The 57671-nt window shown below is 46.6% G+C and carries 49 protein-coding genes and 3 pseudogenes (1 of these 52 running past the window's edge); 21 read left to right on the top strand and 31 right to left on the bottom strand.

The genetic code is table 11. The annotated features are described in order from the left end of the window. Positions 1-227: 227 nt before the first annotated feature. The 4 genes from KOSB73_RS24120 to KOSB73_RS24135 are packed head-to-tail and all read left to right on the top strand — an operon-like array spanning position 228 to position 5939. Positions 228-1589, top strand: a complete 1362-nt coding sequence (locus tag KOSB73_RS24120) for a site-specific integrase (RefSeq protein WP_098141094.1) — start codon at positions 228-230, stop codon at positions 1587-1589. Continuing rightward, entirely contained in the window at positions 1586-3136 is a 1551-nt protein-coding gene (locus tag KOSB73_RS24125; protein WP_098141096.1) for a site-specific integrase, read from the top strand. Before KOSB73_RS24120 ends, KOSB73_RS24125 begins: the two co-directional genes overlap by 4 nt. Continuing rightward, entirely contained in the window at positions 3133-5496 is a 2364-nt protein-coding gene (locus tag KOSB73_RS24130) for a hypothetical protein (protein ID WP_098141098.1), read from the top strand. The genes KOSB73_RS24125 and KOSB73_RS24130 overlap by 4 nt, the downstream gene beginning before the upstream one ends. Further along, positions 5496-5939 carry a hypothetical protein gene (locus tag KOSB73_RS24135; RefSeq protein WP_098141100.1) on the top strand — a complete coding sequence of 148 codons (444 nt, stop codon included), beginning with the start codon at positions 5496-5498 and terminating at the stop codon, positions 5937-5939. The genes KOSB73_RS24130 and KOSB73_RS24135 overlap by 1 nt, the downstream gene beginning before the upstream one ends. 218 nt (positions 5940-6157) lie before the next feature. Here the strand turns inward: KOSB73_RS24135 and KOSB73_RS31545 are convergent, their stop codons facing one another. From KOSB73_RS31545 to KOSB73_RS24150, 3 genes are all read right to left on the bottom strand, one after another. Beyond that, on the bottom strand, positions 6158-6346 hold the full coding sequence (locus KOSB73_RS31545; protein ID WP_098141102.1) for a type II toxin -antitoxin system TacA 1-like antitoxin: 189 nt from the start codon (positions 6344-6346) through the stop codon (positions 6158-6160). Positions 6347-6884: 538 nt separating this feature from the next. After that, positions 6885-7100: a hypothetical protein gene (locus KOSB73_RS24145; protein ID WP_098141104.1), complete on the bottom strand. Its 216-nt coding sequence runs from the start codon at positions 7098-7100 to the stop codon at positions 6885-6887. Between the two features lie 203 nt (positions 7101-7303). Beyond that, positions 7304-8451, bottom strand: a protein-coding gene (locus KOSB73_RS24150; RefSeq protein WP_098141106.1) for an IS3 family transposase whose coding sequence is annotated in 2 segments (ribosomal slippage) — positions 7304-8214 and positions 8214-8451 — 1149 coding nt in all. Because the reading frame shifts where the segments join, the coding sequence is not laid out codon by codon here. Positions 8452-8539: 88 nt separating this feature from the next. Between KOSB73_RS24150 and KOSB73_RS24155 the strand changes: the two genes are divergently transcribed. Together KOSB73_RS24155 and KOSB73_RS24160 are read left to right on the top strand one after the other, a co-directional pair. Beyond that, on the top strand, positions 8540-9103 hold the full coding sequence (locus KOSB73_RS24155) for a hypothetical protein (RefSeq protein ID WP_098141108.1): 564 nt from the start codon (positions 8540-8542) through the stop codon (positions 9101-9103). Between the two features lie 89 nt (positions 9104-9192). After that, positions 9193-10284, top strand: coding sequence for an HsdR (locus KOSB73_RS24160; RefSeq protein WP_228715045.1), 1092 nt, complete (start codon positions 9193-9195; stop codon positions 10282-10284). Positions 10285-10548: 264 nt separating this feature from the next. On the opposite strand, the gene KOSB73_RS24165 is transcribed toward KOSB73_RS24160, so the two are convergent. The 10 genes from KOSB73_RS24165 to KOSB73_RS24225 form a co-directional block, all read right to left on the bottom strand. Beyond that, positions 10549-11976 carry a hypothetical protein gene (locus KOSB73_RS24165; RefSeq protein WP_098141110.1) on the bottom strand — a complete coding sequence of 476 codons (1428 nt, stop codon included), beginning with the start codon at positions 11974-11976 and terminating at the stop codon, positions 10549-10551. After that, positions 11973-16925, bottom strand: coding sequence for an AAA domain-containing protein (locus KOSB73_RS24170; protein WP_098141129.1), 4953 nt, complete (start codon positions 16923-16925; stop codon positions 11973-11975). The genes KOSB73_RS24165 and KOSB73_RS24170 overlap by 4 nt, the downstream gene beginning before the upstream one ends. 753 nt (positions 16926-17678) lie before the next feature. Next, a complete protein-coding gene (locus tag KOSB73_RS24175) occupies positions 17679-18575 on the bottom strand; it encodes a hypothetical protein (RefSeq protein ID WP_098141112.1) in 897 nt (298 codons plus the stop codon). Between the two features lie 329 nt (positions 18576-18904). Then, complete coding sequence (locus tag KOSB73_RS24180; RefSeq protein WP_098141114.1) at positions 18905-19519, bottom strand: hypothetical protein; 615 nt, start codon at positions 19517-19519, stop codon at positions 18905-18907. 21 nt (positions 19520-19540) lie between these two features. Continuing rightward, positions 19541-20083, bottom strand: a complete 543-nt coding sequence (locus KOSB73_RS24185; RefSeq protein WP_098141116.1) for a 3'-5' exonuclease — start codon at positions 20081-20083, stop codon at positions 19541-19543. Then, a complete protein-coding gene (locus KOSB73_RS24190; RefSeq protein WP_098141118.1) occupies positions 20080-21246 on the bottom strand; it encodes a hypothetical protein in 1167 nt (388 codons plus the stop codon). The genes KOSB73_RS24185 and KOSB73_RS24190 overlap by 4 nt, the downstream gene beginning before the upstream one ends. A gap of 1 nt (position 21247) precedes the next feature. Beyond that, entirely contained in the window at positions 21248-22150 is a 903-nt protein-coding gene (locus tag KOSB73_RS24195; RefSeq protein ID WP_098141120.1) for an ATP-binding protein, read from the bottom strand. Further along, a complete protein-coding gene (locus KOSB73_RS24200; protein WP_098141122.1) occupies positions 22147-22638 on the bottom strand; it encodes an HORMA-1 domain-containing protein in 492 nt (163 codons plus the stop codon). The genes KOSB73_RS24195 and KOSB73_RS24200 overlap by 4 nt, the downstream gene beginning before the upstream one ends. Next, a complete protein-coding gene (locus tag KOSB73_RS24205) occupies positions 22635-23585 on the bottom strand; it encodes a CBASS oligonucleotide cyclase (protein ID WP_098141124.1) in 951 nt (316 codons plus the stop codon). The genes KOSB73_RS24200 and KOSB73_RS24205 overlap by 4 nt, the downstream gene beginning before the upstream one ends. Before the next feature lie 2030 nt (positions 23586-25615). Continuing rightward, a complete protein-coding gene (locus tag KOSB73_RS24225; protein ID WP_077268328.1) occupies positions 25616-26584 on the bottom strand; it encodes an IS5 family transposase in 969 nt (322 codons plus the stop codon). Between the two features lie 65 nt (positions 26585-26649). On the opposite strand from KOSB73_RS24225, the gene KOSB73_RS24230 reads away from it, so the two are divergent. Both KOSB73_RS24230 and KOSB73_RS24235 read left to right on the top strand, forming a co-directional pair. Continuing rightward, a complete protein-coding gene (locus KOSB73_RS24230) occupies positions 26650-26889 on the top strand; it encodes a hypothetical protein (protein WP_243395050.1) in 240 nt (79 codons plus the stop codon). Continuing rightward, positions 26882-27385 carry a hypothetical protein gene (locus KOSB73_RS24235; protein WP_094645244.1) on the top strand — a complete coding sequence of 168 codons (504 nt, stop codon included), beginning with the start codon at positions 26882-26884 and terminating at the stop codon, positions 27383-27385. Before KOSB73_RS24230 ends, KOSB73_RS24235 begins: the two co-directional genes overlap by 8 nt. 10 nt (positions 27386-27395) lie before the next feature. Here the strand turns inward: KOSB73_RS24235 and KOSB73_RS31205 are convergent. Together KOSB73_RS31205 and KOSB73_RS24245 are read right to left on the bottom strand one after the other, a co-directional pair. Next, positions 27396-27500 (bottom strand): annotated as a pseudogene (locus tag KOSB73_RS31205) (MbcA/ParS/Xre antitoxin family protein); the annotation flags it as partial. A 72-nt stretch (positions 27501-27572) separates the two neighbouring features. Next, on the bottom strand, positions 27573-27905 hold the full coding sequence (locus tag KOSB73_RS24245) for a helix-turn-helix domain-containing protein (RefSeq protein ID WP_094645243.1): 333 nt from the start codon (positions 27903-27905) through the stop codon (positions 27573-27575). Positions 27906-28002: 97 nt separating this feature from the next. Between KOSB73_RS24245 and KOSB73_RS24250 the strand changes: the two genes are divergently transcribed. From KOSB73_RS24250 to KOSB73_RS24275, 5 genes are all read left to right on the top strand, one after another. Then, positions 28003-28551: a hypothetical protein gene (locus KOSB73_RS24250; protein WP_094645242.1), complete on the top strand. Its 549-nt coding sequence runs from the start codon at positions 28003-28005 to the stop codon at positions 28549-28551. A gap of 304 nt (positions 28552-28855) precedes the next feature. Continuing rightward, on the top strand, positions 28856-29152 hold the full coding sequence (locus KOSB73_RS24260) for a helix-turn-helix domain-containing protein (RefSeq protein WP_094645240.1): 297 nt from the start codon (positions 28856-28858) through the stop codon (positions 29150-29152). A 303-nt stretch (positions 29153-29455) separates the two neighbouring features. Further along, the gene (locus tag KOSB73_RS24265) at positions 29456-29833 is read left to right on the top strand and encodes a hypothetical protein (protein ID WP_370518888.1); all 378 of its coding nucleotides are present in this window, start codon (positions 29456-29458) and stop codon (positions 29831-29833) included. Positions 29834-29876: 43 nt separating this feature from the next. After that, a complete protein-coding gene (locus KOSB73_RS24270) occupies positions 29877-30614 on the top strand; it encodes a HupE/UreJ family protein (RefSeq protein WP_004118723.1) in 738 nt (245 codons plus the stop codon). 13 nt (positions 30615-30627) lie between these two features. Beyond that, the gene (locus KOSB73_RS24275) at positions 30628-31317 is read left to right on the top strand and encodes a hypothetical protein (RefSeq protein WP_004118721.1); all 690 of its coding nucleotides are present in this window, start codon (positions 30628-30630) and stop codon (positions 31315-31317) included. A gap of 30 nt (positions 31318-31347) precedes the next feature. Here KOSB73_RS24275 and chrA read toward each other — a convergent pair whose 3' ends face one another. Further along, the gene (gene chrA, locus KOSB73_RS24280) at positions 31348-32724 is read right to left on the bottom strand and encodes a chromate efflux transporter (protein ID WP_370518466.1); all 1377 of its coding nucleotides are present in this window, start codon (positions 32722-32724) and stop codon (positions 31348-31350) included. Further along, positions 32681-33658, bottom strand: a complete 978-nt coding sequence (locus tag KOSB73_RS24285; RefSeq protein ID WP_004118716.1) for a chromate resistance protein ChrB domain-containing protein — start codon at positions 33656-33658, stop codon at positions 32681-32683. The genes chrA and KOSB73_RS24285 overlap by 44 nt, the downstream gene beginning before the upstream one ends. A 181-nt stretch (positions 33659-33839) precedes the next feature. Here KOSB73_RS24285 and ncrA point away from each other — a divergent pair, with 181 nt between their 5' ends. The 4 genes from ncrA (at position 33840) to KOSB73_RS24305 (ending at position 37952) form a co-directional block, all read left to right on the top strand. Next, a complete protein-coding gene (ncrA, locus tag KOSB73_RS24290; protein ID WP_004118714.1) occupies positions 33840-35138 on the top strand; it encodes an MFS transporter in 1299 nt (432 codons plus the stop codon). A 101-nt stretch (positions 35139-35239) separates the two neighbouring features. Then, entirely contained in the window at positions 35240-35509 is a 270-nt protein-coding gene (locus tag KOSB73_RS24295; protein ID WP_004118712.1) for a metal-sensing transcriptional repressor, read from the top strand. Positions 35510-35521: 12 nt separating this feature from the next. Next, positions 35522-36655: a nickel/cobalt efflux protein RcnA gene (locus KOSB73_RS24300; RefSeq protein WP_004118711.1), complete on the top strand. Its 1134-nt coding sequence runs from the start codon at positions 35522-35524 to the stop codon at positions 36653-36655. A gap of 274 nt (positions 36656-36929) precedes the next feature. Beyond that, entirely contained in the window at positions 36930-37952 is a 1023-nt protein-coding gene (locus KOSB73_RS24305) for an IS110 family RNA-guided transposase (RefSeq protein WP_000156887.1), read from the top strand. A gap of 293 nt (positions 37953-38245) precedes the next feature. On the opposite strand, the pseudogene KOSB73_RS24310 reads toward KOSB73_RS24305, so the two are convergent. From KOSB73_RS24310 to KOSB73_RS24330, 5 genes and pseudogenes are all read right to left on the bottom strand, one after another. Next, positions 38246-38386, bottom strand: a pseudogene (locus tag KOSB73_RS24310) (IS3 family transposase); the annotation flags it as partial. Between the two features lie 135 nt (positions 38387-38521). Next, the gene (locus tag KOSB73_RS24315; protein WP_032724440.1) at positions 38522-42055 is read right to left on the bottom strand and encodes a DEAD/DEAH box helicase; all 3534 of its coding nucleotides are present in this window, start codon (positions 42053-42055) and stop codon (positions 38522-38524) included. Then, on the bottom strand, positions 42039-42818 hold the full coding sequence (locus KOSB73_RS24320) for a Hachiman antiphage defense system protein HamA (RefSeq protein WP_004118708.1): 780 nt from the start codon (positions 42816-42818) through the stop codon (positions 42039-42041). Before KOSB73_RS24320 ends, KOSB73_RS24315 begins: the two co-directional genes overlap by 17 nt. A 75-nt stretch (positions 42819-42893) precedes the next feature. Continuing rightward, positions 42894-43697, bottom strand: a complete 804-nt coding sequence (locus tag KOSB73_RS24325) for a TIGR02391 family protein (protein ID WP_032724439.1) — start codon at positions 43695-43697, stop codon at positions 42894-42896. Positions 43698-43718: 21 nt separating this feature from the next. Then, positions 43719-44198, bottom strand: a pseudogene (locus KOSB73_RS24330) (hypothetical protein). A gap of 387 nt (positions 44199-44585) precedes the next feature. On the opposite strand from KOSB73_RS24330, the gene KOSB73_RS24335 reads away from it, so the two are divergent. The 3 genes from KOSB73_RS24335 to KOSB73_RS24345 are packed head-to-tail and all read left to right on the top strand — an operon-like array spanning position 44586 to position 46065. Further along, positions 44586-44900, top strand: a complete 315-nt coding sequence (locus KOSB73_RS24335) for a hypothetical protein (RefSeq protein ID WP_044347926.1) — start codon at positions 44586-44588, stop codon at positions 44898-44900. A gap of 8 nt (positions 44901-44908) precedes the next feature. Next, the gene (locus tag KOSB73_RS24340; protein ID WP_071532275.1) at positions 44909-45385 is read left to right on the top strand and encodes a hypothetical protein; all 477 of its coding nucleotides are present in this window, start codon (positions 44909-44911) and stop codon (positions 45383-45385) included. A gap of 5 nt (positions 45386-45390) precedes the next feature. Further along, positions 45391-46065, top strand: a complete 675-nt coding sequence (locus KOSB73_RS24345) for a hypothetical protein (protein ID WP_042927826.1) — start codon at positions 45391-45393, stop codon at positions 46063-46065. On the opposite strand, the gene KOSB73_RS24350 is transcribed toward KOSB73_RS24345, so the two are convergent. From KOSB73_RS24350 to KOSB73_RS24390, 8 genes are all read right to left on the bottom strand, one after another. After that, on the bottom strand, positions 46060-48189 hold the full coding sequence (locus KOSB73_RS24350) for a hypothetical protein (protein ID WP_064371188.1): 2130 nt from the start codon (positions 48187-48189) through the stop codon (positions 46060-46062). The genes KOSB73_RS24345 and KOSB73_RS24350 overlap by 6 nt on opposite strands. A gap of 1370 nt (positions 48190-49559) precedes the next feature. After that, positions 49560-51194, bottom strand: coding sequence for a Na+/H+ antiporter (locus tag KOSB73_RS24360; RefSeq protein ID WP_094645236.1), 1635 nt, complete (start codon positions 51192-51194; stop codon positions 49560-49562). Between the two features lie 241 nt (positions 51195-51435). Beyond that, positions 51436-52038 carry an HAD domain-containing protein gene (locus KOSB73_RS24365; protein WP_009653244.1) on the bottom strand — a complete coding sequence of 201 codons (603 nt, stop codon included), beginning with the start codon at positions 52036-52038 and terminating at the stop codon, positions 51436-51438. Next, positions 52038-52556 carry a hypothetical protein gene (locus KOSB73_RS24370; RefSeq protein WP_009653226.1) on the bottom strand — a complete coding sequence of 173 codons (519 nt, stop codon included), beginning with the start codon at positions 52554-52556 and terminating at the stop codon, positions 52038-52040. Before KOSB73_RS24370 ends, KOSB73_RS24365 begins: the two co-directional genes overlap by 1 nt. Before the next feature lie 59 nt (positions 52557-52615). After that, positions 52616-53572 carry a DsbA family protein gene (locus KOSB73_RS24375; RefSeq protein WP_009653228.1) on the bottom strand — a complete coding sequence of 319 codons (957 nt, stop codon included), beginning with the start codon at positions 53570-53572 and terminating at the stop codon, positions 52616-52618. 60 nt (positions 53573-53632) lie between these two features. Continuing rightward, a complete protein-coding gene (locus KOSB73_RS24380; RefSeq protein ID WP_009653225.1) occupies positions 53633-53974 on the bottom strand; it encodes a hypothetical protein in 342 nt (113 codons plus the stop codon). A 13-nt stretch (positions 53975-53987) separates the two neighbouring features. After that, on the bottom strand, positions 53988-54317 hold the full coding sequence (locus KOSB73_RS24385; RefSeq protein ID WP_009653221.1) for a hypothetical protein: 330 nt from the start codon (positions 54315-54317) through the stop codon (positions 53988-53990). 16 nt (positions 54318-54333) lie between these two features. Next, positions 54334-55062 carry a thioredoxin fold domain-containing protein gene (locus KOSB73_RS24390; RefSeq protein ID WP_009653217.1) on the bottom strand — a complete coding sequence of 243 codons (729 nt, stop codon included), beginning with the start codon at positions 55060-55062 and terminating at the stop codon, positions 54334-54336. 133 nt (positions 55063-55195) lie between these two features. Here KOSB73_RS24390 and KOSB73_RS24395 point away from each other — a divergent pair, with 133 nt between their 5' ends. After that, on the top strand, positions 55196-55795 hold the full coding sequence (locus tag KOSB73_RS24395) for a lytic transglycosylase domain-containing protein (protein WP_009653227.1): 600 nt from the start codon (positions 55196-55198) through the stop codon (positions 55793-55795). 137 nt (positions 55796-55932) lie between these two features. Here KOSB73_RS24395 and KOSB73_RS24400 read toward each other — a convergent pair whose 3' ends face one another. Beyond that, positions 55933-57671, bottom strand: partial view of a DEAD/DEAH box helicase gene (locus tag KOSB73_RS24400; RefSeq protein WP_159459618.1) — the 3' portion only. It continues 1615 nt past the right edge of the window; the window shows 1739 of its 3354 coding nt (coding positions 1616-3354); its start codon lies off the right edge, out of view; its stop codon occupies positions 55933-55935.

Below are 57671 nucleotides of genomic sequence, written 5' to 3' on the forward strand. Positions count from 1 at the left end.
CAGGAAAACATCCGCAGCCCCAAAAGTGACATTACTAAATGGTTCTAACAAACTTAGTGCGCATAATCATTGTTATGTTAAATCATGTTGACTGTTAACTTACTTCATGAACTAAGATGGTTCGCATAAAATCATAGAGTTAAGCTCCCCCCACATCTTTCGTTTGCTGACATTATGTTTAAGAGCTACTTTCTTCATATCCACCAACTTTTCTGAGGATGCCTCAGATGTTTGTACTTAACCAGTTGAGCGTTGCTCCAAACCGGCGACTTTGGACATTGGTTGACACCACCACTAACTTACCTCTTTTGTTTCCACTTCTCTTTCTCATTGATCGCTTATCTTTACGTTCCGTATCCACGCAGTCATCTACGCTACAGGCTCTAAAATTTTTTTATGAGTACTGGCATCAAAAGCATGGTGTCACTTTCTGTTTTAGCTTCCATCTGTCTGGATACAATCCATCGATTGCAATTAGTGAGCTTGAAGCATTCTTTCATTATCTAGAATCAGGAAACCTTGTGCTGCCAAAAGTTGGCTACGCAGTAATTAGCAAACACAATACTAAGATTAATCATGTGCATGCAGTCTGTCGTTTTATTAACTATCTGATCAGTACTTACGTTTCGCCACGTTATATGGATGGCTCCCCGAAAGAGCTTTCTCGTTACGCTTTACAATTATGCAGGCGTTTGTCGGTGTATCGTTCTGATTTTCGACCTAGTAAGCAAAAGCATTCACATAAGCATTTTAATAGCCTTACAACAGACATGGTCAGGAAATTTTATGAGGTTATTAGACCTGGATCGTCTTCCAATCCAAATCCTATTAATCCCTTCCCTGCTGGAGACATTCAATTCAGAAATTATTTAATCTGTCGTCTTCTGTTGAATTATGGATTGCGTGTAAGTGAATTACTTCTGTTAGAAACATGCTCAATTAAGCCTAACATCCAAGATGGGCAATTCAGTATCATAGTGACGTCTGTAGATGATGATGTCAGCGATCCAAGGAAACGATTGCCGTCATTAAAAAACTCCTGGGCACATAGGGTTTTAGCATTAGACATAAATGATTACAACCATTTAAAAATATACATTGATAAAATAAGAAAAAAAACCTCTCATAGTTTCATATTCACATCAACTAAAAGGAATACCCCTCCACTATCATATCACTCTATATATTCTATTTTCTCAAAAATTGACTGTGCATTTAAAAAAGAGTATCCGCAATTCAGTAATGAAGAAAGCATTGATTCTATATTTAGCATAACTCCACACGTAACTCGCCATACGTGGGCTTATTTAATCTTAAAGAGAACTTATACTGAAAAATATCGGTCTATTATGAGGAGTTGCCGGCTTGCAGGAGTTGATTTCTCTATAACAGGTCTGATGAGTGAAGCTAAAGATGAGCTACGTCTTTTAGGTGGATGGAGTCATAATAGCCATATGCCAGAATTCTATGCTCGCCGTTTTCTTTCTGAGCAAGCTAACTTTTCCAATGTCACACGTATTGCTGCAGACTCCTCAGAAGATGAATTCATTTCATTGATATATCAATCAACTACGGAAATCATCAAATGAATATAATCTCAGCGATAGATGACGAAAACAAGCATATCTTTTTTACATGTGAACAAATAATAAAAATAAAAAGTCTTTGTATTCCATCTAAGATTCACTTAAGGTCAGCCGATACTTTCGATGACAAACATATATTTGCAGAGACTAATGATTGGGCGTTTCATTACTCCGGGATCCAATTACACATTAATTTCAAAACGGATGATTATACCACCAAATTAATGAAATACATATTATTCCGTTATGCATCATCAAAGTCCCCTGGAACTATATATCGCGTTCACAGCGCCTGGATAACCGCAATTGAATATTCTTCGAAGCAAGGAGTGTTCAATTTTAAGTTGTTAAACTCTTTCCTTGAAAAGGAAAATATATCACCCACGTATTTTTTCTACATTATTTTTGGCCTTAAAATCCTTTGCATAGATGAATTCCCAGGCTTTACTTTAGATGACTATGAAGATCTTGAATTCATTCCTCGACCCAATTCAAATAATTGGGGTGTATATCAAAATATAGATAACATCCTTGAACCATTTGAAAAAAACATGATCAGTAAAGGTCTGTTTGAAATGGCTACTGCCATCTCACGAGGCAGAAAATACAGTCTGGAAGAGCTTCGTAATGCCGCTGTTCTGGGGCTAAGTTACGTCACAGGCGGTCGTCCGGTTCAGTTAGCTAAATTGGCTGCGCGTGACTTTCGAATCGATACTTGTAATACAACTACAGGGTTGTTTCGTTATAGCATCCTTTTACCATATGCCAAGCAAAGGCACGTTACTACTGAACGGTTGATCCTAGCGCTCCCGCCGGAAATCGGTGCTCTTGTTAAGCACTATATATATAAAGCAAGATTGTCTCCTACCGATAAAATGTTTGATATGGGGGGATCAGCACCTAAATTTGTTTCTCAGTCGATTAGTCAAGCGACTCTATTTTTTAGTCCACAAGATTATCAGAATGCCGTAGTTTGCGGCGAGGCAGCCCTGCCATCAATCACATCAACCGATTTACGCCACAATGTTGGTCACTCATTGGCTATGCAAGGAGCCAGTGCGGAAGAGATTGCTCACATTCTTGGCCATTCATCACTTGTTGTAGCAAAGCACTATATCCTGGCGACACCAGCGTTGGCATTGATCCGCGCTAAAGCACTCGGTTCTAACCCTGTATGGCAAAACATGGTAGCTATGATGCTGACTGGTAAGTTGGTCACTTCAAAGGAATGGCATGGTCGAAGTGTAGTTGGCATGGTTGGCGATCGATTGCACTATGAGATTGGCGGCTGCGCGAGAACTGATGACAAATGCCCTTTCTGTGAAGTCCGTTGCTGCTATGGTTGCTTATATTACCGCCCTTTCCTTGATGGCCACCACCAGGACGTATTAGATAGCGTCTCTAAAGAAGTCGATGAGCTGATAGCGGTTTCAGATAGCGTCAGTAATGCTCACAACCCACTAATTTCTATCCACGAGACGACGCAAATCGAAATCAAGTCAGTGATAGCCCGTTGTCATTTGCATAACGTCAGAGGTTGCGAGAAATGAAAAAAAATATAGAGAACTTTGACACTTTTATCGCAGAACAGAAAGCCTGGTTCGAAGAGAATCTGGCAGCAGATTTTGCAGAATCATGGAATAGTCTTGTCTGGATATGTGGGAACAAAGGTTCCGGCTGGTTACGTGGCAACGGTGTTAGTGTATTGCGATTTGATGAGATTAACCGGCTCAAAGGAATCGACGATCGCCATATTGTATCCGATACTTATCAGTTGTTTATGAAAGCCATGCTGGTTCTCGTCTATCGAGGCAGAAATCGCAGCATTTCCCCTGCGGTTGCTGTTGCAACACTGATTATTTTGAAACGCTGGTACTGCGCGCTGATTAAAATAACCGGGCAAACACATCCCATTTATCTGACTACAGATGTCGTACGTAGTGCGATGGATACTCTGAGTGCAGCATCCCAGCCAGGTGATTCCAACATAGCCAACTACAAGGGACGTTGCGTTAAGATTCAAAAATTAGTAAACCATCACACGTTCACATTGGTGACACTGCAATATGTGTCCGATGAACGTTACACCAACCAGACTAATTTGACCCGAAAAGCCCGGGAAACAATAGCCCTCAAACACAAGGACAAGCTGGATGATACAACCAATGATGGTGAAGATGCACTTATTACAATTCGAGGGTTCCTTAATATCGTGTCACTAATCCAGCGTGTAGAAAACGGCACTGAAAAGATTGCTCTCAATTGCCTTCTGCTACTCATCATCACGGGTTTTCGTTCCGTAGAAGTATTTAATCTCAGGCAGGATGCGTTGGTCAAACGACAGATAGATAACCCTGACATCAGCAGACGTCTGCGTGACAAAGGATTGCCGGATTATTTTCTCGGCATTCGCTATGTTGGTGTTAAGGGGGCTGGCGAGCGAACACATTGGGTCGAACCCTTAGCCGTTCCTCTGGTCGAAAATATATTCAACTCAGTTAAGTCGTTAACGGCAAAGTTGCGTAATCACCTCACAACATTAAGGTCGAATGATTTTGTTGACTATTTACCCAAGGCTATCAGTGACATTACTGAGGATTTCATTGAACTTGATTATGTTGTAGCACACATAGTTCAACCCTCATCAGAGCTTCGAGGTCGTGCAGGACTGCGTGATAAGGTCTCGAAGGCATTAGCGAAACGAGACTGCCGACCAACAAGAATCACTTCAGGCACTGGTAAAGGAAAGGTAATCCATTATTCAAAATCAGATCTTAGTCGTTATCTTAAAAACGAATTTGACGGTAACGATGCAAATACTCCTTGTACTCATTCGTGGGTTGACAATGGTAAAAGGTATGAAACTAAATATGAGGATTTGCTGTTTTTGTACCCTAAGGGGTCGTTAACTTTAAAGCGAGGTATGACTCTGAAAACTATACCATTACCGTTTAGTAATGATGGCATGAACAAGTTTCTTGGTAATTTTGAAGGCTATGTTTCTATATTTGATAAGTACAATCTGTTGGAAGATGATGGCCGCCCTACCCAGCTTCGTACTCATATCCCCCGTCACAATATAAACACTTTTCTAGCAATTGCAGAAATTTCAGAACACTTACAAGCGATGCTGATGGGGCGTGTCGATATCACTCAAAATAACCATTACCAGCATCTAGCTCTCAAGGAGCGGCGAAAGGCTGCTTCTCTTTTTCCGTTAGTTCCAAGTATACAAGAGCAGGTAATATCTACTACTGTTGGCGCTGATACACCACTTGATGCGGTAAAAAAAAGCGGTATGATGGTATTTAGCAGTACGCAGAATCGGGAAATCAATATAAAGGCGAATCTGCATACCTTTGATAATCGTGATGATGTTGCAGGATTCATCGAAGCATCGTTAGGCGATGGATTATTCGAAGACATAGCCGCTGCGTTCGAGGAAATAAGTAAAAATGAAGGGCCATCGCAAGCGTCTGAAATGGTGAAAAGGCACGCGGTACTGCACCCATTGAAATTGGGGTCCTGCATGAGAGACATTAACTTGTGGGGATGCCCTTATCGAATGAAGTGCCAGGCACTGAAGCCCTGTGAGCATTTCACTTTGACCGGTCGTATTGATGAATACTCCGCTGTTGTCGCCAAAGGTCGTGCGTTAAACGAGGCTAAGTTTGCTTTCGAACAGTATACCGCAGTCCTTCCGGACAACCAGCTAATGCAGGGTAATATCGAAGAAAATCTAGCACAGATAGATGTCTTAACTAAGAAATTACGCAGGCGCTCAAATTCGTTGCAAGTCATCCCCTCTGAGGTGGTCCTGTCTGGAGAGATGAAAGTAGAAGGTGAAATTCGTACTTTGGCTCAATTATTTGCCCTCGAGTACCAAAAAATCAAACAAGGAGAAGACTGATGCGTGGTAAAGAATTGGATACTCAGATCGAGCATGAACTCCAACTGATGTTGATCGAAGGATTTGATAAATCGCCTATTTCAGCTAAAAGCTTACACTCCAGACTTAAATCAAAAGGCATCATCAATGGTGGCTTAAGTACATTAAGTAACATTGAACGAAAGCGTCTTATTGCAGTCTATGTCGATCAACAACTATCTCCTTTAAATCTTCGCCCCAAAGAAAAGCAGCAGTATGTGAATCGTAAGACTCGCCAGGCTCTGCTTGGTCGTAATCAGCAGCTACAGGAAGAGAATAAAGAGCTTCGCGAACAGCTCGCACAGAATACCTTGTCATTAATTGAAATTGTCAAAGCAGTAAAAATAAATACGGTTATATCCGTAGAAAGCCTTCTTGCTCCGCACTTGATCATGGAGTTACACGAAAGAAAAAAGAATCAATAAGTTGATATGGCAATAATTTTGTGCTATTAACGTATAAATAAACGCCATGCTCTATTCTAAAATGAGCATGGCAACTTTCAACGTCCCCTCTTTTGGGACCATGATTTCAGAGGATTTCTTCCATTGTAATGCTTGGTTGAGTTCATTACATCATTTTAACACTGCACTTTCATTATCTTCAAAAATCGCGATAACCTGCAGAGGTATATCATGTTTTGTCAGTATGTATTGTTGTAATTCTCAACAATTTCTATCGCACACTCATAAGCACTTCGCAAAATAAACTGCGAAACAGTCTCACCAGAGATTGCAGCTGCTTCCTCAATCATTCTCAAAGAATTACTGGGTAATATAATAGATATATCCTCATCCATCTCCCCACCTCTTTTTAATATTGCAAATGGCATGATATATCAATTTCAGGCGGAATCCAGAAAGGAAGAAATACAATTGGCAATTGTTCGACTGAGTATAAATAATAATCATAAGCAAAATTCCCTTTCCAATCATAGCATGGAACAACTGCATAGCCTTTATGAAACTTAACTCTTTCCCAATTAAGAAAAGATGGATGCCGCCGTTCAATTCTAATCACATTCCGCTTCCGATTAACTGCGTTAATAAATTGAATCTCATCGTACATTGGCAGATGTTGGTATGATGAGGATTTATAGATAACATTCAACCATTTTTTGTTTCTTTTTATTAACTTTCTTTTCATATCACCACGCTAATTAATAAACTGATAAGCACTTTTTTATGGCGTTGCATTATATGCAACTTTTGATAGCCTGGTAATATAAAAAAATAAAATCATTTGAAAAGAAAGTAAGAAAAACGCATGTGTATAAAAAATGAACGCGCAGTATCTCCGGGATCCGGAAAAACTTTTGCCAGTGCAGCCGGATACAATTGTGTATGAATGTCGGAGAACGTTCATCCTCTTTATTTAATCCATTGACCTAAAACAGTTTTCACACAATGCTGACATAAATCTAGTTGAAGCGTTTCACCATCACCAAATACAGAACCATATCCGGCTATATGCTCAATGGACATAAACTCGTGAAACTCAAAATCGCCACTCTCAGCATGAATGTTGCATCGGTCGCATGTTTTAGCCGAAAGAGACATGATTTCTTTTGTTGAAAAATATTGCATATTCCCTCCATAGCACGATTCCATAATTTAGCAGTTTTTAACTAATAAACATACTGTAAGTATCCCGTTTGACCGGAATATGAAATTTTAGGTTCTTCTGACATACTGATTATTTCTTACGGAGCAGATTGTCACTTCCTTTAACCCAATGAATTCTGTATCCTAAGTGGTTAGATTTCTTTCAGTGAATCGCCACGGATAATCTAGACACTTCCGAGCCGTTGATAATACTGGTTTTCATATTCTGTCGGTGACATCTGATCGCTGGAACCATGCCGACGCTTACTGTTATAAAACATTTCGATGTAATCAAAAATATCGCTGCGGGCTTCTTCCCGCGTTCCGTAGATCTTTTTCTTTATCCGTTCTCGTTTCAACAACTGGAAAAAGCTTTCTGCAACCGCATTATCATGGCAGTTACCGCGACGGCTCATGCTGCCCTCCAGGCCGTGTGATTTCAGGAACGACTGCCACTCATGGCTTGTGTACTGACTGCCCTGATCCGAATGAACCAGCACCTGTTTTTGGGGATTACGCCGCCATACAGCCATCAGCAGTGCGTTCAGGACAATGTCCTTTGTCATCCGGGATTGCATGGACCAGCCGATAATTTTGCGTGAGAACAGATCAACAACCACGGCAAGATACAGCCAGCCTTCGTGGGTCCTGATGTAGGTTATGTCCGTTACCCAACGCTCATCCGGAGCATCCGGATTGAACTGTCGCTGGAGCCTGTTGGGCGACACGATACTGGCCTCGCCTTTACGTGCCCGCGGGCTCCGGTATCCGACCTGAGCCTTTATCCCGACACGTTTCATCAGTCGCCAGACTCTGTTCACTCCGCACTGTTGCCCGCTGTCCCGCAGATCCAAATGGATTTTGCGATAACCATAGACGCATCCCGATTCCAGCCAGAACTGTTTAATCTGCCCTGTCAGCCTCAGGTCTGCCTGATGGCGTTGTGAATGCGGCTGCTGAAGCCAGGCGTAAAAACCACTGGGATGAACATCCAGCACCCGACAGAGCAGGCGAACAGGCCAGCAACAGGAGTTGTCACGGATAAAGGCGTACCTCAGTCGGACAGCTTTGCGAAGTACGCCGCGGCTTTTTTTAATATGTCCCGTTCGTCGGTAACCCGCTTCAGCTCTTTCTGGAGACGGCGGATCTCGGCCTGAGCATCTGACTGTTCTTTATTAGTGGAAGAATCTGAACCGTACTTCTTTATCCAGGCGTAAAGGCTGTGGGTGGTGATATCGAGACGTGTTGCAACGCTGGCAACAGAATAACCGCGATCAACAACCTGTTTGACTGCTTCAATTTTAAACTCTTCGGGATAACGCTTACCGCTCATGGGCACCTCTCTTTAAGCCATCTTAAATGACTCTGAGGTGTCTGTTAAACCCGTGGCGATTCACAGCGAAAAAATAGCGGGGTTAGCCATGAACCAGAAATACAGACCTTTCACCTCCCTTTCGCGCCGTAAGCGCCGCGCTAAAACTTTCGAAGTCAAAAATCTTATTTACCGTGAACGATATCGTTGTGGTGGCCTATTCTATGACGATTGCGATATGAATGCAGCAGTTGCAAGTGGAAACTGGAGGTGGAGCGACATACTTTTCCTGGGGAGAGACCCTGCGGTTTTCTGGAATGCGGAGATAATTACGGCCAGTGAAGCATTCAATGACAGAGTCGAATCCATCGCATTCGATGAAGCATGGTCGATGCTAGATGATGACGAGAGACAATACGATTTTCGCTATAAATCGGCGTTCCCCCAGTTCGCTGGGCTGACATGGATGGAATATATCGAGAAACGAGAGCAGGAAATTGCCCGAGAAAACCCACCAGTAGTTCATTGTGGCTATCGCATCCTACCGGGCTATGTAAGTGGTATTGGTTTGCAGATCATCGTTGATGTTGATTTGTTGAACCGTGACGTCATTGAATCGACCATTGCTGATTTCATTGCACGTGATGAAAAGAATGGACCTCGGATAGATTAGCGTGTTCCAAAATTTTTCAAGAGATTTTCTAGCTAACTCTAGATTAGGATCACAATGCGCGGAAATCCACAATGACCCAAGAGAACAGAATGAAAATAGCAAAACCGCTGCTGAAGAGCCCGTCCGGTGAAGTCACCGCCCTCATTGAAAACGGCATGGACTTCCTAGACAAGGCGCGTGAAGAGTTTGAAGCCGAAAAGTATAAGCATTCGGTTGTCAGTTTCTGGACCGCAGTGGAAATTCTGCTCAAAGTGCCCCTGGCGAGCGAACACTGGACGCTGGTCTGCAGCGGCAAAAGGATCTCCCGTCAAAACTATCTTGCCGGTAACTTTCAGTCGGTGACATTTGATGAGTCCTGTGCCCGGCTGAAAGAAATCCTCGAAAGCCCCCTGCCCAAAGAGACCGAAGCCCTATTCAACACCATTCGCAGTCATCGCAACCGCGTGGTGCATTTTTTTCACGCGGCGTTCAGTGACACTGACGTCAATAACATTCTGGCAGAACAGGCACGGGCATGGTTTGCGCTGAACCGGCTGATGCGTGAAGACTGGCAACAGCATTTTGAGGCCCCCCTTGGCTGGAAACTGGCATTTAATGAAACACGCCTCCTACGTGGCAACGAATTTTATGCCGAAGCCCGTCTGAAACATATCCATCCGGAGCTGGAAAAAATCAGGGCTGAAGGCACCGAATTTTATCCCTGCCCCATCTGCAAGAAGCCGGCGTGCGTCGAGAAGGCGACCGCCGTCGGGAAGCATGGCCCTGTTGTCTGCGTTGAGTCCTGTAAGGTCTGTTTCCATACTACCCGTTATGTGAGGTATATCTGCGAGTGTGATACAGCGCAGATACTTCCTGTTGAAGAAGGGGATGGCGAAACCTTCACCTGCCCCACCTGTAACGTGGAGTTCATAAGGTACGACCTGCTTGATGAGGAATATTTTCGCTCAGTTGACGAAATGGCAGACGCTATTGACCAGACTGAATGCGCGTCCTGTGATGGCCATGAGACGGTCTGCGTGTTTGGTGAGGGCTTATTATGTACGAGATGCCTTGAGGTCCAACCCGACATTATTAGCTGTAGTTGCTGTGGGAAGGAATTAGATGAATTGGGCATTACTAATGGCATTAGCTTATGCCTAGATTGCAATGAAGCAATGGTTGAAAGCTATGGAGATTCGTAGGCCGACGATAAACTATGAATGTCTTTAATAGTAACCGTTAAGTGAGCGCTGTAATGTCGGTTATTTGTCGTTGAGATCTACATTATATGACAGGAGTTTAGTCAGCCATTCGCCAGTCAGCAAGTTTTCCACGAATAGAGTTCCATCTTGTTAGAAGGAACTCTGATCTAAGGACTCTGAGACCAGATTCACAGGCGGCAGTGGCTCTACGATTACCAATAAAAGGGCAATTACTTGCCCTTTTTTATCAGTCTGCAACGGTTTTTAAACCATTGATGCAATTGCACCACAGTCATGAGGTTTATCGAAACCAGAGGTGCTTTTAACATATTCACTAATCAGCGCACCAATAACCTTAACCGACTCTTTTTTCGTTGTGATGAAGCCCAGAGGCATCGTCACTGGCAACGTTTCGGGTTGAGAAATATGATATATAGCCACAGATAGCGTATCCTCAAGATGAAGGATCTCAACATTACCATCTAACAGTCCTTCAACTAGCCCTTTACCGCACGCGTGGAATTGCCCAAGTTCATGCTTCCACTGTCTGGCAACGCGGGCATCAGCCGCATCCTGGACGGGTACGTACAGCACCGGTTTATACAGCCGCTTATCTTTCGTCGCCGACTTGTTAAGAAAATCGCTCAGGCTTGAGGTAAATCGGATGCTCTTTGACCAGTAGGGATCTGATGGTGCTATCCAGACGAACGGGCTACCTCCATGATCGGCTTTGTCTCCGATACGCTGAATGAGAATCGGCGTCAGAGCTTTCTGCAGCTTTTCCCAGTTATTTTTAGAATAAACCGGGCCTAAAAAAGTGGTCCTGCCTGAGCCTGAGTATTCTTCCAAGGCCTGCATATCCTTGATAAAAGCGGGATTAAGCTGATTTGTTTTAGAGTCAAACAGCTTAAGCGTAAGGTCATCGTTGAGGGATAGCATGGCCTTAAAAATGCTCATGGTATTGTTATGTCGTGATAACCTTGCTATCTCAACAGCCATTAATTCATGAACACATTCCGAACTGTTTAACTGTTCATAGTCTTCACGCTCGACAGCCTTACCATCGTTATCCATTTTAAATTCCGTTGTTAAACGGAGCGGTATTTGCCGCAGCTTATTAACAGAATTAACGGTATAGATGGAAGGTTGCTCTTTTCCGCCCTGAGCCTGCAGGTGAGACAGGTAACCTTTATCCAGGATTTGATTAAACTGATACTGAAAGTGCTTCTCAACCAGTTTCTCACTTTGAGAAATGTTGTTGTCATCAACCTTTAATGTTAACCCTCCCCTCCAGTGGTCCTGGAAAGTCTGGTTGCTAAAGCAGCTAAATGTCGCTAAATCAAAGGATAAGGTACCGCCACTGTCCTGGATAGTTGAAAGGTGCGGTATCTCGCCAACCTCTGAAAAATAGCCATTTGATTTGTCGGTTAAGGTCAGTCTGCCGTCTGAGGAGAGCGTCAATTCGCCACGCTGCACAAGATCGGAAATCGCCTCCTCTGTCTCACGGTGGGTCAGGCCGAAATAGGTTGCTATTTGTGCTTTGCTCATCGAGGCTACATGAACAAGTCTCAGCACAAACTCCCGGATGAATGGCAGCCCTTTCTGGGAAACATAGGAAAACTGAATGTTAAACCTCTGTGCGGGCAGCAGGAAGTCAACCTCGTGATAGGTTACTTTGTTATCAGATATCATTTCTTTTTGCCTCCCTGCTGAGCGGAGAGGAATCTGTATCCAGCTTCCTGACCTCGTTCAGCCATATAACTTACAACGGAGCCTAATGGCAGTTCTTTATTGTTTCCCTTCCAGATATCGGCATTGCCCACAATCAACAGGCGATCCATTGCGCGTGACATCGCGACATTTATACGGTTTGGAGCGCGTAAGAAACCTGGACTATGCTGCTTATCCGAACGCGTCAGTGACAGGATGATGATCCGGTTTTCCTTGCCCTGATAACTGTCAACAGTGTCAATTTTAACAATGTCCTTAAATCCCTCGATCCAGATTTCCTGATTGAATTTCTGACGGAGCAGCCGCTTTTGTTCGGCATACATACATATCACGCCGATAGCGGCTTCATCTTTGTTAACGAGCTTTGAAAGCTGAGCGATAAATTCTTCATTCTCTGACACCTGTTTAAGAACAGAAATAATCTCGTCAGCTTCACATCGGTTGTAAATACTTGTTCCGCGATCTTCAAGATGATGCGCCCGGTGGCCCAGATTAGCAGTATCAAGCCAGGTTACGACGCTACGCAACGCTTCTGGAGCGTACTGATAGACATCCGGAATTACCCGTTCTCCATTCAGAAGCTTCCTGTCATAGAACGTCTTCGATACGAGATCACCAATTGGTGGAGCCATACGATACTGGGTCAGTAGAGCTGCACTCGCTTGCGCACCATAAGCAGAGTTAAAGGCACGGGCAAAGTCACTTCGTAATACCTCGTCAATTTCAGTGCGGGAGTTATTGATACCCAGCTTCCTCGCTAATGCCGCCTTGTGGGCATCTGAGTACAGTGGAGGAAGCTGCAGGTGGTCACCCACCAACAGGACGCGTCGGGCCGACTGCATTGCAATGGCCAGTTCACTTGCAATTGAACGCGCCGCCTCATCAATAATTACCCAGTCGTAGATATTCTCCTGAATGCCAATGTGCCCCTGTCCAATACCAACGCATGTGCCAGCCACTAACTGCCTGGAGCGAGAATAAAACTCGTCCAGGTTCACTCGCTCTCCCGACATAGCATCCTGCATATCACGGGATATTTTAGCTAATGCCTTTACTCGTCTTGCCTCATCAGGTCTGACGCCATACTCCGTACAGAGCTTGGAAATCAGAATGTCTTTTGCTGCAGAGACCTTCACGCCTTTATCGAGATTAATCCCATATTCCTGACTCAGCCTGGAGCGGATGGAAAAATCGAGTTCGACTGCAATATCTTTCAGTTCACCGATATCTTTTGAATCCGTTAAATCGTTAACCTGATAGAGCAACTTCTCAAGGTGATCGATTTGTCTAAATAACCTGAGCTCAGCAAGTACAACACCCGAAATAAATCCCGGCTCCAGACCAATGGCTTCACTCAACGCTTCGACACGGTACTTAATTTCAGCATTGAACAGTTCGCGCTTCTCAGTTGTGATTGCGTTTGAATACACATCTTTCAGGCCAGGGGAAACGGCCCCCTCCCGGTTGCTGAACCTGACAACGTCCAACTCAGTACCAAGTCGGGAACAGTGCTTCCTGATTCGCTCAGCCGCTGTATTCACAGCCTCGTGTGACTGGCTGACCAGTAAAATGCGTTTGGTATTCTGTTTCTCGATCAGGTAGTGGACAAAGGCCGCGATGAACTCGGTTTTACCGGTCCCCGGAGGCCCCTGAAGCAGGGAGAGAGGACCATTATCGACCAGTTTGTTAAACGCCTTTCTTTGCTGCTCATTCAGACTGATCTTGTTTCCGTGCTGGTCTTCACGGTCGTATCTGGCAAAATCGGCATCGCTGAGAGTAATACCATAATTTTGAGCCACCTGTTTGCAGGATGGGTCGAACAGGTCAATTAAGTCAGGCAGCACACTTTCTCGATCGAGGAGACGTTCCAGTGCGCGTTTACGTTTCTGATAAGACGCCCGATCCTGCTTTGTACGGAAGAAGACAATATCAGAATCCTTCAGCCTGTAGGCTGCTGAACGCACTTTGACCAGACGGATCTCTTTGAGCTCTGACTTCTTAAGTGACACCTCACCTATAAATCTCTCAACACTTTCCTGATCGACCTGTAAGGCTTCGACTTCATCACTACTTCTGAAAGCACCGAGTGGATCAACGTCTGCAGAGTAAGGGAGAAGAAGCTCTCCATGAGCATCTGCAACCGGGACCACCTCCCCGCTGACTTCAATGTTTGGATAGGATTCTGTTTCAGTATCCAGAACGGCGCGCCACAGCTTCACCGTCGGGATTTCCAGCACTTCTTTTAAAGCAGGTTCAAGCGCCTGCTTATCAAGCCTTGCAAAGGCATCTTTTAGCTGAAGCGTAAGCGGATCCTGTTCCTGAACGTCTTCTGATGCGGTAATCAACTCGATTGCCCGCGCAAAAGATTCTTCTTCATTAAGCAATACTGTCAACGCCGACATATCCTGCGGACTGCCGGGAATAATCCTGATGCCGGTACTAATTTCGAACTGGCTTTCATCAATATCTTGCTTACGAATAGTTGTGCGAGCCCATGGCCTGAAGCCATGAATCAGCGTTTTCTGCTCTTTGTGGAACACTGCAGTGAAACTGCCACCTATCCCGGTGAAAGTTACTTTTACTTCAGCTGGGTCTTTAGGATTTGGTTCAACTTTGACATACAGATGCCCGTTATCTGGCAGGACAGAGATGATTTCATCGGCATTTCCTGCTGTTATCTCTATCAGGGCTTGTTCTGACGTTAGGTCATTACTGTCTATCGTTTTTTTAAACCGCCCTAAATCCTTAAACCCAAAAGCCAGATCTTCCAGTTCAGCCTGGATGGCATTCGCAATAGTCGGATAAATGTCTGATTCCTGCCCCCATGACAAACCTAATAACTCGCAGGACATCTTCATCACGGCATAATTGTCGCGTTCAAATGAAGTACAATTATCGATGTATTCAGGGCTGTAGCAGTGGTTTTTAGATTCGTCACCGGACGGTGAAAAATCGGGGATATCGATGAGAAAAAGCGAACGACTCTGTGTCCCAAGCATCACATTGCCTGGGTGGATGTCCCCATGAGAAACACCCAGACCGTGTAAGTGCTCAACGGCGGCGACAAACTTATCAATGAGGTCGATTTTTTCATCATCCGGGACCACCATTTTATCCCAGGTTTCTCCCTGAACCAGATCAGTGACCATGTACAGACTTGATGATTTGGATGCGATACCGAATTCACGAATTTCAGGCAGATACGTTGGTTTAACTAAAGAAAGCTGCTCAACCTGTTTTAAAAACTTCATAACCTGGAAGTTTACTGACGGATCGTCGCCCTGCACCCCCACGTTCAGCCAGGCCTTCACGAGCCTTCCACCCGAGATATAGACTTCTTTGTCGGATGTTTCTACCAGAAAGTCGTCGTCTTCCCGGTACTGACGAGAGTGGTTGATAGCATGCCGGTAAGGGTCAAGCTCAGTATCATCAAATGTTGGGATAGCCTTGCCCGCAGGTTCGGCTTGTTTCAGGACATCAAAGAATTCAGTAGCGGAAGCAAATTTTGCAGCAACGGCATCCAGTAATACATCTGAATACCAGTGCTGGCTGTTTAGCATACTGTCCTGTACTGTCTCCAGACTCTTTGGCGACATTCGCTTACCGCTTAACAAGTGCCAGGCTACAAGGCCCAGGGCATGAACATCCTGCTGAAAAGGCGTAAGTTCGCCCTCATCAAGCATGTCTTTTACCTCGACTGCACCTACGGATAAAAGCTTACGGTAATCGCCGACCGTTCCGGCTGGCCGGTGGTATGCCGAAATAAAGTTCGAAAGGGCTACTTCTTTTGAAGGTGAAATCCACAGGCTGTGATCGGCGATATCCCTGTGCGCAATTTTCATTTCATGGAGATCGCTAAACTTCGCAATGAGCAGTTTGACCACATTCAAGCGGTCCATGTCAGAAAACGCCTTGCCATATTTTCCGATAAATTCGTTAAACCGGACATGACCCGGCGGAAGCTCATAGACTTCGCTGTACTCGGTCGTCACCTCGTCTTTCTGAAAACTCGTTAAAGACCTCAGACAGTGGTTATACAGGTCACGGTTCTGGTGATTGATGTGCTGTAACACTTCACGCTCACGTGAAACGATCTGAGCTCGTCCTTCCGGCGTGTTCGCTTTCGTTCCCGCGATATTCCTAAAATTCCACACTCTGAGCAACGCTTCGCTGTTTGCTGATATCTCAGATTTTGCCAGATATTCCCGATACACTTTTTTAGGATGCTCGAAAATCATATCCTTAGCTTCGTAGCCATTAACTCTCAGGGCTTTTGGCGCCGTTTGAGGCCCCAAGAATAGGTTATCAAAAAGAGGAAAATCCTTGTTAAGAACCTCGGAGCCTCGGTGCGGTTTGAAGTAGTTGTTGAATGTCCTGCGATCGGCAAACTTCAGAAAATTTTTTAACGAGATCGTATGGTGGAGTTGTTCCTCCGGCAGCGCGCTGAAGTCCGCATTGCCGGTCATCACAACAAAGAAATGAACAATCGGGGTATAGCCTTTGTTCGTAAAACGGTCTGCCAGACGCTTGAGTTTGTTGTCTAGCATGAATTTTTTGCCACGGGTCACGCTTACGGGCGAGCGCCCCATGTTCTTGTCACCCTTATACCAGGTATCACCACGCGCGGTTACAGGCTGATGGTTCCAGTCTTTAAGTTCAACAATGATCACGTTGCAGTGTGTGACAATAACTAAATCGAATTCACCCTCTTTTTTTGCCTCAACAAATCGAAAACCTGCATAACCTTTCCAGGGGAACATTCCAGTGCCGGTAAAACCATAGCTTTGTAGTTGCTCGCTAATTGAACCGCCACGGACAGGCTTGTCAGGCGTAGATACGTTGACTGAAAAAGCAGCCTTTATTTTCTCGATAGCCAACACTTCCTGCTCTTGTAATCCACCATCCCACATTTCTACTTCCAACGAAGTTCCCCTTAGATTTCAGTTTAAATTTGCTTAGAAAGTCAGGCCATTTATTCTGGTCAATAACGGATGAATCGGACTAATTGCTCTCTATGCCACTATTAACCATAGATTTTATAACATCATCGATAGTTTGAAGCACAGACGGGCTCACTAGTGAAGTTCAATTTGTAAGCCAAAGTGTGCAGAAAGAGACCTTCATACATGCTTATGTGGCAGTCAGCTTCTACTACGCAATGTAAACAAAGAGATAGCTGTCTTGTGACATAAAATACGCAACATTTCTCCATAGCAATAGCAATAGCAATAGCAATAGCAAGGCCCACAACTCGGTGATAAGAAACACTACTCATTGATGCTTATCAATTTTAATGCCTATTTCCCACCGCGTAGATCCTAAAAGAGGCTAAAGCGGAAAGGGAGTGCCTGCCGTTCATTGTGTTCCAGGTACGGATACGGTATACCCCATCTTCATCTGTCTTTTTCTGGCTGCTATCGTGGAGTGAATATCTGCTTGATCAGAGAACCACATGGAACTGACTCATACCAGGCCCGTATCACCTCATCGTTCAGCAAGAAAGGGAGGGAGCCACCGCTGATGAGGGCTTTGTTGTAGATGTGCCCGTTGGCGATTCTGAATTCCGCTTTACCACGGGACTGCCTGCATTGTCGGGAGGAAGAATGATCTGATCCAAAAGTTTTATTTATTCAACAAAGCCTAATCCCAGTTATACCTCCAGTCTACAAGCTGCCATAATAGTCAATTAATTGCTTGCAGAATTTCTTGCTTCGGGTGTTACCAACATAACTGCCGTTTAACAAAGACCTGAATTGTCGGGATTTTTCATTATTTAATCCTCTAAATTTATCTTGATTACTATGATAGATGTATATTGACTCAAACTCTCCAATGTTATTTCTTAAAAGCTGTCTATCTATATCTACTGCTATATCGCTGGTTAATGACATATATCTCTTTAAAGAATCTAACTCAACCCTGTCATGGAACTTATCCTCCACCCGATCAACAAGGACGCCATTATCAATTCTGCTGAATGAATGCGCCGCTCGATTTCTTATCCTCCTCATTTTTTCCAACGTTTCAATATTATCACGAATTGAGTCTGGTAATTCTAAAAATACAGACTCAAAACTTTTAGCCCTATCATACCAAGTTCCTTTTACGATAGAGGTTAATATTTTATCGATACTCACTGATTTGGTATTTTTAATTAATTTCACCCCATCAATCGCTCTAAAATCTCCAATTATGGCACCAGGGTCTGATAGCAAGGAAATTGTTACAATCCTTTTTATATAAAATTCCAAATATGAAAGAATTGATGTTAAGGAATTTATATAGCATAAGTTCTGGAAACTTTTGAAATTTCCCATCCAGAGTGTTTTGCTTTTCTCTACTCTTCTGGAGTCCACCCCAGAAACATGAAATATATCATGAATAGTTCGGTCTGCTTTTTCATGTCTTACTAAATATTCCCCAAAGCTTTGTAAGGGTACAAAACTCCAAATGTAATCATTTATTTCGCAATGGTGCTTGTTAAAGATTCGGTAAGAATTTGTATTTGGATCAAGACATCTCCATCGATTGAAGCTTTCGTTCTCATCTTCGTTCATCATTAACATAAACTCCTTATTTAAATTTTAGAGCTTTAATTGTACTATATTAACCATCTTGTCCTGAATATATTCCACATATAAATCCCTCCAAATTTAACAATATTAACACCATCAGAGACATCATTCCTGGGGCGTGGACCGCCCCACCCCGGTAAATGATCCTCTCCACGACTGCAGACAAATTCTATCCTCACGACGAGACCTGTTCAAAGGCCTCAGGATATGACCCTGTAATCGCCATTCATGAGATGACCGCCTTTTTTAATACTTGGAAAATGTCCGCTTAAGTTGCAGAGATTAAATATATCCTCAGGTATAGTTTGTACAGTTTACTTTTTTAATGAAGTATGAGCATAAATTGAAAAAAAATAAAATACACCTAATGTCAAACATGCATCCGTTATGAAGATAAAGTAGTTCTGCGCATGAAAGTCATTTAACAAACGCATACCGAGAAAGGACACCAGTAATGCACCCAGAATGAGGACATAGCTCAGGCCTGTCATGAAAGAAGAAAATGTACGATGTTTATTATAAAAATTACCTTCTCGAGTAAAACTTACGCTACTAGTCGGTAGATTTAATGCTGATCTTATATCAGTTTCAAGACCACTTAAGTACTGATAATTGCGTCTTATAAAACAGGTTTTATGGTAAAGATTTATTGTAAGATAAAAAACTACTATTATGAATATGCTTTGTATGACACCATAGGGAAAGCTTTTCTTGAGCTCCTTTATCCGATCATCACTCGCAATTCCACATAATTTAGCAATAATATCAACAAGTAAGGGCTGAGCTTCAGAAACATTGAAGGTCAGTAGTGTCGAAAAGCCGACAACAGCTAGCAAAATAAGCAGCGACTGATTTCTGCTTTCCCATACTGAAAACGTTAGTTCATAAGTTTTATGATAATGCTCAACCAGCAGTTCTTGGTTCTGCATGACAACCTCAATCTCTTTAAGTTATTTGAATTTTATAACCGCCTTGAACAAATTGGCCTGAAATATTGCATCCTTAAGGGCGTTATGATTAGCTGTCATCGGTACATCGAGTACTTTCGTCATATGAGATGATTTACTTTCGGACCATGACGTTGCCAATCGGCCCATAAACAGTGCTTTAATGTCAAGTGCGCTAAAACCAAATGGATTTTCTCCAAGGTAAACGTGAAAATAATAGTTAATAAACGACCAGTCAAAAGGGGCATTTAGGCCAACAAAGATAGGTATATCATCTGACGACGTTACTTGGTCTATCCACTGTTTAAAAGCCAGCATTGCCTCCTGCGGTGGAAGGCCCCTGTCCTCCAATTCTTCCAGGGTAAGTCCGGTTATTTCAAGCGCAGCAGGAATAAATTCGGATGTTGTTGGTTTGAGTTCGCATGAGAAGTTAACATTCGTATCAGATACCAGACATGCTCCAATACTGAGCAAACTGTATTTCCCAGGGACCGGGCCGGAGGCTTCTATATCAACAGAGATGAATATTTCTTTTTTTACTGTCATGGCATTAACGGATCCATTGAGACTATTGTCGAGCGGGATTTAATTGAATTCCAGTGTGCAAGGAATTCACGCTTTTTGTCTTCAACCATACCTGCATCGCTCCACATGTGGGTTGATACAGTCTGAATGTCAAACGGTAACTGAGTCCCTTCCTTGGCCAGTATCATTGTGGTATGTCCTCTCCCTAATGCATATCCTAGCTCAAGGAAGCAGTTTGGTCTTGACCCCGTAAGGTCTGCAATCACCACCCGGCTTCGGTGAAGTCGTTCAAAAACTTCCTGGTTAACATTCGCATGCTCATAACCCTGGCTACCATCAACAATGACCATACGATACCCCAGTTCATTTTCCATAACGGGTGTAATAACACAATCAAAGTAGTTCCTCACTGCTATGTAATCTTCATGTGCCCTATTCATTAAACAGACAAAAAATGCAGTAGGTGGCGTAAGGTTCTTCAGAAGTTGTATGACGGTCTCAGCACGTTCTTGCGGACTTTTGCGGTTAGGAAAATCCAGCAAATTAATCCAGTCATGAGACGAACGATCATCTTCTGTTTTAAAGAGTCTCTCTGAATGCGAGCTAGCCAGTGCATACTCAAAAATTTTACGGGAACCTGTGTTATTTGCGCCAATATTGAAATTGAGAGGGATAACTGGTTTACCGGCATCATGATAAAGATTTGATAGAAACAACACCCCCTCACTCCCACCGATGGTAATGAGCACGTCGCCTGATCGGGACTGTATCTCCATCCTTTTACTGGCCATATTCCAGTGGGCTGCACTTTCAATCCTGACATGTGAGGTGCCCCGATATTCATCCCATTGTTCAATATATTCTTCGGGGATTTGATCCTCATTTTTATGGTGTTTTACTGCAATAATAAGCGGGCCCGGGGTCCCTGAAGGCCGGTGATGAAGATTTTTTATGACTTCATTCCAGACTAACCAGTCAAAACATATCGGTTTGTTGTCATTGGTACGAAATTTTTCGGCATCAACAGGAATTACAAAATTTGCCCCCTGACGAACTAACCCTCGAACGAGGCTGGCAACAAACGCCCGGGCTTTGTCCACCTCTTCACCAGATGCAAGCTCTATTTGCTCCGGAATGCTGCCCGTAATATGAATCCGCCTTCCTGACAAAAAGTGACTAGGCATGTTACCGGTCCTCCATGACAGGTGATGATTTTAGTGAGAGAGCTGTCTGAAGGATAATCTCGTATGATAAAGGTTTATCCGGAAAAGCTTTTGCCAGTGCAGCCGGATACAATCGTGTACGAATGTCGGAAAACGTCCATCCGGGTTTTCCTTCATTGGGACCTGTAGCCTTAACCAGGACACTTTTTTGCTGAGTTGATAAACCTAAACCTTGTAAATCCATATCAAATAGCGCCAGTCGCTCTGCATCGCTCGGACGAGAAAACTCCTCCACGACAGCGGCACGGCGGATAAGGGCTGCGTCAAGTACGGATAAGCGGTTAGTACACAGAAAAACGACGATACGGCCCTGATATTTTCTAAGGTCGTCAATGCATTGAATGAGGGTATTCACAGCAACCTTATCTTCATGATGGCTATGCTCTTGCGTTCGCGATGAAGCAAGTGAGTCGCCTTCATCAATAATCAGTATGCCACGGCGATTTTTTCCAGCAGACTTTATCACCTCTGCAAATGCCTGGTTTATAAGAGTGCCCATCTCACCGACTTTGCCACTCCCCCTGACTCTGTTACTGATTTTAAAGAGAATGGAATCTTCTGCTCCAGAATCTTTGGCAAGCATGTTTGCAATACATTCAGCTGTTGCAGTTTTGCCAGTACCCACATCCCCATGAAAAATAACGAGCGGGTACTGGTCTGATACTAGGCTGCAGATGGGTAAATTATTCTGATGAAACTTTGCCCCCCAAGATTCCAGTTTCCCCAGATTCAGCAGTAAACGTAACTGGTTGTGGATTTTACTGTATCGATTGTCGAAACCGAGCAATGTTTTCTGTCGTGAAAAAAGGAAACCATCAGGTAACGGTGTCTCGCTGTCAAAAATCTTATTTTGCTGATTCATCATGAAAAATCCTTTCTTTCTATGCCATATCCATTGCTTTCATAATCACGTCCCTTTCTAGAATTAAGGGACGAGTGCGATGTGTCTGCAGTGCTGGGTGACCAAGCGATCTTGAGTTTAGATTTAAGTTTATCTCTGGCGGTTTGATCATAGGCACTTGTGTAGGATATGACGATCCTTAGAAAAGGCGCCGGTACGGTTGGCCACAGTACGCCGCCGGGCCTGCTCGTCTGCAGCCCGTCAGCTTCCGAATTCACAACATAACGGATAGCCCGAATTTCCTTCCCGTCACTAAGGAGTGTCAAATCGATATGTTTAAGATATCCGTTGCATGCTAAAAGCTCTACATCGTGCGCCCATTTTTTAACTTGCTCAACGTCAACGGCTTTTGTACTTTCGGCAATCATAATGAAGTCGGCAGTGACTCGACGCATTACATTTTGAACATCTGCCACCGAGTAGGATTCTGTTGAAGAAAATGACTGACTCATGCTTCTTCCCTTACTTTTAAACGTGGACCAAAGAGCTCTTTCCAGATAGCCAAATCGTCCTCTACTGAAGCGTGATGAGCAATCTCCCATGCTTCGGCAGCAGCATCTACAATCTCAATTCTTTCGTCATCGCTCAGACGACTGGCAACATTGTTGGTCACGCAAACCGGGTCGATAATGACAACTGGATCTGAAAAATCAGGAATATCATTCCCGTTCTCGGGAAAAAATATTTTCTCTTTAAGCCCTGACTGAGCAATGTAAAGCAGAAACTGCCTGAAGCGGCTCTCAATACTTCCTTCTTTACCGTTCTTATCAAGTAGAAAAGCCAGAATAAGCTCAATGGTAAATGATTTCAGATGGATTAACCCGGCGTGATTTCGCCACTTTTTAGCCAGTCGAACAAGCGTTCTGAAGTCATTGTCTGTTTCTTTTCTGTCACGAATAAACTTTATTTGACACGGCGCGCAGGTGTGAAGCTTTGTCCCCTCATGGATGTCGAATTGCCATCCATATCCGGCTTTATCGATGTCTTCTATCACAGGAACAACGTCAACATTCAGCCCGGATTTTACGAAGGTCACGGTTGCCGCTTTTCGCTGTAATTGGAAATCTTCAACAGATTTGTTGGGGTAGAGTTTTACCAGAGCGTTGAAGATTTTTTCGCTGAGACTCCCGAGGGTTTCCTGGGTAACATCCTTTCCGGAAATATAAAAAACCACATCTACATCGACAGGATCTTCATGTGTTTTACGCAAAATTGTAAATTTTGCAAAGGAACCAGCCTTAACAACTTTGGTTATTTTGATCTCATCCTGCTCTTTCACGGATTTTTTTAGCTCAGTAATAAGCCGATCAACCTGAGCATGATATTCAGTTCTTTTATCCGAAGGAAGCCTCAGGACATTACTGTCATAGTAGCGGAGTTCTGTGTTGCTGAGCGGCATGTTTGATCCTTTGTTGACGTTTCTCAGACTGGGGCTGATGACCACTTTTTTTGGAAGTGTCATTGACAAAATAGTGCCGCTTCGTTTGTTTTCAAGGGGCGACGACGAAAAAAAGACAGAATGTATAAGCTCGACCATTTTGCTTCAGGAGGGGAAAATTGGACTCCTTCTAATCCCTATGGCAGAACCTGTGTAGTACAGCTAACTGATCGGCTCCCGAGAGGTTGATGCAATATAGGAGTTAACAATCTCCGTTTCTGGCACGCAGCAGACAGACTGTACGACCTGTACCTGGGAAACGGGACGTTTTGAACTGGTGCCCAACGATAAGGCCATTAAATCCAAGTACTAAATCATCAACGATACCCGCACTACGGTCCGCCACGCCTATCCACTCCAATTGCCCACGCTCTAATTCAGCATAAATGGCTGCGCCGGCTCTTTCATATTGGCCCATGGCCCATATAGCCACGCATTGCCCGGCGCTCGCCCTCTGCTGGGGGCAAGGTTTTTGTTTTCACAATCTTCATTGATGAATCGGGCTTTTCATTTAAAGTCATTCGCTATGCCGCCTAATGATCTCGATTTGCCAAACCAGACAAACAATTCTGGTGTGCTTTTTTGCGCAGGTAATAGAGTGCACAGATTATCGTACATTGTCATATTCTTTACTATGCTTATAAAGATCGAAGACCCACCAGGACAATTGTTTCTCAACTGCCATTCTTAGTGCTTGGTTTGATTTCAGCGATGCATCTTGGGGAATGCCCTCTGGCGTAAAATCGGCAAGCTGTTGCTGGATAAATTTCAGCCGAAATTCTTTCTCCTCAATGCTCTCAATAAAGTTTTTAGTAACGAAATGGCTTATTCAAAAGTCGTTAATTACTTTATCCATTGTCAATATTTTACTAATGAATTCGTTATCAAAACCATCAGAACTTGATAAACAATTTATTACTATAATAATTAATGTCAATTTTTATTTTTTTGTTGGATGATTAAACGGGTTATTTGGCTGCAGTGATGTGTTCATCACATTCCTTTATTTGGATGATTTTAAATTAAATTAGCGTCTACCACCAATTTTCAAGCAAGTCAGCGCCCCGTCTTGTAGACCTTGAGAATTCATTAAGCCACTATACCTTAACAACGCTACCGCCATCAGGGACGTCAGTCCTGATTAAGCATTGATATGTCTAAATGTTACCAAAATTATCAAGTTATTCAAGAAGGCAATCAGATATCTCTTGAATTTTTATATGCTTGGTTATGCGATTGCTATGGGACATGGTTTATGAACTGTAGTAGACCAAGCTGTCAGAAAATGCTCATAAGAAGCGCATTCTTAGCAAGTTCATGAAGATCTTTGAATATGGGGTAATCTTTCTATTAAAAATATTAAGTTAAAACAATGAGATGTTTTTAATTTATTTTATGAACTAGATTTCTATACAACATAAGGCAAATATGTTGGGTTTGTTCTTAACTTCATGAGTTCCTCTCTTTCAGTAACTTACCGATGAATCAGTCAGTTGCCAAAGTTTAGTTGTGGACTTACGATGACTTCATAACGCAAAAATTACGGGGCATCCGCTAAGTTCATGGCATATTCCATCTTACATTTATCAAGGAACAACCAGAGAACTCATCTCATAGTTGATGATGTGACTACCCTACCGGTCATGTTCGCCACAATTTATGGAATGAATGAACTGAGCAAGAAACACCTGGGGACTCAGGAAAACATTTTGTGTTCGCTGCGTTTCTTTTACGTCTATTACTATAAGAAGCACAAACAAACATTTGACTACGATTTCTATCGGTCTGGCTACAATATCTCCTATTTTATCAGGGAGCTTGATGGCTTCTTTACTTACCTGCTCGGGAAGCAACACCTGAGTAACGAGCCCGACATAATTGCTACTGGGTTTATACATTCTGCAATCTCCAGAGCCAACAAGTACACCTATGGTAGGCTTTGTTGAATAAATCAGATTTCGGGTAAGTCTCCCCCGTAGCGGGTTGTGTTTTCAGGCAATACGCACGCTTTCAGGCATACCTGCTTTCGTCATTTTGTTCAGCGCTCGTACCAGGGCCATAGCCTCCGCAACCTGACCATCGTACTCACGCAGCGTCAGTGAACCCCCGAACAGCTGTTTTACCCGGTACATCGCCGTTTCCGCTATCGAGCGACGGTTGTAATCTGTTGTCCATTTCCACCGCGCATTACTCCCGGTCATTCGCTGATTAGCCACTGCACGGTTACGGTCTGCATATTCACCGGGCCAGTAACCCGCACCTTTTCGGGGAGGGATAAGGGCGCTGATTTTCTTACGCCGCAGTTCATCGTGACAGAGCCGGGTGTCGTAAGCGCCGTCTGCCGATGCTGCCCTGATTTTTCTGTGAGTCTGCCGGATAAGACCCGGGAAGGCTTCTGAGTCCGTCACATTGTTCAGCGACAGGTCTGCACAGATGATTTCATGTGTTTTGCTGTCAACTGCCAGATGCAACTTTCGCCATATACGACGGCGTTCTTTGCCGTGTTTTCTGACTTTCCATTCGCCTTCACCAAAGACCTTCAGCCCGGTGGAATCAATCACCAGATGCGCGATTTCACCTCGGGTGAACGTTTTGAAACTGACATTAACCGACTTTGCGCGCTTGCTGACACTGGTGTAATCCGGGCAGCGCAACGGAACATTCATCAGTGTAAAAATGGAATCAATAAAACCCTGTGCAGCCCGCAGGGTCAACCTGAACACGCGTTTAATGACCAGAACGGTGGTGATGGCGAGATCAGAATAGCGCTGAGGTCTTCCCCGTGATGAAGGCGTTGCCGACTCATACCAGGCCTGAATAGCTTCATCATCCAGCCAGAAAGTTATGGAGCCACGGTTGATGAGGGCTTTATTGTAGGTGGGCCAGTTGGTGATTTTGAACTTTTGCTTTGCCACGGAACGGTCTGCGTTGTCGGGAAGATGCGTGATCTGATCCTTCAACTCAGCAAAAGTTCGATTTATTCAACAAAGCCCTCCGTAAGCTGACTGAAATGAATCCGCGCTTCATGCTGGCTTTAAAAGAACAAGAAGAAGCTCTTATTGTACTTGAGGCTCTTGAAACTGACGCTATTAAGGCTCAGGGCGAGAAAAAACTGGTTTCCCTGATTTCTGATGATCAGAATAACCCATTATGTCGGGTTATTGAGCGAATTAATGAGCAAATGCTAATTGGTAAAATCCCCAAAACCCTGGCGGATCTGTTCTTTATTGAACAGAAACGTATAGAGAGAAATAATAATGGCTAAGACCCCACGCAGTCGCAATGCAGACGATAAAGTCATTCAGGGTAAAGAACTTGATGCTTACATCAAAGCCGAGTTACAAGTTATGGTGCATGAGGGACTGGAAAAATCCCCCATTCAACCATCCACATTACATGCCCGTCTTAAAGCCAAAGGAATAATTAAAGGGGGCATTAGTACCCTGACCTCTCGTAAAAGTATCATCAACAATTACAAACTTCGCCAGCATAACAACTACGAAGACGGTAAACGAGAGTTGACTACAGATGAAAAGGATAAATTGGCTAAGGGGCGAACCGGTGCTGCTTATATAAGTAAGGCAAATCGTCTTGATACTGAAATTATAGCCTTGAAAGCTAAATATGAACGAAATATTCTGGCGCTCGCCGACATCATTGAGTATGTCGACAACGCAACCCCAATCAAAGTAGAGGATATTCTTGCTGACGATCTCATTCGAGAACTTGCTGAGCGCAAAAGAAATTCAAGTATGAGCTAATACAGCCGACTCAAGAGTAAACGCCCTGCTCTTTACGTAAAATTAGTGCAGCAACTATCAATACTCCCTCGTCTGAATCAATTATGTCGAAGGGAGTCTTGTATTTTAATGCCCGATTTGGTTCATTACACCAATTTAATGTTGCCCTTTCGTTACCTTCAAAAAGTTCAGTAGCCCTTGTATAACATCATTTTTTGTCATCATATTTTACGCCTGAAGACGTTTTGAGTGCATCGATGAGGTTACTTCGCTCTTCCTCTGTCATCCGGGATATGAGCAATGCAAGTTCAGCTGTTGTCTGATCATCACAAAAAAAGTAGTTTAACGGCACATTTAACTCTGTAGCCATCCGTCGAAGCGTATCAATATCGGGGACATGTCGTCCTTTCTCGTAATGATTCATACGACTGCTAGCCGATGCGGGATCAAAGCCAACATGGAGCCCCAGAGAGCGCTGTGATAGTCCCGCCCTACATCTCGCTTCCTTAAGTCGTTCTGGTATCGGATTTTTTTCTGACACTGATTCATCTTCATCGGCCTCGGGTGCTTAGATTGTCTAAGTATCTTTCATTGTTGTATACTTAGCAATCCTAAGTTAACAGCCTTGTTTTAGCCCTATGAATAGTCAAGTAATCAACCCTGAGTCGTACATATTTTCTGCAATCTTTTATATTGGGAAGGATAATTTCACCAGTAACGATGTAGCGAAAATTCTTATCGAGCGATTTTCACTTCAGAAAACTTTTTTAAAGGCTAAAGCTTTTACTTATAATCAAATTCAACGTCTGGTTAGAAATGGGTTATTAAATAAAGTACGAATAGTTGGTGTATATCAATATTCATACTCAACTACCTCTGAGTTTAACGTTGCAATAAAAAGTGTAGATTTAATTGAGGTACCATCAAGTTCTTCTTGTCAACTTGTTTCAAGTGCAACCAGCAATGAAAACATTAAAATAAAGTCTCTTATTGAAAAATACAGCAGTGAGTTGGCGAAAGTATCAGGAGCAAAGGAGATTTATGAAGAATTGATCATTGCTGTGCCAAGTAGAGAGGATGAATTTAGAAAACTTTCTTTTGAGCAAGAGAGAAAACACATTAAGATAAATGAAAAAATAAATACATTAATTAGAATTGTTAATGAATCTGTTTCGATAAATCAATGAATTTTGAAAAATACTTGAAACTAAATGGATTCATGAAAAAGAGAGGGCAAAGCCTTGCCCTCTCCCCTCATGCACTGATAAATCATCATAAAATGATGATTTACAGCACGCACCACTATATGCTAGTCCTTAATAAATATAATCCCAGCCGACTCCAGATGCAACCTTTCAGTTTACACTGCTACTCATTAAACAATGAGTTCATCATTACACCTTATAAGCTGTAAAGTATAAAAACTCCTTACAGGCTGTTTTTTTAAGAGCATCGAGCATATTTTAAACTAATCAACATGGTCACCTACTTATGAATACTGCTTTTCCAGTTAAACTTCTTAGCCAGTTACGCCCGCTTTTAATTGGTTTTCGTAAATCGAAAGGATTAACTCAAAAAGAATTATCTGCTAGATTGGGTGTGACTCAGCAGACTTATGCTCGCCTTGAGGCAAATCCTTCAAAGGCAAGTTTTCAGCGACTATACAAAGTGTTAAATATTTTAGGGGTGGAGATGTCGCTTAGTTCTGTGCCTATTTTAACGGATGCAAGATCTTCAAATTTTGTAGAAAAAGAGTTTGATTTACCGGCAAGGAGTGAAGATTGGTGATAGTTGCCCAAATGCAGAATGACGGATGAAGAAGCTTTAGGACCTCATCTAAATTTTTGCCGGATACAAGCGCTTTATAAAGATAATGAATCTTCCTGAAAAGCTTGAATCACGTTGTTTATTTGCGGTCATGGCCTAATAGTTAGACCTTGGTCTCTGGCGTCCTGATGAAGTCCGCTGCGTGCCAAAAACGGACATTATAAAACTGGTAGTCTTTCAGATCAGAACAAATCCAAAATGAGCTATTGCAATCAGGTCCACAGCGCGGATACATTACGCATGTTGTTACTTTGTATCATCAGGATGCCGTTGACCGTGTTTATTCGCCGTGAAGTCATTTCCAGAATCGTGCTTATCATCATGGCAGTTGCCGTGCTGAGCAGTTCGCTTATGGTAAAACCACAGGCTGCATACAACATTCAGGAAACAACAACCGTCAGCGAACATCAGCACGACAGCGATGAACCACTGAATGAGCACGATCCACTGCTGTTTCACTCCCACGGTAGCGTGCATCACCTCAATGCCGATCATTCCCACGATCTGAATAAACTCTTTGCTCTGACTGCCCTGCACGCCTGGAATCCGGGAATGCGGGTAATGTTTGCGTTGAGTTCAGAACAAATACTGCAAATGCCGCAGACCACCCCCGAACGCCCTCCGAGAATCCTTTCTGCGTAATAACTTCTGTTAATTCGTTATTATTCAACATGTAAGGATTGTTATGAATACCAGCCTTGATACACAGGGCCGGTTGAGCGCCGGCCTGCTTTCTGCTCAGGCGCGTTCGGCTTGTCTGTTTTTCCTGTTGCTACTGCTTTTCTACAGCCAGGGCGCGTATGCCCACGGCGTGGCGGAAGGCGACAAAGGGTACATCCAGGAGATCACCGGGATTAACATCATCCCGTTTATCTACCTTGGCGCGAAGCACATGGTGACCGGTTATGATCACTTGCTGTTTCTGTTCGGGGTGATTTTCTTCCTCTACAAAATGCGCGATATCGGGCTGTACGTCAGCCTGTTCGCTATCGGGCACTCGACGACGCTGCTCATCGGCACCTTCTTTGATATCAGCGTCAGTGCTTACCTCATCGACGCCATTATCGGGCTGTCCGTGGTCTATAAGGCGCTTGATAACCTTGGGGCATTCCAGCGCTGGTTTGGCGTTCAGCCCAACACGAAGCTTGCGACGCTCATCTTTGGATTCTTCCACGGTTTTGGTCTGGCAACCAAAATCAAAGAATTCGAAATCTCTCCCGATGGCCTGTTCGTCAACCTGATTGCCTTCAACATTGGCGTTGAAATCGGCCAGTTGCTCGCGCTGAGCGCCATCCTGATCGTCATGAGTTACTGGCGGCAAACGGCGAGCTTTTTCCGACACGCTTATACCGCCAATGTGGTGATGATGAGCTCAGGATTCCTGTTAATGAGTTACCAGCTTTGTGGCTACATTTTAGCCTGAGGGAGATAAAACAATGTACAACACTGATTTACCAACACGCGCAGAATTACCTTCTGCCATCAAACTGATGCAGTCCACAATCCTCGCCGCCATCGTGGCGCTGATGCTGCTGATCACCATCGTTATGCCTTCGGAATACGGCATTGATCCTACTGGGATGGGTCGTTTACTGGGGCTTAAGCAGATGGGAGAAATCAAAACGCAGCTTGCCGAAGAGGCTGATGCCGATAATCAAGCCAGCGCTGTTCAGCAAGGACAGCTGGCTGCGCCGGTTAATGAGCGACCGATCCCGGATAATCCTCCGGCAATAACGCAGAACACCTACCCGGAGCTGAGCGTTCCGGCGACCACGAGCGCGCCGGAAGTACCAGCGGCTGGCTCGCAACGTCATCAGATGCTCATCACCCTGAAGCCTAACGAAGCTGCCGAAGTTAAACTGGAAATGCGTAAAGATGCCCGCGTGACCTATCAGTGGACCAGTTCCGGGCCGGTAAACGTGGATGCACACGGCGATCCGGTCAACGCCCCGAAAGGCTTCTACCATGGCTATGGTAAAGCCCGGCAGATCACATCCGGAGACGGCGTTTTACAGGCCGCGTTCGAGGGTAAACATGGCTGGTTCTGGCGAAATCGTGGGTCTGAGACCATCACGATCCAGCTTGATACCAACGGCGACTACCTGAACATCAAACGGGTTATCTGATAAATCAGGGGCAGGATAACCTGCCCCATTTCACACAGCCGACAGCCCGGTCAGGCGTAGTATCAGCCCGGCGAGAGCCGCCAGGGCAATAACGTGCGTAACCTTCCATTTTAATCTGAAAAGCGCAAACGCAGCGGCGACGGCAATCAGGGCGGCAGGGATATCGATCCCTCCCTTTGCGCCTTCCGGCCATATGGTATGCCAGATAAAAAACAGCCCCAGATTAACAATGACGCCCACTACGGCCGCCGTGATGGCGGTTAACGGTGCCGTGAAACCCGCCTTGTTGTGGGTCGTTTCGATAAACGGCCCGCCTGCCAGCACGAAAATGAAGGACGGGAGAAAGGTAAACCAGGTCACCATACAGGCGGCAACGGCTCCACCGACAAACAGCATATCCGCGCCAAAAACGGCATGGGTATACCCACCGACAAATCCGACAAAGGTCACCACCATAATCAGCGGGCCGGGCGTGGTTTCTCCCAGCGCCAGCCCGTCCATCATCTGCCCGGCAGTCAGCCAGCCAAAATTGGCGACAGCACCCTGATAAACGTATGGCAGGACGGTGTAGGCCCCACCGAAGGTAAGCAGCGCAGCCTTCGTAAAGAACCAGCTCATCTGCGTCACCGGATGCGCCCAGCCCAGCCCCAGCGTCAGCACCGTCATGGGAATAAGCCAGAGCATTGCGCCCGCCACCACAATCCTTAACAGTTTCGCCCAGCTGAACAGGGCATGCGCCGGTACGGGCGTATGATCGTCAATAACCGCAGCACCACCGGCGGCGTTCTCCTGTTTGTTATGCCCGCTGCCGCTGTGAAATTTTTCCGGCGCGATGCGTCCGCCGATAAAGCCAGTTATCGCTGCTGAAATAACGATGACAGGGAAAGGAACGTTCAGGGCGAAAACGGCCACAAAAGCCGCAGCAGCTATGGCCCAGTGGGCACCGTGCTTCAGCGCCCGGGAGCCGATGCGATGCGCCGCCTGCAGCACGATTGCCGCAACGGCGGGTTTAATGCCGTAAAAGATACCGGCAATAATGGCGACATCTCCCCAGGCGATATAGATCCACGACAACGCGATAAGAATAAAAAGCGAAGGAAGGATAAATAACAGCCCGGCGATGACGCCGCCCCACGTTCTGTGCATCAGCCAGCCGATATAGGTCACAAGCTGCTGCGCTTCCGGACCGGGCAGCACCATACAGAAGTTGAGTGCGTGAAGGAAACGGGACTCGGAGATCCAGCGCCGGTTCTCGACCAGCTCCTGGTGCATGATAGCTATCTGTCCGGCGGGCCCGCCAAAGCTGATAAACCCCAGCTTGAGCCAGAACCAGAACGCCTCCTTCAGGGGGATCGGCGAGGGCTTAACGTTTTCCTCTGCCAGCGTCAGCGACTCCGTTTTGTTCATCATGGCCGGACCTCATTTCAAACGTCGTTAACAGACCATCAAACAGCGAACAGGCCGCTGCGAGTAATGTGTCATCATCCGTAATGCTTTCACGTAATCCTGCCAGTACACTTTCAACGCCAGCCGCTTCGGGAGGCTGAACCCCGCCAACATCAAGGTAATGTACCAGCATTGCCAGACCATTCAGGGCATCCCCCGTCAGCCCGAAGCGGACCATCAGTACTTCAAAGGTCACCCGATTATCGATGTGGCTGAAGGTCGCCCCATCAAAATCAAACCCCACCGCCGTTGCCGGGCAATCATTGCCATCCTCAAGCCAGAGAAACTGCGCATCAGGATCGATAAAACGCCGTATAAGCCAGGCGCTGGCAAGCCTGTCAATCCAGGGTCTGCGACGGGTTGCCCAGATCCGGTTGTGGAAATCCTCAGGCATCAGTTGTGTCAGTTCGCCGCTGACGGCGTGGGGTTCACCGGGAGAGATGAACCTGTTAATGCCTGCTTCCAGTTCCGTCAGGCTAAAGACGGCCTGCGCCTGCGCTTCACCAGGAAAGAAATCAATCGCCACAATCCGATCCAGCTCGCGCCGAAGTTTTCTCACCACCTTCAGCTGGCTGACGGCGGTTTCCTCATCCAGGTCGTTTTTACACACCTGTAGCCTTTCCAGCAGGACCATGTACTGCTGAGAACGGTCGAATAACGGGCGGATTTCCTCTTCTTCGGGCGTTGCAGCGTTAAAAACAAAAGCCGCCCCCCCCTCATCGCGAATTTCACGACTTATATCGTTAAAGATCTCCTGGCCCTGTTGCGCTTCAGGCAACAGATAAACGCCGTCGCGCAGCATGGCGGCACCGGTGTTTTTTAATGCCCGCCAGACACGCATACGCAACGTGGCCTGCTGAGTGGGCAGCGTCAGGATAAGAATATGTAGTTTCATGATGTAGAGATTAATACATTATGTAGAATTTACTACGCATAATTTCTTATATGCATATAACAATGGGGGGCCATCCAAAAAGAGAGCCACTAAAATGTAATACCGCTTGCCAGGCACACCGCTATTCTCTACTCTTTCCACATCCCCCCCGGGGGGATGTGGAAAGCCAGGAGAGTTTCTGATGCTAAGCATTCTTTCTGATCGTACATACCGCCACCTGTTTATGGCGCAAATAATTGCCCTTATCGGTACCGGTCTGGCGACCGTTGCGCTGGGCCTGCTGGCCTATGATCTGGCGGGCGACAGGGCCGGGGCAGTTCTGGGAACGGCGCTGGCGATTAAAATGAGTGCTTATATTCTGGTCGCCCCGGTTGCCGCCGCCTTCGCTGATAAATTTCCCCGCCGCACGATGCTGGTTACGCTGGATCTGGTGCGTGCTCTGGTAGCCTTTGCACTGCCTTTCGTGACCCAAATCTGGGAAATTTATATCCTCATTTTCATTCTGCAATCGGCATCAGCCGCGTTTACGCCAACTTTCCAGGCCACGATTCCTGATATCCTCCCGGACGAGCGTGACTACACCCGGGCGCTCTCGCTCTCCCGGCTGGCCTACGATCTTGAAAGCGTCATCAGCCCCATGCTGGCGGCCGCGCTGCTGACGGTGATGAGTTTCCACAACCTGTTCGCAGGCACCGCCGTCGGTTTTCTCGCTTCCGCCATTCTGGTTGTCTCCGTCACCTTGCCCAAAATGCAGGCGCTGGCCGTTCATCGCACTATTTACGACAAAACCACGCGCGGGATGCGTATCTTCCTGAAAACACCAAGGCTGCGGGGGTTGCTGGCGCTGAATATGGCCGTTGCAGCGGCCAGCGCGATGGTGATCGTCAACACCGTGGTTCTGGTGCAGGCCGACTTTGGTTTCTCACAGCGTTCCACCGCGATTGCGCTGGCGTTCTTTGGCGTGGGGTCGATGATATCGGCGCTGATACTTCCGCGTCTTCTCGACAAAATGAGTGACCGGCTGCCAATGATGGTCGGAACCGCTTTACTGGTCGTTGGCCTTGGACTGGGTATTTTACTTAAGGATTATTTTACGCTGGTCGCGCTCTGGGCTTTGCTGGGCGTTGGCTACTCGCTTTCCCAGACGCCATCCGGGCGTTTATTACGCCGCTCATCAACACAGGAAGACAGGCCTGCTCTGTTTGCCGCGCAGTTTGCCCTGTCACATTCCTGCTGGCTGGTTACCTATCCGCTGGCCGGATGGGTAGGGGCAACCTGGGGAACTCAGGCTTCTTTTATTGCGCTTACCCTTGTGGCGGCGCTCTCTCTTTTAACCGCCGTGCTGATCTGGCGTCCGGAACACGAAGTGTATTCGCAGTTGCACAGCCATCAGGATGCTGAAGCGAAAACCGAAATAACCCATGAGCATGATTTCGTTATTGATGACGAACATCCCTCATGGCCGAAGCGAAAAAAATAATTACCCAACGTTCGTACTATCAGGAGAGGATAAACCGATAAAAAGTGTGATCCTTACGTTGATACACATTATCTTATCCCCTCCACCCGGAGAGGATAAAAATGACTGTTCACGCTTCACACCCCGACATTATAAAAAGACTTAAACGTGCCGCCGGGCACCTGAAAAGCACCATCCAGATGCTTGAAGACGAAAAAGCCTGTCTGGATATCGCCCAGCAACTTTATGCTGTGGAAAAGGCGATAACAAACGCCAAGCGTACGCTCATTCACGACCATCTCGATCACTGTCTGGAGGATGCCCTTCACGCCGATCATGGCGGGTCTGACACGACGCTTAACGAATTTAAAGAGATCACCAAATATCTTTAAGGCAAGTGAAACATGACTGATTTTTCCGCTCTGTTGCAGCAAGGCGTGGCTAACGCCTGGCTGTTTATTCCCAGCGCTATTTTACTGGGTGCGCTCCACGGGCTCGAACCGGGTCATTCCAAAACGATGATGGCCGCTTTTATCGTGGCTGTCCGGGGAACCGTTAAGCAGGCTGTTCTGCTGGGGCTTGCTGCCACCCTTTCCCACACTTCGGTTGTCTGGTTGATTGCTCTGGGTGGAATGTATATCAGCCGCAAGTTTACCGCTGAATCTGCAGAGCCCTGGTTCCAGTTGATTTCTGCGGTCATTATTATCGCCACTGCCGCATGGATGTTCTGGCGCACCTGGCGCGGCGAAAAGTTGTGGAAGATGGAGCAGGAACAGGAGCATTCCCACGGCCACCATCACGATGAAACACGCGTCATCGATACCGGTCACGGCAGCGTTGAACTCTCAATCTTTGAGGAAGGCCAGCTGCCTCACTGGCGTTTACACACGCTCAGCGGCAAAAAATGGGAAGCGCGGGATATTTCGCTGGTGACCAACCGTGGCCCGGGTACTTTTTCACAGGTGTTCGACTTTGTTGAAAAAGACGGTTTTATGGAATCCACCCAGCCGATCCCGGAACCGCACAGCTTCGATGTCCGCTTAACCCTGGGTCATCGCGGCCATGTGCATGACTATGACGTAGCGTTCCGTGAGCACGACCACGATCACGACCATGACCACTCGGCTCTGGAAGGTCTGGACGTGAATTCTCAGGAATATCAGGATGCGCACGAAAAGGCGCACGCGAACGATATCAAAAAGCGTTTTGCCAATCGTAAGGTCACAACCGGGCAGATAGTCCTGTTTGGCCTGACCGGCGGGTTAATCCCTTGCCCGGCAGCCATTACCGTTTTGCTGCTCTGCATTCAGGTGAAAGAGTTTACGCTTGGTGCTGCCCTGGTGCTGTGCTTCAGTATTGGCTTAGCCATTACGCTGGTTTCGGTGGGCGCGGCTGCGGCGTTCAGCGTTCGCCAGGCAACCAAACGCTGGAGCGGATTTGATACGCTGGCGCGTCGTGCTCCGTACTTCTCAAGCGTGCTGATAGCTCTTGTGGGGATATATATGGGCTATCACGGCATGACAGGCATTATTCAATAATGTGTTAAAACCCTCTTTCTCTGAAAACTTTGTAATTCGACCTGAACATTAAAGGTTCAGGTCGAATATTTTTTAGAATTTCTGGTTCCCGACAGCCGTTATGGAGTGTATGACCGCTTCATGCTCAAAGTTGCCTGTCAACGTGGTCAATCTCCCTTACCGTAGCCCTAGAGTACAAAAAATACCTTAACGAATGGAAGGGACTTCCCCTGATTATGCGCCTGATTAACTCTTGTGCAATCATGGGATACACATCGTCCCGGAGGAATTCGTTATGACTATCACGACTGTCGGTATCGATCTTGCTAAAAATGTGTTTGCTGTTCACGGTGTTGATCAAAATGGTAGAACTGTTCTGGTTAAGCCTAAAGTATCGCGTGCTGCACTTCCTGAGTTAATTGCAAGTTTGCCTCCCTGTGTTATCGGGATGGAAGCATGCTCCGGGGCTCACTACTGGGCAAGATTGTTTCGGCAGTATGGTCATGAGCCACGTCTGATGGCTGCTAAGTTTGTATCGCCTTATCGTATGGCCGGAAAATCAGGAAAAAATGATGCAGCTGATGCTCAGGCTATCTGTGAAGCTGTTCGTCGTCCGCATATGCGGTTCGTACCAGTGAAAGACGAAAGCCAGCAGGCCATGCAGTGTTTACATCGTACCCGTCAGGGTTTTATCGAAGAGAAAACAGCAACGTATAATCGTCTGCGAGGATTGATATCTGAATTCGGTGTCATCGCGCCACAAAGTGCTGATGCCCTGCGCCACATGGTTTCTGTGCAGAAGAGCTCTTTACCGCTTCAGGTTCAGCAATGTGTTGATGATTTGATGGAACACGTTGATCGCATTGAAGCTAACATCACTGAATATGACCGAATTTTGTCCCACATAGCCAAAACAGATCATCGCAGTCAGCGGCTGATGGAGCTAAAGGGCGTTGGTCCCACAACGGCCTGTGCACTGGTCGCCAGTATCGGTAATGCACATGATTTTAAAAATGGACGTCAACTGGCAGCCTGGCTGGGGCTGACGCCATCACAATACAGCAGCGGGGGAAAGTCGAAACTCGGCAGGATCACAAAAGCCGGTGATTCGTATCTGCGAACGCTTCTGGTTCAGGGGGCTCGTTCAGTGCTTATTGGCGCCGGGAAAAGGACTGACTCATTCAGCCGTTGGGTTTGTATGTTGGTTGAGCGCAGAGGGTACTGGCGGGCTGTTGTGGCCATCGCCGCCAAAAATGCGCGGCTGTGTTGGGCATCACTACATTACGGTGATGATTTCCGGCTGTACTCAGTCAACTAAAGCTCGAAGCTGTATAACCATCTGACCTGCAATTCGTTGATGATAAAGGGTTAGACCCCGTGAGGCCTATCTGGCTATTGTACAGGATATACGTATCCGCTTAACGAACAAGAACCTCACGCGCGTCTTTCATCAGGGCCCGAATCGATGACGATTCATCATGGCCGTTTATAGTACCGCAGTCTCTCCCCTTTATTTTTACTGAAGAGCAGACAGAAACCATAAATACCGGCTTTGACATGCCGGGGAAGTCCTTATAGTACAATAATTTTCGATATCCAAACTCACCCCGTGTAGAACACTTCAATGTAATCGAAGATATCCGCCCGGGCCATATACTGGATTATATAGATGCGTTTCCTGATCCGTACTTTTTTCAGCGAACTGAAGTACGATTCGGCCACCGCATTATCCCAGCAGTTGCAACGTCGGCTCTCGTGAAAAATGGCAAGATAGCGCGGTTATGGGTGGAGTGGTTTAAAGTTTAAATCCTATCGTGTTTGAAACCTATAGTGAAAACCGTGATCTACCACTGGGATCCCCAGCTAATTCCTTTATAGCAGTGTATCTTAATGTGGCTTCGCCACTACCCACAAATCATCAGGGCCGAGATAGCTCAGATTGATCTGGCCGTTATTCATAGCGACCGTCGCTCGCACAAGACCTCGCCGATTAAGGTTAAGAGGGTGTTGTAGCAGACCAATCGCGTGCCCATCTGGTGCAAGCACTAGCGGTTGTCCGTTCCAATGAAAGAGACCGACTGGAGTTCCGGGGAGCGCCGGAACATCGAACCAATTGACGTTTCCAAGATAATCTCGCCGCGCCCAAGAAAGGTTGTCTGACGGAGCAAATTCCTGGATGAATTCGAGCCATATAGTCCTAGCTTCGACCGTTGGCCAGTTTGGTTGTGCCGAATAGACAGCGAGACCAGGTGAACGCAACCAATCGTGCAATTCCGCCCCGTTCGTGAAGTTAGCAGCCGTATCGGTGACGGCCTTGATGGCCGCCAGTCGTGAATTAAAACCCGCCTGGATCAGTATTGAGGCTGAGCGGTTCATCGTCCCCGTTTCGACAGCTGGAACAGCAAGGCCGAGTTCATAGTCTTCCAACGCTAGTGCAGGCATGCCAACGGTATCACCGTTGGCGGCGGCACGTACCCGCAACGCCTCCATAGCCCAAGGAAGACGGTAGCCCAGACCGCCCTCAATAAATTGCAATGCATCTACCTCCTCTCCGGCGATCATCATTGCCAACGGATGCCCAAGCAGCCAACCTCTGAGGATTTCACGCCAATTCGCCGGGAGTGTGTCTGGTTCAAACGGATAAAAGGTGAACACGCGTTCGGCGATTTCTGTGATCGCAGTGATTGCAGCCTCATGATCTGATACAACCAAGGCTGCATTAGCTTGCATGAGAAGATTGTTCGCCTCCGGTGCAATTGCATCCAGTGCATGTCCAGCTTCAAGGCCAAGCCCAGCCAGAAAATAGCCACGCCGTGTGACGGCAGTCGAATTCGCCCAGATATAACGGCTCCGAGTAAACAGCGCGGTGCGATAGGCAGCCCGTGATTCGTCGTTAACACGCAGCAGGCGGCGTTGCCAGAGTGAAGATTGGAGAATATTATCGAGAGCGGTCTCGATCTGATCATCGGGTACATCGGCCTCACCAATGAGACTGAGAATGGCGGTATCTAGTGTCGCCATATGGCGATCCCACTCTTTCAGCGCCTGCTCTCGCTCATCAACCTTTTCACCGGCAACCTCTGGGAAGACCCATGCAGCAGCATTATTGATAACATAGTCGATCAAACGGTCGAGATTACCGCCAATGCGGGAGTGCATGCGGCTCAGCAGCGAGAAGATGAGCTGGATGAGCCCGCTTTCCATCTCACGAGCACCGTGGTCTTCTATCAGATTGACCCATTTGTTGTGCTTCCTGTTATTCACATCTTCAAAGATGGGATAGAGAACAAGGCCTTCTACATCAATATAAGCACGGCCTGCGCGGCCGATGACATTCTTGAATTCCGAAACCTTGATCAATTCACCGTGCCGGTAGAGCGAGTGCATGACAACCGCTGTCGCCGAGAGATTGAGTCCCTGCGCCAGAGTCGGCGATGAGATCGTGACCTTGAGTATACCTTCTCGCAGAAGGCGCTCGATTTCCTTGCGATAAGCTGTCGGCAAGGCACCATGGTGAAGAGCCACACCAAGCCGAAGGCATTTCAGAATATAGCTGTCTGTCCCAAGCCATTCCTCACCGAGTGCAATAGCGATCTGCAAAGTGGTCAATTCGACTGTTAGCAAAGACTCGAGTGCACCGCGCGAGTGTAAGTCAACGATGACCTTGGCAAATGGTTCGACGCTGCGGCGCTCTGGGCAATAGATCAACACTGTCTGACCATCTCTGACTAGACGCCATGCAGTTGCAAGGCTCAACTCCTGCTGATTGTCCGGAAAGAGTCGGTTGCGACGCTTCTTCGGTGGTACGAACAGCGGCGGTGCCGCACCAGTGAGAAATCTGGGCACAAATGGCCTTTCCTCACCAACGCGAAGATTTAGGCGCGCTGTCGGTGAATTCCAAGTGACCTCGCCGAACCGCAAACGCGTCGGGCGCCAATCGTTCTTAATGGGACCTCCCGGTTGATCGCGCCGTAGCCACGCCGAGAAGTCTTCCATTTGATCTCCGTCCGGAAGAATTGCCGATAGACAGACTATGCGGCGTTGATCTGCGTCCTGACGACGTAAGAGGCGCTGAATCTGAACCTCGTAACGAACTTCGCGCTCACCTGAACCAATCATATGGCCCTCATCGAAAACGAGCAAGCCCACATCGTCGAGCAGTGACGGATCGTTCCTCAAGGCGAAATCGAGCTTCTCTGGGGTTGCGACAACAATATCACGCCCGCGGATGGCATCTTCGTCGAAGCCGGACACCCCGATGCTGCCATAAAGGGCAGAAATGGTCTTGCCGAGAGGCCCGAAGGTACGCTGAAGTGTGGCTTCGGTTTGCGCTGATAGAGCGCGAAGCGGGGTTACGACAATGGCACGCCGCCCACCGGCTAAACATCTCAGAATAGACAATTCAGCGATGCGGGTCTTACCTGCGCTGGTCGGCAACGAAACAACGAGGTTGTCAGTCTGGTTGACAGCTCGCGATGCCGCTTCAATCTGCGACGGCCACAAATCGACCTCTGCCCTTGGGCGTCGAGCGAGCAAGCCAATGAAGAGTTCACGAAGGACAGGCCACGAAGGGGCAACGCCGCCAGCGGGAAGCAGCGGAACTTTTTCGTGGAAGGTGTTCGACCAGAAATCGTTAAGCAGATGGATAGCAATCCGGTGCACCCACCATTGCGGTATAAGGTTCAGCTCCCCGCAGATATCGAGGTTTTCACGAAGCTGGGCGATCGCTCTTTCGAGAAGAGTATATTCACCGCGATCTAGGGCGAGCAGGAACATCGAAAAGGCACCGAAGAAAACATCTGTCAGTGCGAGATTCAGGCCTTCGAAAAGAAAGTCCTTTCCATCTCGTTCCGCCGCATCGGCAACGATGGACTCGGTGAGGTGCTGCTGTAAGAATGTCGTAATGGTCGCATCAGATCCACGACCATCGAGACGAAAGGTATATACGCGTGTACGCAGCGAATTGATATCTCGGCGTATCAACAGAGTGAGCGCATGCTCGATCGGCGAGAAATTTGCTTCATCGGCCACAATTGCGAGGAGGGAATATGCCCGGGCAGAAAGGTGCGCGAGGTGATAACTGGCAGCAGCAAGGAGGAAATGGAAATCGCGATCAGCTTCTTCGCGATTGCCGTTGGCCATGACCGACTCAAGCGCTGTCGCCGCCTGTTCGAATGCGATCCGTGCTTGATTCGGGTCGCCATCTGACTCTAAAAGGCGCAGACCTAGTCCAAGCAAACCATACGCGTAACTGTGAAGATCGAAGCTGAGTTGAGCCGAGAAATCCGGCGCACCAGGAGGAAGAACACCGTTACGCCAGATCATTGCACGTGCCTGACCTCGTGCAATGAGCCTGCCGCGAAAGCCGACCGTCGCCGCGTCAGTTATAGCAGCAATGATAGCATCAGGGGTTGTTGGCATCTGCAATTACTCGATCGTAGACAGCTCCGACAAAAGCAGCATGGTTGTCGATGTGCAAACCGACACCCCATTGGCCAATCGGACCAGGATAAGCCTGTAGCGCCTGCGTTAGTAGCGCCTGTGGGGGGTTACCTGAAAACGTGAAGAGTAGATGTTTAACACTCTCGGGCGGGATACCGTGCCGGTAGAGCGCTTCGTCGATTGCGTCTACGAGCGGTGCATTGGTGCCTATCTCCATAAGTCTGGCCGAGATAAAAGATAATGCATGCGACGAGGGAAGGCCGTTATCCTTATCTAAGCCGCTCCGAGCCTCATCAAGCGTTTGAGCGCGCAAGTTAATACGGCTTTTAGCTTCTGTTTTCAGGAAGCTGAGTCGCTGTGTTTCAGCGTCGAGAAGCATACCGATGACATCATCGCCGCGCATTGCCATATTCCTATGATCCTTCCAGCGCAGTCGTTTGATAGGCGCGCGATAACCGCTGTACGCTTCGATCCATTCTGTAGCATAGATCTCGCCAAGGTCACCCGATCTAATTTGCGCCGTTTGCGGAAGGAGATCGCTGAGCATATGAGCAGCCGCTGTCTTACCCAACTTCGCAAGAGCGGTCGCAATCCGCGCCTCTGTAGTGTAGTGGGCGGGGATAGCCCTAGCTGTCATCTGAATGCCAGTCGCAATATCTCCTAGTCGGCCCGTCATGACACGAACGTGGTGATTACCTAATGGCATGTCGGCCGAGTCGCACCAATCATAGAACGGGACCATACCCTACTCCTTAATTCGCAAACAACTTCGAGTCTTGTCTTTTTGAGGATAGCGTTAAGTAAGGGAATCTCCTCGCTACCTTTTTTTCTGTGTGCCATCCAGCTTGCGATGAATAAGCGAAACCAACGTAAGGATGTCCAGCGCATCCAGTTCAGACATGGGCCAATTCTTCTTAGGCGAATGGGCTAGTGGATTGCGCACAGCGCCGAATAGACCAATGAGTAAATTCGCAAAACCTTTTTGTTCGCTCTTTTCTGAGTCGGTAGAGAGCGGTCCCAAGGACAGAACTGGTTGTTGTCCGGTAAATGCCTTGTTCACCAAGTCGGCACCATCGCCGCTCAACCCAGACAAGTGACGAATACGTTCCGCAACCCCTTTCGTCGCCTCGAAGACGGCATGAAAATAGTTTTCGTCCAGAAGTTCTGCACGACAATAGTTCAAAACTTCTGCATGCACAGCACGGCTTTCGAGTGCAGCCTTAAGTCGCCCGGCGCGGGCTCGGGCAGAATCGAGTGTTGTTGCTTTAGTGGCGTTCGTGACCTTACCATCTTCACGGACATAAAAGCCGGAAAAAGCTAGGACAACATTGAGTTCATCACGCCTCCAGGTAAATACTGCTGGATCACGAGCGTAATTTACCGGGTTCATCGCACGGTTAATGAACATGATGAGATGGTTGCCGACCTGATATTGGTTCTGCGCACCTACGAGCGCATTATACAGCCGTTTCCATTTTGTCATGCTTGGCGATGTGTCGGCAACTTTGATTTCTTGTAGAAGTCGCTCGATCTGCGACCCACTCAAGCCACGTTCGGTATCAGCAAGAACGCGACAGGCGGCCTCAAGGTGCTGAGAGTTGAATAATGGAATACGTATCATAAATTATCTTTTTATCACCTTTCAGACCCACTCGAGCGCCGTGATAATCGATTGTCCTTCAGTACCGACCTCCACAAACAAAGCGTGCTCGTAGCCAAGCTGCTACTTATAACCTTGAAGTTTCAGTAGATCGATTCGTCTATCTACGCGACTCGTTGATTTTTTGAATTTTAAGACCAGATGATTCTGTTGTGTACCTCGCCGATGCACGATCACATCAGGAAATACTGTCTTTGCTTCAACGTCTTCGCTGTCTGGATAAAGCTCCAAATGTCTGAGCCGTTTAGGTTCTACACCATCCCGGTTATATTCGCAATCTACATTCCAACCGGGGAAAGATAGCTGGAGGTACATCGCAAAGCGAAAGGTAATGGACCGTTCGTTAGCATCAATACTGAGTAGACCATGATCATTAAATCGTAGCTCGGACAATGCATGTGACACAGGTTCGCCTGGTTCATATTGATAGAGGTAGCGTATTGGATCCGGGGTCAGTGCCATTATCACGCTCGCATACTTAAGGAATTTTATTGGATTTTTCAGTACACATTCGGTTACCAACTAAAAGGTATAATAACTGAATACTAAAACCTGATGCTCATCACAAAATCAGAAAAACAAGTTCATGAACCAATGGTAGAAAATTCGTATGATTTGTGTTCGGCTACTTGCACAGTTATGAACCAAAACTTAGTTCATAAGTGCATGCTTTGATTGCTCTATGAGAAAAAATTATTTTATTACAGTGGGTTGCGAACTTTTTGATTATAAATTTAATTATGTATTTCCCTCAAACCCAGAATAGTTAAATGCGAACTGTATATATATACAGGTACTATTTCAGACGCTACCCTCTCACTTTGTAAGTCTTGCTTCAGGGTTAATGCTATGAATGTCCATAAGAGTTATCAAACTATCACCCACTACCATTTTGATTGGTTGACCCCTGCTGGCGACTACCCCAAATCTGCTATTATGGTAGTTGAATGCAAGGATGGCCGGTGGATGATAGTTCAGGAGTTTGGGGAAGATTATGGCTGCTTCGAAGGTGTGCTGAAGAATGAAAGCGATCTTATCACTAAGCCTACTTTTTATCCCGGCTTGCGAAGTGCAGCTATCTCCGGTTTTGGTATGATGAAGCAATTATACCCACTGTACGATGATAATCTCTTTAATGAATTCCTTTTAGAAATTTCGGAATAGGTATTTATATGACCAATATCCTTATGCCCGATTGCCTTGTAATGTTAAATAATCTCTTACAGGCTATTGAGAATGCACCCGTTGAGTGCGATGGTCATACATTAATGATAAGCAGTGCTCTAAATCATGCAGGCATTTCTCATCAACGAATGTGCGGGGTAGTTAAAAACCCAAAAACAAACTTTGAGTTATATCCACACTTCTGGATTCAGATAGGCGAATTTACTCTGGATTACCGACTCAGGATGTGGGTTGGGTATTATTCCGGTGAAAAACTAGCAGAGGATGCCCCTCACGGGATATTCCATGTTCGAGGGCTTGAGTATCAATACGCTTCTGGTACCCTTTGCCCACCAGCAGAGCTTGACTTTAATTTATTGAACTTTATGAGTGATGATTTTTACGGAAAAATTAACCATACTGAACTTACCGCTCTTGCACATTCAGTAAATTTAAGTGACTTAACCTGTGTAAAAAATCCTTGATAAATATGTCGAAAATACATCTCATTACTACATGTGCGAAAAGTAAAAACGGCCCGGTTCTGGATACTGTATTTCCCTACAATATTCCGGATATATGGAATGCGTACCAGCAATGGAAATGTCTTGTGCAGTCCAGATACACTTCGGGTAAAGATGAAATTACTGAAACCCAAAATATATACCGTGGCGCTCACTGGAATACGGCTAAGTCTATTGCAGCCTCACATTCTCGTATCTGCCTCTGGGTTATTTCTGCAGGTCTGGGCCTGCGGCACAGTTCTGACCCCGCAATCCCTTATGAAGCGACGTTTTCTCAGCCTGGAAAAAAGAGCGCCAGCATCTGGGGAATGCTGACCTCCGACCCTGTTCTGCCGGGAAAAGTAACTTCTCTTGCGGAGCTGTTAAGTTTGTACCGGCATGATAGCTTTGTCATCGCCGCCTCTCCCGTCTATCTGAACGCTGTAGAGGACGATCTTCTTAAAGGAATGGCTTATCTCACCTGTCCAAGAGAACAGCTTAAAATCGCTTCCAGCGCTTCCTACAACGGCAGATTAAGGGAGTATGTGCGATACGGTGGAATCCTGATGATGAAAGACCTTAATTCGAACATGACGACTCTGAACATAAAGCATGCTGGCATGCTGATCCATGATATGGGGATCATGCCAGACACACTATGATTGATCAGATTGGCGGCGAACCTCGATATCAACAATGTGGCGAGGTGTTCGCCCAAGCCGAGGATCGCCATTGGCGACGGCGATGATGTCCTCATGCTCGTCGCCAGCCCACAGGCCAATAAGCTCGTGCAGAAAAAAATCCGCGTAGGAGCAGCTGGCGTCCCGCACCTGCAACGCCGAAACCGAGGTTTTGCTCGTGTGCAACTGAGTCAAATTCCTAACGAGCCGCGCTGGGGCAACCCAGAGAACCGGGCGAGGCGAGGCCGGAGTCGCGAACAGATAGTAGGCGTGTTCTGACTGCTTGAGTATGTCCTCGCACTGCTTCAGGTTGATGCCTACCCTCGAACTGAACCCCCGTCCCGAATCAGTGCCTCTGCGCTTTTTTACCTGCATAAGGGTCGCACGCTGAATAACTGTTTCCCCCTTTTCCACGATACGGCTCAGGAACAGCACGTCTGCCCCCAGCGGAGCACCGGCTGGTGTATTCGCCCCTTCCTCCCGCTTGCTGGGTTGACGCACCTTCACTGTTAAGCTCGGATACCTCCCCCGCGTCGTAATTGAGAGTTGGCGCAACTGGTTGCTCACATTGCCGATCGCCTCCATCGTCAGAGTCAGGAGGCGCGCCGTATGGGCCTCCTCGTCCTCTCCCCAGGTCTCCGAATATTCGCGACAAAATTCTTCCTCAATCTGGCTAAGCGCCCTATAGATGACTTGCTCCACAGAAGGATCGCTCAGCCAAGTTTGGGCTCCTACGCTAGGCAACTCTGTGACTCCCTCGCCTCGTCCTACCGGCCCCTCTAGGTCCAGTGCACCCTGCTTGGACCGCAGTAGTCCCTTGCACCTCAGTTGCAGTTGCCTTACATCAGTGCTGACAAGCCGATTCGCAAACGCCAGATGTTCCTCGTCATCCATCAATCGCAAAAGCACTGGCTCAACTTCGGCGAATGCCGTCTGCTCGAGCCAAAGGCAAGCAAAATTGAGGAGCCCCTGGGCTAATTCTGGATCCTCATTCACCTGTTCGAACAGATCCTGTCGCCAGGCCTCGCGGGCGGCCGGGCCTAGTTGTGTCCACAGCGATTCTCGGTCCCACGACCGAGATGGCAATTCTTTGAGGCTGGCAGCGACGCTTTGCTGGCTAGATCGCGCTGGGTCTCCAAACTTGTGCCAGGCCGCAGCAAGCGCGAGGTCCGAGGGTATGGTGTCCACGTACAATGTAGCAAGCCTCGAGAAGGCTTTGGCAACGCACCCCTTGATATAGTCATACTTCTCTTTCTTCGAATGGATGTTCCAGCGCAGGAACAAATTACGTACATCCTCCGGCAAGATCGCACAGCAATGTTCGATTAGCTCAGGAAAGACTGCCGGAGCGGCTCGTTCAAAAACCTGTTCACAGACCCACCGGGACGTCTGCACCTTCGACGAATTCTCAAATAGAGTTAAGACGAACTCAGGCCTTCTGTTGCTTGAATAGTCCGACGACCTGTCAATATTTTTTTCCAGGTAGTCACATACACACTGCCAATGCTGCAGGATCAGTTGATCGAAAGCCCAATTATTCCCTCCGTGAGTAGGGGCGACAAGTTGAAGAACATAGATGCAATCTTCCTCGGAAGTATTGACCACCAACGCCTTCATGATCTGATGATCGGCCAAATATTTATTCCGAGAACATGAACGGTTTTCGAGCAACCATTCAACCCAAATAGCACGCGGCTCGATTTTCGCTACAATGGTTTCGCGTAACGCCGAGGGATCGCCATTTAGTATGCAATCACTGAAGGTCTCCTGGGCGCACCGGTAAGAAGTTTGGTCCAAGATAGAGCGCGACTTCTCGATCCCCGTGGGTCCGTGTCCGAGAATTTTTAAGGTCAGCGCTATCTGCCCGTGCTGTGCCGCGTTCTCGAATTCGTAAATAAAGTGCTCACGCTCAGTTTGCGAACCATATAGCCAATGCGTAACCCTAACACCAGAGTTCTCAGTTGATAGGTGGGAGTAGTCCAGATGAAGCATGTCTTTATGGATGGTAAAATACCGTGCGAGGAATTCGACAAGCGGCTGAGCCCAACCTTCTAACGAAATACTGGCAACTGCCGATTTATTGTCGAAGTCAATATTTACGAACAAGATGATCCCCTTTCCCCGTAGCTGGCACCGACGACCTTCGCCGTGGTGGTCTGCAAATTCTCAATAAGTCTACAGTACGCGGGTTGACGATATGCCGTAAAGAGGTATAACGGTATATGGGTAGCAGTAGTACTCCTAGCGAGAACTTTGACCTTTGCGGTTTCGTGGTCTGTTTTTGTGATGTGACGATCGAAAACCGCCCTACTTTTCCAGGAGTACATTAAAGGATTTCAGATATGGAAATTTTATCAACTTTCAGCTTCAAGGACTTAATCGCCTTTGCTGTACCGGTAATTATTACTGCCTTATTTTTCAACAGAAGAAGGAAACGAAAAAGCATAAGAGTTAACTGCTCATTTTTATTTATTGTTTTATCTGTCGGATCTGCCCTCGAAATTTGGGGGAATATCTACGAAACGTTCTCTTACAGGAACAACCATCTATATAACAATGATAAGTTCACCACCGTGTTCAATTACGATATTCCTAAAATCGTATTTTTTTCCATTATCATTGTGGCTTCTATTACCCTTTTCATCCAGGAAGTTCGTATCAGGAAAACTCTTCTGTAAAATTAAATATTTGTACTTATCAGCAAGGCGGGCTAACAAACTGTCTCAGCCCCGGGATAAAACATTCTCCTGCTTCACTCGCTTTAAAATTTTTATCTTACGGGGCATTCGAGTGACTAACCAGCCTGCGAAACTAGGCCATTGTCCCGCAACTGTCAGAACCCGGACTGAAGCCCCGGCGCCGGAAAGCGCTTTAATCCCCCCATACTTCTTCACTCGGAAACAAGCATTGAAAGTAACTTTTCTCCGTAACTCCCAGTATCTGAACCACCTGACCCATTAACACCATTACGAACTGTTTTTACTCGATGAGAAGTAATACCCAATAACTGTGCCGGTGACGGAACAAGCCAGTGTTGAAAAAACATCAAACAGCCTTGTATTTCCAGAGGCCGAGGACAAAAATGTCAGGAGTATTAGAAAGAATGGCATTATGATCCCTAATACCGAAGTTATTCGTCCATTTATTCTTGCGGTCATGATTTCAGCCTTACCGATCCCCCCACAACAACCGCATGCCAGCCCGGTGAATGATTCAAGATACCTTTTTCGCTGGAAGCCCCAGTAACGTGGTATCTCTCCCATACCTTGCCTTCTTTTTACGCATACCACACATGAATTCCCGTTGGCTCCATTGCTACATGTCCCGGATCCCGAACAATGGTTACAGTGGTATAAAACAATATTTTCAGACATGAATAATTCCCCAGGCACAATAATTGATAATGAGTGTTGAATTAACAAAGCCTTCAGCCTCCCCACTCATCGCTGAACAGAGAGGACTGATACGGACACCTGTTAATGAAGACTCTCTTCTTTGAGGTCGATCGCCCTGAGCGTCTGATGGAATTCGGTATCGCTGATGGTACGGGCCTTTCGCATACGGAAAAGCTCATTACGTTGCGCGATAATAGCCTCACGTTGCATAAACTTCTCAAGCCTGGTGCGTTTCATCAACTCCAGTCCGACGTCGGTTTGTTCATCGCTGTAGTTGTAGTGAAGCCGCCGCTGGTATGTCTCAAGGAGCATATTTCCGGCATCAGCTCGTAATGCCTGCTCATCGGGATCATCGACAGGCTGGCTAAGCAAATCGCTCAGTCGGTTGATGGCCGCTTCAGTCAATGCTGCACCGATATTGCCGCTACCGGCGTCATGAGGCAAATCCTCTCCGAGAGAGCGTGTCATGAAGGGAAGTCCTACAGCTGCCACAATAAGTGATAACAGGATCACCGCCATTGAGAGAAAGATAAGCAACTCTCTGCCCGGGAATGGTGACCCGTCATCCAGTACGACCGGAAGCGTCAGTATCCCCGCCAGAGTGACTGAACCCTTCACACCCGCGAGAGCCATCACGGCCATCGCAGTGAACCGGGGGCGCGCAGTCGTGACCTTACCCCGTCGTTTCTGACGAAATACCGTCAGGGTTATGGACAGCCATACCCAGATGAAACGCATCACGCCAAGGGCTAGTGTGATAACCACAGCATACAGCAGTAAGTACCACGGGGATGAAGCGCCTGCCTGTTGTGCCACATCTGGCAGGGTCAGTAACATACGTGGCAACTGCTCGCCCAGCATCAGGAAAATCATCCCGTTTAGCGTGGTCTGAAGCATATTCCACACGGCACTGCTTTTCATGCGTGTGGCCGGTAAACGAGGCCCCGACAGCTGCTCATAGTGCATAGCGATGCCTGCGGCTACGGCAGCCAGGATCCCCGAGACATGGAATGCCTCAGCGAGAATATACGCCGCAAACGGGATAAGAAGGCTAATCAGTATCTGAATGGCCGGTTCTTCGCGTGTCCGTTTCACCAGAAAATTATTGCACTTACCGGTTACCCAGACGACCACAAGACCGCTCAGAATGCCACCGAAGGCCATCAGGAAGAATTTAGTCACCGCCTCTCCCGGGGAGAAGGTACCGGTGAGCACTGCAGCAATCGCAAAATTAAATGCCACAAGGCCGGATGCATCGTTTAGAAGGGATTCGCCTTCGAGGATATGCGCCATTCGTGAGGGCAGCGGAGAGTTTGCAGTCATGGCAGAAACGGCCACCGGGTCAGTTGGTGACAGAATCGCAGCGAGCGCAAATCCGGCGGCCACCGTAACCGCCGGGATAAGCCAGTGAATAAACCAGCCAATGCCAATAATGGTGACCAGAACGAGTCCAATCGCCAGTGACAGGATGGGTTTCAGATCACTGAAAAACGCATCCTTTGGTATTCGCCAGCCATCCAGAAACAACAGAGGGGGAATGAACAACAGCAGGAAGATATGCGGATCGAAATCAACCTGGAAGCCTCCGGCAGCGAGACCAGCCCCCGCAGCTATCTGGATCAAAGGTAATGGAATTTTTACGGGCAACAAATGAGATATAAACACAGTAACAACTATCGCTATCATGAATACAAGAACAATGGTAATCAGCGACATATTGCCCCTCCTCTTCTCATGGCAAACTCTTCAGGCATGTATGTTCATCCTTATCAGCAGGTGACTCTAATAGAGTGTTTATTCTAGGGGGGACGGGGATCGCTGGACAATATGTGTTGCTGTTTTTTCTGTTAAACCTTCCCGGTAATCCGTTGATGCCAGCTCCTTACCCCTGGTGTAACTTTCTGCGTTTCATAATCGGCGTTTATTTCATCATATTCAGAATATGAAACGCGCGCCTTCAGGAGAAATACTGACGATACTTCATGATGACTTCGGATACTGTTTCGTCAGTCATCCCCTCTCTATATTTTGTTGACACCAGATTTTCACACCCAGGTGGAAAACGGTGCGACTCATCATCAATAATAATAAAATTACTGATACCCAGATGTTGGGAATTTGAAAGACATTCCCTGTACCGGATATATTCACTATCCGGTACACTCTGAAGTGAAGGTGTAACGCCAATGATTCTGTTCCGGTATGATACTGGGAAAAGATGCTTTAGCCCCTCTAAAGACATCGTTTCCCTCCAGCTGCTGGAGACCACGATGAGGATTTCTGGACATTGAGTTAAAATTTCTTCAAGCAGGGGCATTCTTTCAAAGGACTCATTCATCCTTCGATGCAGGACGCCGTCAAAATCAAGATAGAGCAGAACAGCTCCGTCTGGATGAGTGGCAATTGCTACTTCAGGCGAAGCTGTAAATTCATATAATTGTGTATTTTTAACACGACTTCTAGTTAAACTGTCGTATAGCATAGCACTGAGAATGAGAATAATCACAGAGGCGGCAAACACCGCCCCACCAGCAGAAAGTGAAAACAAAGCCCCTGTCATCACTCCCCCTTTTGCTCTTCATACTTGATTTTAAGAGTGGAAAATCCATCAAATTCTTTACTTTCAAGATTAAATTCATCCGCTATTAATTTCAGCCCACCCAATGAAGAAAACGGAGGCACTGATAATTTAATATCTTTGATTACATCTGTATTATTAACTACTGTATCTATGTCTTTCATGGCTTTATTCAACCAAAAATGACTTTCCGACATAAGTGAAAAAACATACTGAACGTCATCTTCTCTTTCACAGATTATGCTTCTGCCATCAAACTTAACCGTCTCCTGGTTGAAGTAATCTGCCAAAAACTTCAAATGCGCATTGCTTAAAGATAAGTTTCTGTAAGCGTCTTTCATGCCGCCGTTGTACTCTGAATCAGCCAGATGAAAAGCCTTATAGACTTCCTCATACCGGTTATGCAATCTTTTTTTTGACTTAATGCTTTTATAAAGCATGTACGATAAGAAAATAATCAAAAGTAACATACTGTAGAAAATATTATTTTGTTCGAACATAAAAACCACCCTGTAAATTATTGCCATGTATAAAATAACAAAAACAGAACCCTTACAATTTAATTACCGGCAGCAAGGTCTATGGCTTTTTGAAGCCTGTAAAGTTCGGGAGCACCAGGCATTACTGTGGTCGTTTTGTTTTGCGGATTCTTAATGTTCATGACGATGAATACCGGAGTACCACTATAATTGAGCTTATCAGCCAGCATCATGTTCGCATCAAGCACATTCTGGAGCTGGTCACGTAGCTCTGCAGCCAGAAGGAAGTTACCGTGTTCGTCAAGAATATCTTTATACCCCAGCCCATGAACCAGCGTTGCCAGATTTTTCGGTGAGTAATCCTTTCTGGCCTGAAGCGCTATTCCGGTCTCGTTCATTAATTTATTATGAAACTCATAATATTTATCCTGACCGTATGTCCGGAAAATATAAAGACCAATTTTCGCGCCCATACCTGAAATCGGAGTACGGTCTGCAAAGATAGTGAAATCTTTAAAGAACGTTCGCACATTTTTGTTCGCGCTAATGGCCTTCTCAAGAACCGGGCTGGATTGCTGGCAGAAGTGGCACATGTAATCAAAAAACTCGATTACGGCTACATCCGCATTATCCGGACCGTAGTTTGGTGTGTAGGTTGATTCCAGGAGAACGTCTTTTGTATTCACTACATTAGACATTTTCTCCCCATCGCGGTTAGACTCCAGGCGTTTACCTGCTTCAACCAGGTTTTCAGGATGGTCGATCAAATATTGAGCCGCCGTCTTTCCAATCAACTCTTTGTCCTGTTCTGTCAGGACTAAACCGGCTGGCTGATTCGCCTGAGGCTCTGTAAGTGCTGAAGTATTGATCATATTAGTCTGCTCAATAGACTGTTTATTGATAGACTCATTAGTACGATCATTCGATTTCATCAGGTTACTGCCAGGTCCCCAGATCACCGAACCGGCTACAAAGCCACCAACCACCAGGGCAATATTAATCAAAGTACGTTTTTTAGAGCTTTGTTTATTTTCCATGATTTATCTCTGTGCGTTATTTAATTTTACGCGATGCAACTGATGCATCCGACAGACAATTTATTTACTGGTCTTTCGGCTGCTGCTTTCAAGTTCATCCACGGCATCCTGAATAACTTTCTGGATATCGATATTTCCGGCCGTCATGACGACATCATTGACTGAACCCCGGATATCAGGCGCATCATCCAGTAATGCGGACATTCGTTCAGGAAGGCCGCTGTTTTTCAGTGAGGCGTAATGGTCACTCAGCCCTGATGATTTCATCAGGTTATTGCTGGTGATTGATGAAGGTAACTCCGCATCCGGGAATGAAATATTTTCAAGGCTGTCTTTTGTTTGTGAATAGGCAAAGATACCGCCGATGATACCCACATAAACCACAGTTCTTATTAATCCCATGACAGGCTCCGTATTATGCGCTGTAGATAGTTATCGGGCTTAACACCCTGTTAATTTGCACTGGCGACGATTTGTCTGAATGCCCTGATGCTGATGCTGATGCTGATACTGATGAGTTCATTTCGGTCTGTATTTTCTTACCGGTAGTGTTTACATCATCAAACACCCGGCCCATAGAACTCTTCGTCGGAGTTCCCGCAGCATCAAGCAGCATGATCGGTTTTTCGGTACCGTCGACATCGACATCAACAAAAGTAACTTTGCAGCCGCTCTGATCACAAAAACTGGACTGTGCTGAAAATGACACAACCACGACCGCTGCAATTGCCATAAATTTCTTCATCGTCTCTCCCGGAGAGTTATTTTTTCTGATTGGCCGTTTTCAGGCTATTAAGCATTTGGTCCGGGTCTCGTAAACCCGCAAATACCATAGGCTCCCCTTTCAGGCTTAAACCCGCTGGCGTGCCTGAAAGTCTGAACATGTTCCCTGCATTGAACTGGTCCTGAACCGAATCCATACAGGCTTTTGTTGGCTGCTTATCAGGCAGGCCATCCCCTTTCATTGCTTTAGTCAACGCGGCCGGTTTATCTTCCGTACACCAGACTGAAGCCATGTTCCGCGCAATCATGGAGTTCATACCGGCCCGAGGGTATGCGATGTATTTTATGGTGATCCCTTTATCCAGATAGGACTGCAGGTCGTTATGTAGCTTCTGGCAAAAACCACAGGTGATATCAGTAAATATCCCTATGACATATTTTTCATCAGGCGCTTTGTAGGTGATAGTATCGAGTTTTTCAATATAGGCTCTCATCCCTTTACTGATAAACTCGTCAGTTGTGTTTTCAACATCAGCACCTTTCACCCGGAATAAATTACCGGTAAATATGTAAGCACCGTCAGAAGTGACATAACTGGTACCTTCTTTAGAGAAAACCGAATAAATCCCCTCCACCGGTGATTTTTCAGCAGTGACAGCATCAATACCGAGGGCTTCCAGTTTTACTTTAACTTCAGCGGGTAATTCAACGTCGGCATACGCTGGTATGGATAATAATGTCAGTGCAATAACAACAGGTTTTATCATTTCCTACCTCCTGAATTACTGTACCAAACAAGAAAAAATATTTTTCCGACCAGGCGGTGTTTTTACCCCGGGAGAGAAAAAAATCTTTTTGAGGTCGTGTAACCTGTAAAAGTTACTTTTGAGGAGCGGGTTGATGACAAAATTTTTATTGGGCGCAGCGTTGTTCGCAACATTCACCGTCAATGCCAGCACCACATTCAATCCGCCCCAGGATCGCCCGAGGCCCCAAAACGTACCTGAGGCGGTAAAGAACCAGTGTTTAACGGATGCAGCCCGTTTTTTTGGTATCGACAGTGACCTGGTTTTCACTCTGTTTGATAATGAAGGTGGGAAGATTGGTTCATTTGTACTCAACACCAATGGGTCATGGGATATTGGCCCGATGCAGATCAATTCATCAAATCTGGCTGAGGTAAAATCTCACTTCCCCGCGATAACCTGGCGTGAGCTTGCTTATGATCCCTGTGCTTCTTTCTGGGTGGGTACATGGTGGCTGCACCGGAAAATTATCGACCGGAAGGGGAATGTTTTTGAAGGAATTGCAGACTATAACAGCAGAACCCCACGCGTCAGAGCCAACTATATTTTCAAGTTCATGGAACGATATAACCGGCGTCTTCAGCGTAACGGGAAAATGATGCAACTCAATGCATGGACAGGGCTTGATCGCGTAAAACCACAAACGCCAGAGATATCGGGTAAGCTCGCGAACAACTCACCGCCACAACCCTGAACGATGCAATCAGTAAAAGTCACTTTTATCTCACCGTTGCAGGGTGTGCCGGTACCGGCGTGTCGCCATGTCCGGACGCCCCATTCAGTCCAGAACAGGGGGCCCGGTTCCCTCATGGACATCGTTAAATGTTCAAATCAGGGCTCTGTCACAGCATTCTTATGCATCTTTTCCTGCAGTGGCCCTAACTCTCGTGAAAGGGATGAGAAGTAGGCATGTTTCTCCCACAGTGAACGCTCCCCGATAACATACAGCCGCTGTCTGGCCCTGCTCACGGCCACATTCAGGAGGTTAGGTTTGCTGGCCGCCCAGGACTTTGCCCCATTTTTCTGAATGTTTCCCCCCAGCACAAGCACGACCACGGCCGCTTCCTTACCCTGTGTCGTGTGCACGGTCCCCGTTCGGTTGGAACGGAAACCGGTCCGGGAAGCGAGTTTTCTGAGCTTCATGGCGCAGTCCTTAAATGGCGAAATCAGGAATACGTCGTCAGGTGCTATGCCGTATTGCTCTTTCAGTGTCAAAAGTAACTTTTCTACTGCAGTACCTTCCTCAGCGATCCAGTTCCCTTCACATGATTTACCTTTAACATCCAGCCAGCCACTGTCAGGCAAACACGACGTGCTTTGCTTTTTCCCATGCACCATGAGCCCGCCGTAGGCGATATTATTACTGATACTGAACATGGGATCGTCACAACGCCGGTGTACTCGTAAAGGACAGCCTACCCATACCTGCCCTTTTTCAACATCCGGTAGCCAGGTTCCCAGCTCCATCGTTTGATCAGCAAGCACCTGTGCCGATATTTTACCCGGCCACCAGCTGGCTGGAATATCATAGGATTGTGCAAGTGCCCCTTCGACAGAGGAAGGAATACCGCTCACCGGCTCCAGTTGCTTTGGATCGCCCACGACAACCGTTCGTTTTGCCCGCCATACTGCTCCTGCTGCCTGCTGCGGAAGGGCCTGCCCTGCTTCATCAATCAGTAACCACCCAATGGCTTCTTTGCCGATTTTTTTAAACATGCGCGGAACAGACGCAAACGTTGTGGAGATAACGGGGACAACCAGACTCAGTGAATCAAGGGCAAGCGCTGCCTGTTTATCTGGTATCTCCTTACCATTAAGCCAGTCACTCACCAGATTCAGGTTTGCTGACATTTCAACGGGGTGAGATTCAATAAATGCGCGGTGAACATCCAGTGCCGCAAGAAACATCCTCTCCCGCGTATCCCGCCATCTCTTACTGAGCCATGGTGCTGACAGTTCCCTTTGTTCATCCGTTGCGTTACGGTCCGGCCAGGCATCCCCCATCATGGTCCTGGCCTCTGCCAGTTCCGAGATATCCCGGGCAACCTTTTCCCTGATTGCTGTCTCTCTGCTGACAGAAAGCGCCAGCTCCGATTTAAGCGCCTCAGTCTGACTGTGCGCTTCATCACGGAGGGCTTGCGAGCTCGTCAACGCCTTAATATGTTCGGCGAGTGTTGTACGCAGTGAATCCATTTCATCGGTCAGTCGCTGATAACGCCCCCACCACTCTCGCGGTATTTTACCCAGTGAGAAAATCGCCATCAGTATGCCTGGTTTATTCGCCTCATGCTGGTGGACGCGTTTATCGGCTTCCGCCAGTTCCCGGTGTAACCGGGTACCAGCTTCTTCCTGTCCGGCAACATCAGAGGAAAGCGCCAGGTATATTCCGTTCTGTTCTGACAGAGCGGCATTAATCGAGGCCCGGCTCTCCCCGCACTGGATGAGTGCCTGCTCCTGATTGTTTATCTGTTCTTCAAGTTCTGAATACCTGACGAGCTCCTGACGTGCTTCATCTTCGATGACTGTGGCTTTCTGATAACGAATAACAGCCTCTGACCAGGACATTGCGG

The sequence above is a fragment of the Klebsiella grimontii genome, assembly GCF_900200035.1.
Classification (GTDB): domain Bacteria; phylum Pseudomonadota; class Gammaproteobacteria; order Enterobacterales; family Enterobacteriaceae; genus Klebsiella; species Klebsiella grimontii.

Coding starts and splice junctions, on each gene's coding strand:
- KOSB73_RS24120 (WP_098141094.1), top strand. CDS start 228: ATGTTTGTACTTAACCAGTTGAGCGTTGCTCCAAACCGGCGACTTTGG.
- KOSB73_RS24125 (WP_098141096.1), top strand. CDS start 1,586: ATGAATATAATCTCAGCGATAGATGACGAAAACAAGCATATCTTTTTT.
- KOSB73_RS24130 (WP_098141098.1), top strand. CDS start 3,133: ATGAAAAAAAATATAGAGAACTTTGACACTTTTATCGCAGAACAGAAA.
- KOSB73_RS24135 (WP_098141100.1), top strand. CDS start 5,496: ATGCGTGGTAAAGAATTGGATACTCAGATCGAGCATGAACTCCAACTG.
- KOSB73_RS31545 (WP_098141102.1), bottom strand. CDS start 6,346: ATGCCATTTGCAATATTAAAAAGAGGTGGGGAGATGGATGAGGATATA.
- KOSB73_RS24145 (WP_098141104.1), bottom strand. CDS start 7,100: ATGCAATATTTTTCAACAAAAGAAATCATGTCTCTTTCGGCTAAAACA.
- KOSB73_RS24155 (WP_098141108.1), top strand. CDS start 8,540: ATGAACCAGAAATACAGACCTTTCACCTCCCTTTCGCGCCGTAAGCGC.
- KOSB73_RS24160 (WP_228715045.1), top strand. CDS start 9,193: ATGAAAATAGCAAAACCGCTGCTGAAGAGCCCGTCCGGTGAAGTCACC.
- KOSB73_RS24165 (WP_098141110.1), bottom strand. CDS start 11,976: ATGATATCTGATAACAAAGTAACCTATCACGAGGTTGACTTCCTGCTG.
- KOSB73_RS24170 (WP_098141129.1), bottom strand. CDS start 16,925: ATGTGGGATGGTGGATTACAAGAGCAGGAAGTGTTGGCTATCGAGAAA.
- KOSB73_RS24175 (WP_098141112.1), bottom strand. CDS start 18,575: ATGATGAACGAAGATGAGAACGAAAGCTTCAATCGATGGAGATGTCTT.
- KOSB73_RS24180 (WP_098141114.1), bottom strand. CDS start 19,519: ATGCAGAACCAAGAACTGCTGGTTGAGCATTATCATAAAACTTATGAA.
- KOSB73_RS24185 (WP_098141116.1), bottom strand. CDS start 20,083: ATGACAGTAAAAAAAGAAATATTCATCTCTGTTGATATAGAAGCCTCC.
- KOSB73_RS24190 (WP_098141118.1), bottom strand. CDS start 21,246: ATGCCTAGTCACTTTTTGTCAGGAAGGCGGATTCATATTACGGGCAGC.
- KOSB73_RS24195 (WP_098141120.1), bottom strand. CDS start 22,150: ATGATGAATCAGCAAAATAAGATTTTTGACAGCGAGACACCGTTACCT.
- KOSB73_RS24200 (WP_098141122.1), bottom strand. CDS start 22,638: ATGAGTCAGTCATTTTCTTCAACAGAATCCTACTCGGTGGCAGATGTT.
- KOSB73_RS24205 (WP_098141124.1), bottom strand. CDS start 23,585: ATGCCGCTCAGCAACACAGAACTCCGCTACTATGACAGTAATGTCCTG.
- KOSB73_RS24230 (WP_243395050.1), top strand. CDS start 26,650: ATGCTGGCTTTAAAAGAACAAGAAGAAGCTCTTATTGTACTTGAGGCT.
- KOSB73_RS24235 (WP_094645244.1), top strand. CDS start 26,882: ATGGCTAAGACCCCACGCAGTCGCAATGCAGACGATAAAGTCATTCAG.
- KOSB73_RS24250 (WP_094645242.1), top strand. CDS start 28,003: ATGAATAGTCAAGTAATCAACCCTGAGTCGTACATATTTTCTGCAATC.
- KOSB73_RS24260 (WP_094645240.1), top strand. CDS start 28,856: ATGAATACTGCTTTTCCAGTTAAACTTCTTAGCCAGTTACGCCCGCTT.
- KOSB73_RS24265 (WP_370518888.1), top strand. CDS start 29,456: ATGCCGTTGACCGTGTTTATTCGCCGTGAAGTCATTTCCAGAATCGTG.
- KOSB73_RS24270 (WP_004118723.1), top strand. CDS start 29,877: ATGAATACCAGCCTTGATACACAGGGCCGGTTGAGCGCCGGCCTGCTT.
- KOSB73_RS24275 (WP_004118721.1), top strand. CDS start 30,628: ATGTACAACACTGATTTACCAACACGCGCAGAATTACCTTCTGCCATC.
- chrA (WP_370518466.1), bottom strand. CDS start 32,724: ATGAACAAAACGGAGTCGCTGACGCTGGCAGAGGAAAACGTTAAGCCC.
- KOSB73_RS24285 (WP_004118716.1), bottom strand. CDS start 33,658: ATGAAACTACATATTCTTATCCTGACGCTGCCCACTCAGCAGGCCACG.
- ncrA (WP_004118714.1), top strand. CDS start 33,840: ATGCTAAGCATTCTTTCTGATCGTACATACCGCCACCTGTTTATGGCG.
- KOSB73_RS24295 (WP_004118712.1), top strand. CDS start 35,240: ATGACTGTTCACGCTTCACACCCCGACATTATAAAAAGACTTAAACGT.
- KOSB73_RS24300 (WP_004118711.1), top strand. CDS start 35,522: ATGACTGATTTTTCCGCTCTGTTGCAGCAAGGCGTGGCTAACGCCTGG.
- KOSB73_RS24305 (WP_000156887.1), top strand. CDS start 36,930: ATGACTATCACGACTGTCGGTATCGATCTTGCTAAAAATGTGTTTGCT.
- KOSB73_RS24315 (WP_032724440.1), bottom strand. CDS start 42,055: ATGCCAACAACCCCTGATGCTATCATTGCTGCTATAACTGACGCGGCG.
- KOSB73_RS24320 (WP_004118708.1), bottom strand. CDS start 42,818: ATGGTCCCGTTCTATGATTGGTGCGACTCGGCCGACATGCCATTAGGT.
- KOSB73_RS24325 (WP_032724439.1), bottom strand. CDS start 43,697: ATGATACGTATTCCATTATTCAACTCTCAGCACCTTGAGGCCGCCTGT.
- KOSB73_RS24335 (WP_044347926.1), top strand. CDS start 44,586: ATGAATGTCCATAAGAGTTATCAAACTATCACCCACTACCATTTTGAT.
- KOSB73_RS24340 (WP_071532275.1), top strand. CDS start 44,909: ATGACCAATATCCTTATGCCCGATTGCCTTGTAATGTTAAATAATCTC.
- KOSB73_RS24345 (WP_042927826.1), top strand. CDS start 45,391: ATGTCGAAAATACATCTCATTACTACATGTGCGAAAAGTAAAAACGGC.
- KOSB73_RS24360 (WP_094645236.1), bottom strand. CDS start 51,194: ATGTCGCTGATTACCATTGTTCTTGTATTCATGATAGCGATAGTTGTT.
- KOSB73_RS24365 (WP_009653244.1), bottom strand. CDS start 52,038: ATGACAGGGGCTTTGTTTTCACTTTCTGCTGGTGGGGCGGTGTTTGCC.
- KOSB73_RS24370 (WP_009653226.1), bottom strand. CDS start 52,556: ATGTTCGAACAAAATAATATTTTCTACAGTATGTTACTTTTGATTATT.
- KOSB73_RS24375 (WP_009653228.1), bottom strand. CDS start 53,572: ATGGAAAATAAACAAAGCTCTAAAAAACGTACTTTGATTAATATTGCC.
- KOSB73_RS24380 (WP_009653225.1), bottom strand. CDS start 53,974: ATGGGATTAATAAGAACTGTGGTTTATGTGGGTATCATCGGCGGTATC.
- KOSB73_RS24385 (WP_009653221.1), bottom strand. CDS start 54,317: ATGAAGAAATTTATGGCAATTGCAGCGGTCGTGGTTGTGTCATTTTCA.
- KOSB73_RS24390 (WP_009653217.1), bottom strand. CDS start 55,062: ATGATAAAACCTGTTGTTATTGCACTGACATTATTATCCATACCAGCG.
- KOSB73_RS24395 (WP_009653227.1), top strand. CDS start 55,196: ATGACAAAATTTTTATTGGGCGCAGCGTTGTTCGCAACATTCACCGTC.